This is a genomic window from Ruegeria sp. BHSA191 (assembly GCF_059613325.1).
Genome location: NZ_JBXWSH010000008.1, coordinates 1 through 54,901, shown reverse-complemented (window position 1 = coordinate 54,901; position 54,901 = coordinate 1). Strand labels below are relative to the sequence as shown.

The window sequence follows — 54,901 nt, the reverse complement described above, 5'->3', positions numbered from 1 at the left end:
ATTCCAAGCTGGCGATTGCATCTGTCAGTTTTGACTGCCTGCTTGAAAGGCGGTCGATCTCTCTGAGCAACTTGGCCATCCCCGCTACCGCATGTTCGCTGTTCTGGGAAGCCGCCGCTGCGCTGCGTCTCGTGGCTTCCATGGCCTGCTGCCAATCGTATGTTTCCTGCATTGATTTGCCCTTCTTTCAGTTGGTTGATTTCACGGATGATTTCGTTAGCCTCGGCTCGCGTATGACCTTGGTCGATGCGCTTCCATTTCTCTTTTCTGGTCTTCTTGGCTTTCGGCGTTGCCCGCGCACCTGCGCCCTCGTGTATCGTTGGAATCTTGTCGATGCCCCTGTCTGCGTATGACAGGTGGCTAATCTCGGACTGAGGCCCGAATCCCCATTCACGCATCATTTGATTGTGTAGCTCAGCCCACATTCTTGCGGCGTCCTCGATGGCGTTCTTGCGTGCAAGCCCTAAGATGCTTTTGGGCCTTCCGCGCCCGCCGGTCCTCTGTTGAACATCGAAGAATACGAAATGGGCATGAGGGTTCTTTGTGTCGTTGCCGTGCTGGTCATGAATCGCGGCGACATACCCCGCAACGCCCTTGCTCAATCGCTCGGCAAAGGCCCGTGTTAGCGCCTCTCGCTGTTCCGGGCTGGCCTCTACCGGCAATGCAATCACAAAACGCTCACAGACGCGCCCTTTGCGCCTTTGGGCCTCTTCTTCGGCCTGGGCGGCAGTCTCTGGGTAGGTGTTCCCCGAAAGTCGTTCTTGAATGACAGCCCGCGCCGCTTGCGGGCGAGTGATGTATCGGAGATGCGCCGCAGTCTGGCCGGGTGCGGCGGCACGGGTTTCATCTTTGCGCTTCTCTGAAAAGGCCTTAACTGAGTGTCGAAATGAAAACAGTGCCATTTCCTTGATCGGGTTGGCGTGGATAAAATGCGAAGCTTTTTATCCGTTGTGCGCCTTCCCTATCTCCTTTCGACAGAGAAATAGGGAACTGACAATGCAATCTAAAAAATTCGACATCCTGTCTGACAAGCGGAAGCAGAACAGCCAGGTTTTGATGATGCTTGCCAACTACTGCCGCAAACACCGGATGATAGACTTCGATCTTCGGTGCGTCCCCTCAGACGATTTGGGCCGGATCGGCAACGAAATCGTAGATCTTTTCGTAGATCGAATGGGAGAACACCAACCACAAACGCCCCCGTGTCCGAGGGCGTCTGGCGGAGAAAACACAGCTAAGAATCGTGGCCTAACGCGGTCGAGGTGATGTTTGCATCATGCCGCAGCTTTGCTCTCAATGGCGCGCAACCTGACACCTTTTTCAGATTCTTCTATCTTGCTCTCTGCCAATAAGGCATCCAGTGCTGCTCTGACCTTCTTGCGCATTGTGTCTGCGTTGCCACGAATGTTGTTGAAAGGCTCGCCGGACATTTCGCCAATCACCTTGGGTTTGTGCCATTCGCCGCCATCCCGCCTGTGAAGCTCAGTGAGAACACGCAGCACATCCTTTGATCTTTGGGCGGAAACAGAGGAACCGGCCTTATTTGCTGGTTTGGGTCTGTTTTCTTCAACAAGCGAACTACTGGGTTCGAAGGGGACAGCCCAAGGCACTGTCGTGATTTCGTCGTGCCGGTTTCTACCGATTTCAAACCCTTTGATTTGGAATGCCATAGGTGCGGGTTTGGTGTCTTCTCGCTGCTTATTCACGCGAATGAACACTGTTCCGTCAGGCTGAGACTCGTCGGCTTTGTGAAGCGTGAAGCCTGTATCGACATTTGCCGTCAAAGTGGTTGAACCGCGTGGCCGAGAGGTTTCACCGGCCCCCATGTGATGGACAATGAGCACATGAGCATTTGTTGTCTTTGCGAGATAGGTGGCATTTGCCAGGACACGGCTGGTGTCTTTTGAAGAGTTTTCATCACCATCGCCCATGCACAGATTGAGGGTATCAAATACAATCAGCAGATCGTCGCAGCCGTGATATTCGCGGAACATCTTAGCATCGGCAGCAAACTGCTTGATCTCTTGCGAATCCGACAGATTGACTGCCATATCCAAAATCTCAACTGGCGCGGTTTGAGCAGCGTTCTGGCTCAAATACGGATAAGCCCGCTTTAAATATCCTTTCGGAGCTTCTGCGGCGATTATTAGAACAGCCGCGCGAGCGACATGCATGCCGCAAAAGTCGCGCCCCATCGCTACATGCGCGGCTATGCTTGCAACAATAGCCGACTTCCCGAGATTTGAAGGGCCTGCGAACATACTGACTTCACCGGGAAACAAAAACCGTTGGACGATGTAGTCAGGATCGGGGTTGGGTCGAAATGTGTTTGCTGAAATCGTTCTGCGCCCCAGTATGCGCGGTTTGCAATCATTCTTTGTTTCCTTGAAGTGGTTGGTTTGGCTCATATTTTTTTCTGTATCCTAATGTTTTTTAGTGCCCTTGGCGGCACCGAAATGGACTTTGGTTCTCCATGTCCGGACGAAAAACAAAACAGGAACTTTTTTTCGGACGGACGGACGCTCCCCCGAAAGGGGAGCGTCCGTCCGTCCGATTTCCTAAGCGGGCGTGGCAGCCTTACCGGTGCAAATGATCACTTCGTATGCACGCGCCAGTTTGTTCAAAGCCTCCGCTCTGGGGTCCTCAACTCCTTCGAGAATCCGAGTTGCCGCAAGGTAGTGTTTAGCCGATCCGCTTGCTCCAGATTTTGCCAAGGGGTCGAGGTGGGCCAAGATCGCATCAATAGTTTCAACTGGCGTCCGCAGTTCTTTCAAAAGCGTCGAGCCGGTTCGACGGATATCGTGCCGCGTCCATTGCCCGGTCCCGCTGGCCTTAAAAACGGCTCGGCTGGTCCTATCCCAGTTTGACAAAACACCGCCATCACGGTTTGGGAATACATAACTGTCGCGCGGCGTTTTGCTCGGGTAGCCAGGTAGCGACTTCAGAAGCTCCAATGCAGCTTGCGAAAGTGGAAGATCGTCCTCTCTCTCTCCGCCTTCGGTAGCCTTCACTTTGCGCGTCCAAACACCGGTCTTGAAGTTTATGTCGCACCATCTTGCATTCGACACCTCGCTAACCCTTGCAAGCGTAAGGAACATGAACTTCATAGCAATCGGCCCGAAGTCCTTTTCGGGCGATATATTTCGACGACGCAAGCTGGGATGAACCGGGTAGGTCAGCAGCGGCAGAACCCTGGCTAACTCCTCCTCAGACAGAACACGCGACCTGATGCCAGAAATGCTGGGATCATTGGTCGAAGGGTCATGAACACAGTGCACATCCGGAGCAACAAGCTTTTTCAGGCGTCCTGCGCCAACCTTACAGTATTCTCCGCGTTGCGCCGCCCAATCGAAGACAGGAGCAAGGTAAGCCAACGCTCTCGAAACCTGACCATTTGCGCTGGCTTTGCCATTTACTGGCCGCGAAGGCTGGTATGCGCTGGCGCAAGCGGCAAGGTCAGTTTCGGTGATGTCTTCAACTGGCTTATGCAACAGTCGAAAGAAGACGCATTCGATTGTGCTACGCATGTTTGCTTTGGAGTTGGGGCCACCACGCGGACGCCAGCCCTTTTTGTTTATTGCGAACACTGGCTGCACCTCGTCCAAGAGCTGCATCAGAGTGGTGCGGTCGTTCTTCTCAGTGCCGACAGGCATTGCGAACTCTTCACCGCCATATTTCAAGCCATAAGCGATCTTCCGGCACCGCTCACGACCTTCCTTGATCGACATTTTGGGATAGGTGCCGATGGTAATAGTGCGCATCTTGCCTTTGTGGTCCCTAAGCATCGCCGCCATTGTCTTTCGTCCGCTCGGCATGACCCGCAGCGTGAAACCTTCTACCTTGGTATCTTTGATGTGATAGCGAGTGGGCCTGATCTCAGCGTGTTTTGCCGTTTTGTCAGTAATCTCAACTTTGTTGGATTTTCTCGGTTCCGCAGTCATCGTTCGTCCTTGCCACTTGTTGTTGCAGGAGCGAATTTGGCTTGATCCACTTTCCCAGAATGGGACTGCGGAGGACTGCAAAAGCCGTTAGATTACCTGATCCAGACTGCGACAGCGTGAGACAATGTCTGTTGCCAAGACAACACAACGAAGCACGAAAATAAATATTCTTTTCAGGCGCTTAAATGTCTCAAGAGGTCGCAAGCTGTTTTAGGTCGGCGCAGATTGCACAAGGAAGGAAGCGATCTCGGGCGGAATCATAATCCGCGTGTCGGGGGTTCAAGTCCCTCCTCCGCTACCACCACCTCCCACCTGTTTCGAACGGTCTGAAACGAAGGCGCTGAGCTGCCCCTTCACCTCGACCGGCACACCGTTTTCCTCGGCCGGATAGACAACGATCTCCGAGATAAAACTGCGCACGGCGTCACGTGCTTTCGGATTCGGATACCGAAGATAACTTTGTCGCGTTTGTTGCGCTCCGCCTCAGGGTCACATGTTATGTAGTCGACGATCGGCGTCACAACGCTCGCTTGAGCCAGCGTCTGGATCCGCCCCATGCCAGGATCGGCTTTGCCAAGACGCTTTGTTTTGTCATTTAGGGGCCCTTCCTCGAACCCTTAGAGGGCGTTCTCGATCGCAGATTTCGACTGGACCCTGCCGGCCCCACCGCAGAAACAGGTCCGGCAAAGCTATGGGCTACAGGCGAGAAGTGTATAGATGAATTGCCCTGATCGATACGAAGAAAGCGCCAATGCTGATGTGAGATCGAAGCCGACACCATCGATTCTCCGGAACAAATAAACCTTGATTGGTGAAACGCTGACCATCAGCATAGTCTGGGTAACCCCATCGGAGTTGATTGTGCCAGAACGCGAAGCCACAAATCTGCTCAGACCGCCGTACACAGCAAGATGATACGGCCGTCTCCAGAGTTGCTTGCGATTTCGCGCCGGATGCATCAGGCCATCCTCACCCGCAACACCGAAATTCTGCCGGGCTTTTTCTCTACCGCCGAAGAAATGCGCTTCATTGGCACGGCCGAGAACGAATATTGGAACGGTTCGGTTGTAAGCGAAGGGGTTGCCGACTTTTTCAGCGAAGTGCCTGACATACTTGCCGTGGAAGAAATCGAGGCCGAGGCGTTCGAGAACGGCGAAACCGGCTGGGCGTCTTTCGTTTATCGGGTCCACTTTTCAGGTTTGCCCGAACCCAGCCTTCAACGCGAAACATACGTGTTTGTTTTGGATGGGGCCCGGTGGAAAATAGTTCAGCGACATGGTTCTGCACCAGTACCAAACGCTGTTCATATGGGCACGGAACAAACAGCCATACAGCGGCTGGTCGATGCGGCGAGAGACGAAGGTCCGAAGCTGGAACAATCTGAGGGATTGGCTTCGATCCTGTTCACCGATCTGGAAGCCAGCACGGAATTGGCGGCTGCGTTGGGCGATGCACGCTGGTCGAGCCTGATCAATGACCACTTTCGCGATATTGCAGACATCGTGGAGGCGCAGGGCGGTCAGTTCGTGAAATCCCTTGGAGATGGCACGTTGTCGAGCTTCCCTTCGGCACAGCAAGCCTTGAAAGCTGCCGTTGACATGCAGAAGGCCGTTGTTTCCCAAAATCAGGACCCGCAACTTGGTTTGCGCATCGGCATCCACACCGGAGAAGTCGTTCAGAATCGCGGTGACTTCTTTGGTGCTGTGGTAAACAAGGCTGCCAGGATAACAACCATGGCCTCTGCTGGTCAGATCTTGGTATCCAACGCCACATGCACCATGGCTGAGAACGCTCCGGACATGAAGTTTTCAGAGCCCGTATCTGTGTTTTTCAAAGGTTTTGAAGGAAGGCATTTGCTTCATAGGCTGGAATGGAAACGGTGAATTTGACGTTGCGCAGGCCGAATGTGGTCATCGCCGAATGAACGAAACGCCTGCACAGCGGTCGTTCATCCGAACTCCAAGATCCATGCTTGAGCGAAACACCTGAAAACCTGTGCAGAGCCGCCTCACAAATCCCTGATCCAGAACTGCAAAGGCTTTAGGGTTTCCGATGCCTCGCCCAGATCCTTCCACGAGAACTGGGCGATCACCCCGGGCAGCGGCCTGTACCCGCGCGCGCGCCAGAAATCGTCCAGCGGGCGGTAGGTTGCGGGCCGCATCGGGTGGTCGTCGGGACGCTGCACGCCGCAGAAGGCAGACTTGGCGAAGCCCAAGCCCCGCGCGTGACCCTCGCGCATATCAAAGAACGCATGTCCGACGCCCTGCCCCCTATACTCGGGTAGCAGTACGGATTCGGCGCAGTAGAAGATCTTCGACAACTCCAGCCCGGTGCCGTCGAAAGCGGCTGCGAAATCCTCGGCATGGTCGGCAAGCGGCGCGCCGGTCGCGGCCCCCACAAGCCGGTCGCCGTCAAAGGCGCCGACGACGATCGCCCGGTCGCTGTCACGATAGGATTGCAGGTATCTGCGCTCATAGTCCAGATCGCCGTCATAGAGATAGGGCCAGTCGCGGAACACCGAGATGCGCAGCCGCGCCACGTCGTCCAGCGCCGCCGACAACGCCTCGCCGGTCAGGGCGCGGACGGCAGTGACCTCAGCCACCCGACACCTGCTTCACCCAGTCAGCGAGGTTGTAATAGGTGGTCACGCGGGTGATCTTGCCGTCCTCGAGGTCAAAGAACGACCCGGCGGGCAGGCGATAGGTCTGACCCGAGGCCGCAGGCAGGCCGGCATCGGTTTCCAGATAGGTGCCGTTGACGATGTATTCGGCGGCGGCGCGGGTGCCGCCCTCGGCCTCGAAGATCACAATGTCGGTCAGGGTCTCGCGATAGCAGCGGTTCATATGCGCGCAGAATTCGGCGAATTTGTCTTTGCCGACGCGGATCTGGCCTTCGTTCACGTGATGGGCCACGTCGTCGGACAGGCAGGTCAGCATGCCGGCCACATCCCCGGCGTTGAAGGCATCGAAATAGGCTTGGACAGTCTGGGTCATGCGATCTCCGTAGGTTCCCCCCAGCGATCCTTCAGGTGCTTGATGATCTGATCGCGGGTCTGACGGTAGTGGTGTAGCTTTTCTTCGCGCGTCTCGCCCAGTCCGGTAGGGTCCATTATTGGCCAGTATTCGACATCCAGGTGAAAAACCCGCGTCAGTTCCAGCGCCTTGCGCTGGCTGGCTGGCGACAGGGCCACGATCAGATCGAAGGAGCTGAGATCGTCGCCCCATTCCTGCATCTCGTCGAACGACCGCGACCGGTGGCGTGACAGTTCCACGTCGATCTCTTGGCAGACGGCGATGCTGAACCCGTCGATTTCCAAGTCGTTGCGCACACCGGCCGACTGCACGTAGGTGCCCGTGCCATAGAATTTCTTCATGATACCTTCGGCCATGGGCGAGCGCACCGCGTTGTGGTCGCAGCAGAACAGGACCGAATGCGGCAGAGGCTTCACCCGTCAACCTCCGAAGTGCAGCACGCAGATCAGCGTGAACAGGCGGCGGGCGGTATCGGCGTCGATCTCGGCCTTGCCCTCCAGCCGTTCCTGCAGGACCCGACTGCCTTCGTTGTGGATGCCGCGCCGGGCCATGTCGATGGTTTCGATTTGGCTGGGCGGCAGGGTCTTGACCGCATCGAAGTAGCTTTCGCAGATCTGGAAGTAATCCTTGACCACCTGCCGAAACGGGCCCAGCGACAGGTGGAACTCGGCGGCTTTCTGGCTATCTTCGGTGCTGACGTCGAACACCAGCCGCTTGTCGCGGATCGACAGCTGCAGGTGATAGGGGCCATCGGGCACCACTCGGTCGTCGCGCTTGGGCAGCGTGAACGAGTTTTCCTCGAGCAGATCATAGATGGCGACCTTGCGCTCCTGCTCGATTTCCGGTGTGGGCGGCGGCAGGTTTCGATCGTCCAGTTCGATATGCGAAATGCGGGTCATGGTCATCGACTTCCGTTCAGGTCAGGCCAGACCTAGCGCACCTATGCCCGCGGGACAACGCGCGAAACCGGCCGGACGCAAGGTTAGATGGGGTGATCGTTGGGGTCGATGCCGTGCTTGCGCAGCAAGGTGTCAACCAGCGAGCCGGGATTGATGTCGCGGTCCTTGAATATCTTGCGGAACCAGGACCCGTAGAAATGGATCGAAGTTTGGTTCTGCCAGTCCAGGAACTCAAGCTTGTCCTGATCCGGCTCGTTCCACAGTGCCCGGTGGCGCAGCGGAATCGCATACAGCGATTTCCGCGAGACGGCCTTGGCATGTTCCGGCGTCGGAAAAAGGTAGTGAAACAACATCGGCGGGCCAAAGCTGAAGATCGGCAGGCTCCAGTAGGTCGAGCGCCCGAAGATCTGAAGATAGGCGCGCTGCTGTTCCTCGGGCCACCAGGGCGGCACCAGATCGCCGTCAAAGGCAAAGGCGCACATTTCGGCCAGGGCCGGGCTGTCGATCGGCAGGGCAAGAACGCCATTCATGATGCGTTGCCGCCTGCGGTTGGCCGCTGGAAACAAATAGCCCTGATCGGTCTGGAAAGGTTTGACCGCATAGGCGTCGGCATCGACCCATATCTGGTCGGTCTGCTGCAGCAGTTTCAGGCGGAACAGGTCCGCGTGCACGGCGACCGACCGCGTGATCGGATCGCGATAGATCTCGGGCGTATCGAATATCTCCCGTGCGTCGCGGGCCTCGACGTAACTCGGAATGTCCTGCAACTCGCCATAATGATAAACGATCGGAGTCTGGCCGAGATCGGCAAAGGACTTCAGGCACAGATGCTCCAGAAAGCTGAAGCGCTCTCCGATCCAGAGGGTTGCGACACGTTCCAATTTCGGCTCCGGGTTTGTCCTAAGACATCACCGGTTAAAACGCACGGGTCGGACGACCACCGCAAGTGGTTTTGCGCCGGCCGCGGCAGTCCCGGGCCGGATGTGACCCCACCGCAATTGTCCCTAGATCACCCGTTCAGCCGCTTGAGCCGCGCCCCCACCGATAGCCCGTGCGCCTCAAGGCTTTCCGACTGCGCAAGCTGCTCGGCCGCCGGGCCAATGGCACGCAGAGCCTCGGGCGTCATGCGGCTGAGCGTGGTGCGCTTGAGGAAATCCATAACCGAAAGGCCCGACGAGAACCGCGCCGAACGCGCGGTGGGCAGAACATGGTTCGGGCCGCCGACATAATCGCCGATGGCCTCGGGCGTGTACTGGCCCAGGAAAATGGCGCCGGCGTGGATCGTCTTTTGGCTGAGCGCCACCGGATCAGCCACGCACAGTTCCAGGTGTTCCGGCGCGATGCGGTTCGACAGGGCCGCGGCCTCGTCCAGATCGCGCACGGTGATGATGGCGCCATAGTCGCGCCAGCTGGCCCCGGCGATCGCGCGGCGCTCGAGCGTTTCCAGCCGCTTGTCCACCGCCTCGGCCACCGCGCGGCCGAAAGCGGCGTCGTCGGTGATCAGGATGGACTGGGCGCTTTCGTCATGCTCGGCCTGGCTGAGCAGGTCCAGCGCGATCCAGTCGGGATCGTTGTCCTTGTCTGCGATCACCAAGATCTCGGAGGGGCCCGCGATCATGTCGATGCCGACCTTGCCGAACACCCGCCGCTTGGCCGCCGCGACAAAAGCGTTGCCCGGCCCGGTGATCTTGTCCACCGGCGCGATGGTTTTGGTGCCATAGGCCAGCGCCGCAATCGCTTGCGCGCCGCCGATGCGGTAGATCTCGTCAACGCCCGACAGGCGCGCGGCCAGCAGGACCAGCGGATTGACCTGTCCGTCCGGCGTGGGCACCACGATGGCCAGACGTTCGACCCCCGCAACCTTGGCCGGGATCGCGTTCATCAACACCGAGGACGGGTAAGAGGCCAGCCCGCCCGGCACGTAAAGCCCCGCGGCGGACACCGCCGACCAGCGCCAGCCCAGGGTCGCACCCGCCTCGTCGGTCCATTCCAGATCCTGCGGCATCTGGCGTTCGTGATAGGCCCGGATGCGCCCGGCGGCCAGTTCCAGCGCCGCGCGGTCCTCGGCCGAGACGCCTTCGATCGCGGCATCGATTTCCCCGGCCGTGAAGGCCAGCGTGTCCGGCGTCAGCTCCAGCCGGTCGAATTTCGCGGTCAGCTCGATCACGGCGGCATCACCGCGCGACCGAACGTCCGCTATGATCTGCGCGACGACCGCGTCCACGTCCGGGCTGTCCTCGCGCTTGGCCGAGAGCAGGTCGGCGAAGGCGGTTTCGAAGTCGGGCGCAGTGGTATCAAGGAAAACGGGCATGATGGTGTCTCCGGCAGTCCTGCGGGGAATATCCGGGGGCGGCCCGCACCTCAAGGGCTTAGATCAGGGGTGCAGCGATTTGCGCATCGGGTATCCGACGATCCAGCGCGCGGCGGTCCTGCGTCCACCCACCCGCGCGACAAGTAGAACCGGCGCGCGGTGGCGGTGCTGGTGACACGCGCCTCGGTCACGCCGAGGGCCGAGAGGCGCGATTCGCGATGCGAGAGCATGGCAGAGCTTGCGCCCTGCCCCAGGAAATCCGGGTCAACATAGTTGAGGGTGATCCGCCCGGTGCCCCGCCCCGGCTCAACCTCGCCCAGCGCCCCGACCGAGGCCAGCCTGCCATCCCCCAGCAACAGCCAGACCTCGCCATCCGAGTTCGGCAGGTCGTCCCGCAGCGCCTGCGGGGTCTTGTTCGCCGTCCAGCGGGCAATCACGTCCGGGGCGTTGCCGTGATCCTTGGTGCAGAGCCTCTCGATCGAGCGGGTCAGAACCCGGTTCATCTCGAACACGTCGAACACGGTGGCACGGCGAATTTCAGTGCCTTTCGGCGCACCCGAGAAGGTCTGGGATATCCCGCGCTTGTTCCTCACCTAGACCGGGTGCTTGGGCGCATGCCCCGAGGGCGCGCGGTACGGGCGCGTGACGTCCCTGAGCGTGGCCTCGAGCGCCTCGACCGTCAGACGAATCGCGCCATCGCCGGCCAGCGTCAGCAGCACCTCGCCAGCACCGTCCTCGGCCGGGTGGAACTCGATATCCAGCAGCGACAGGATCAGGTCTTTGTCGGACCGGTTGATGCCCTGGCTGGCCACCGCCAGGACCGAATCGAACACCAGCACCGACTGCACCCGCTCGTAGGGGCGGTCGCGGCGCTCGGCGGCCTCCTTGTCTTCCCACCGGAACCGGTTGAGCAGCAGGGCGAAGCGGCGGCGGGCCGGTTGCCAGGTCATCTCGCTGGCCGGAAAGACGGCATCCTGCCCCAGCGCCGCGATCACCCGCAGGTCGTCGGCGTCCAACGCGCCCAGGTTCAGCGGCGCCTCGCGCCCATCTTCAAATGTTGCGTCTGCCATCAGCCCTTGATCCGTTCGATTTTGGCGCCCACGCCTTCCAGCTTGCGGACCACATGCTCATATCCGCGGTCAAGATGATAGACCCGGCTGACAAGTGTTTCGCCCTCGGCCGCCAGACCGGCCAGGATCAGCGAGACCGAGGCCCGCAGATCGGTGGCCATCACCGGCGCGCCCTTCAGGCGCTCGACCCCGGTCACCGTCGCAGTGCCGCCATGCACCTCGATCTGCGCGCCCATCCGCACCAGTTCCGGGGCGTGCATGAAGCGGTTCTCGAAAATCCGCTCCTCCAGCACCGAAACCCCATCGGCCGTGCACATCAGCGCCATCATCTGCGCCTGCAGATCGGTGGGAAAGCCGGGGAACGGCTCGGTCACCACGTCGACCGCACGCACCCGGCCATTCCTGCGCGAGACCTTCAGGCCCTGTTCGGTTTCCTCGACATCGACCCCGGCGGCAGTCAGCTTTTCCACGAAGGATTCGACCAGCGACAGGCGGCCACCCAGCAGCTCGACTTCGCCGCCGCAGATGGCGGGGGCCAGCATGTAGGTGCCCAGTTCGATCCGGTCAGTCACCACCTGGTGCGTCGCGCCATGCAGCCGGTCGACGCCCTGAATCTCGATGGTCGAGGTCCCCTCGCCCTGAATCTGCGCGCCCATCTTGCGCAGGCATTGCACCAGATCGACGATCTCGGGTTCGCGCGCGGCGTTTTTCAGAACCGTCGTGCCCTTGGCCAGCGTCGCGGCCATCACGATGTTTTCGGTGGCCCCCACCGACGCAAAGCGCATTTCATGCACCGCGCCCTTCAGCCCGTTCGGCGCCTTGGCGTGCAAGTAGCCGTCCTTCAGCTCAATCTCAGCGCCTAGGGCTTCCAGCCCTTCGACATGCAGGTCCATCGGCCGCGCCCCGATGGCGCAGCCGCCCGGCAGCGAAACCACTGCCTGACCGAATCGCGCCAAGAGCGGCCCCAGAACGAGGTTCGAGGCACGCATCTTGCGCACGATCTCGTAATCGGCGGTGTGGCTGGTCAGGTCGTGGCTGGACATCGCCAGAACCTGCCCGTCCTGCAGGGCCGACACCTCGGCCCCCAGCGACTGCAGCAGCGCGGTCATGGTCTTGATGTCGCTCAGACGCGGCGCGTTGGTCAGCGTGAGCGGTTCTTCGCTCAGCAGCGTGGCCGGCATCAGTGTGAGGCAGGCATTCTTTGCCCCCGCGATCGGGATTCGGCCATGAAGCGGCCCGTTGCCCGTTACAAGAATCGAATCCATCTGCTCTAGCCCTTGTCCTGACCGGCCTTGCCGTCCGAGCCCGCCCGCGCCTTGGCCTGCGCCTTGCGCCGCGCGAGATTCGCCTTGAGAGCAGCCTTGAGCCGATCCTCGCGCGTATCGCCGGATTTGCCGTGTTTTTTGGGTGAATTTTTGTCTGACATGATCTTTCTCTACAGGAGGTGAAAAAAACCGTCCAGAGACCCTTGCGCCCCGTTTCGTTTGAGTCTAATCACCCGCCCACAGCGCTGCTGTAGCTCAGAGGTAGAGCACTCCCTTGGTAAGGGAGAGGTCGAGAGTTCAATTCTCTCCAGCAGCACCATCTCTCTTGAAATTGCAGGATTTAGACGTGTTGCGGCGTAGCTTGCGCGGCTCGGTGTGGTGCTGTACCCAACCCGCAGCAGAGGTATTTCCATGACTCCGAAACGTCTTGTTTTTCATGTGGGGCTGCCCAAAACGGGCACGACATCCATTCAAAGGTACCTTGTCAGACATGCTCCGCAGCTGCGGGAGGCAGGCATCGCCTTTCCGTTCGATCTGTCCAGGCGCCCGAAAGGTGCAGATGGAAACCCGATTGGCGTCCCCCAAATTGACGGGTCAGAGTATTTTTTCAAAACGCCCAGGCGGGACGTCCCGGCCACATCGATCGATTGGGCACAGGAACTTCGCGAGTTTGCCGAGTCCGAACACTTGCACTCTTTTCTGACCTCGGATGAGACCCTCTTCAATTCTGTGCAAGGCCTTCGTACCGAAGTATTTTCCGGCCTGCCCAAAAACATCGAAGTTATTTTTCTGGCCTATCTCCGGCATCCTATTGACCTTATCAACTCCAGAACATTGCAAGGCATTGCCGGAAGCGCCGAAGCGTATCCCCAATTCCTGAAGGCTCTGCCGAGAATTGCCAGACGATATGTTCACAAGGGCTATAAGGATTCTCTTGCTGAATTTGCACAGCACGGGACGATGCTGGTTCGCTCCTACGAACAAGCTGCCCGGATCGGCGTCGTGCGCGATTTCTGTCAGGCTTTAGATATACCGTACCTTGAAGACGGGCCGGAAAAATACGCAAACACTAGATCATTCGGCTACAAGACCGGGTTGGTGTTGATGGGCTTCCGGAAAGAACTGGGCGTCTTTAGTATCAGGCACAACCCAACGACACACCCCAAAGTAAAAGGCCTTGGGGAAAAATTTGACGATTCAAATAAAACCTTCCTGCCGAAAAAGGTTTTCGACGATGTGCTTGCAAAATGGGACGAAGAACGCCCCCTGATCGAGGCACGGTTCAACGTCTCGCTGCAGGCGACCACGAAACAGAAACCTGCACCTGACCATCTGAATATTGACCAGCCTTTTGCCCAGGCATTCCAGAATGCCGCCCGAGGTATATTCGACCCCGAAGAAGAAAGGCTTCTGGAAAGCGCCTTGAACACTGCCCAGCAGGGTTTTGAAATCTTCAAGGACTACCAGCCGGCAACCAGCCCCGAACCGATTGCTGCACCTCCGCAGAAAAATAGAGGCTGGTTTACACGGATCTTTGGAAAACGGGCCGCAGACTGACCAATTTCCGCGCCAAAATCGCACGGTTTGCCTCTGCATCCTCCAGATTCAAGCAGCGCGCTGGCCATGACGAACCGAAGCGTCATGTTGACGCGACGTCAGGATGCAAACGGGCAAAATCACAAAATTATGACACCTTTCGGCACCACATATGCCCATATTCGGATACAGGTGGAACTCACCCCTGCTGATCTGTTTTATGGTGTTTTTTTAACGAGGGGGTACTTCGGCAGGGTCAGGGGAAGGACCGATCATCAGGCCCTGTCGCCGAAATGACCGTGTCTTTCCCCGCCTAGCCGCCCCGCAACCTCTGCATCAGATAGACCTCGGCCCCGTCGGGAATGGGTTCGGACAGACCCGCTGCAATGATCCTGCCATTGACGGCAATGGACACGCCCGCATCGATCGGCGCCTGCAATTGCGGATGGAGACGCACCAGTTCGCGCAGCAGCTCGCCGGTTGTCTCGGCCTCAACCTCGACCACCTCCTGACCCCCGGTCAGAGACCGGAGGCCGGACCAGAGATGGACCTCAACCATTGTCCTTGAGCGCGGCCAGAATGCGCGGCGGCGACATCGGCAGTTGCCGCATCCGCACGCCCGCCGCGTTCGAAACCGCATTCGCGATGGCCGCCAGCGGCGGCACGATGCCGGTTTCACCCACGCCGCGCACGCCGAACGGGTGGCCGGGGTTGGGCACTTCGACGATCACCGTGTCGATCATCGGCAGGTCGCTGGCCACCGGAATACGATAGTCGAGGAACACCGGGTTCTGCAGCCGGCCATCCTCGCCATAGATGTATTCCTCGTTCAGCGCCCAGCCGATGCCCTGCGCCGCGCCGCCCTGGTACTGGCCCTCGACATAGGCGGGGTGGATCGCCTTGCCCGCGTCCTGGATGACCGTGTAGCGGGTGATCGAGGTCTTGCCGGTTTCGGGATCGACCTCGGCATCGACGATATGGGTGCCGAACGACACGCCTGCGCCTTCGGGGGTCGCCTCGAAATGGCCCGAGATCGGGCCGCCGGTGCGCCCCATGTCAGCGGTGATCTCGGCCAGCGGCAGCGGGTCGAAGTCGCCCGCGTTGGGGCCGGATGGCACCGCGCAGCCGTTTTCCCATTTCACCGCGTCCACGGGGATGCCCCATTTGGCCGCCGCGCGTTCGCACAGTTTCTCGACCGCGTGCTGCGCCGCCTTGATCGTGGCCAGACCGCTGGCATAGGTCACGCGCGAGCCGTGGCTGACGTCGTTGTAACCCAGCGTGGCGGTGTCGGCGATGGTCACGCGGATATTATCGTACGGAATACCCAGCACCTCGGCCGCCATCAGCGCCATCGACGCGCGCGAGCCGCCGATATCGGGCGTACCGACCATCAGCTGCGCCGAGCCGTCCTCGGACAGGGCCAGCGACACCGAGGTCTCGCCCCCGTGGTTGAACCAGAACCCGCAGGCGATGCCCCGCCCCTGCCCCGGCTTCAACGGCGCGGAATAATGCGGGTGAGCTTTGGCGGCTTCGAGCGTCTCGACCAGGCCGATCCGGTCATAGGTGGGGCCATAGCTGGCCTTGGTGCCCTCTCGCGCGGCGTTCTTCAGGCGCACATCGACCGGGTCGAGACCCAGTTTCTTGCACAGCTCGTCGATGACCGATTCTACCGCAAACGCCCCCATCGGCGCGCCGGGCGCGCGATAGGCGGCCTGTTTCGGGCGGTTGGACATCACGTCATACCCCACCTGGCGCACGTTGGTCAGGTTGTAGGGGGCAAAGGCGCACATCGCGGTCATGTCGCCTGGCGCGCCCGGAAAGGCACCGCCTTGCAGGCGGAACACGCCCTGGGCGGCAGTAATGGTGCCATCCTTTTTCATGCCGATCTTGACGTCCATCGAGGCCGAGGCAGTCGGCCCCGTGGCCCGCAGAACCTCTGACCGGGACATCACGATCTTGACCGGACGGTTGGCCTTGCGCGACAGCGCCAGCGCCACCGGTTCGATGAATACGGTGGTCTTGCCGCCGAACCCGCCGCCGATTTCCGATGCGGTCACGCGCAGCTGCGCGGTTTCGATCCCCAGCAGCGCGGCACAGGTCTTCTGCACGATCCAGTGGCCCTGCGTACAGCACCACAGCTCGCCCTTGCCGTCAGCGCCCAGCGAGGCAAGGCAGGCGTGCGGTTCGATATAGCCCTGGTGGGTGGCCTCGGTGACGAAGTGATCCTCGATCACCAGATCGGCCTCGGCAAAGCCGGCCTCGACATCGCCGTGACCGCTTTCGTGATAGCGCACGACGTTGGGATGCATGCCCTCGGGCACCGAATAATCGGCCGCGCCCTCGCGGATCACCGGTGCGTCGGGCGCCATAGCCTTGTCCACGTCGGTGACATGGGGCAGCACCTCGTATTCGACCTCGATCAGCTTGAGCGCATCCCGCGCCGCCAGCGCCGAACTGGCCGCAACCGCCGCCACGGCATGCCCGTCATAGAGCGCCTTTTCCCCGGCCATGACGTTTTCCAGAACGTTCCAGAATTCGCCCTCAAGCCCCGGCTTGAACGGGACATCGGCGAAATCGGCGCGGGTGACCACGGCCTTCACGTCCCGCTGCGCCTCGGCCTTCGAGGTGTCGATCCGGACGATCCGCGCATGGGCGTGGGGCGAGCGCAGGATGGCGCCGAACAGCATGCCCGGCGCGGTCACGTCGGCCCCGAACCGGGCGCGGCCCGTGACCTTGTCCAGCCCGTCGGGGCGGTTCGGGCGGGTGCCCACGAAGGTGAAGTGCGACTTGCGATCGTCGAGTGCCATTACGAAGCCTCCCGCAGCTCGGCGGCCGTGTCCAGAACGGCGCGGATGATCTTGTCATAACCCGTGCAGCGGCACAGGTTGCCGGCCAGCCAATAGCGGGCCTCTTCCTCGGTCGGGTCGGGGTTCTTTTCCAGCAGCGCCTTGGCGGCGACCAGAACGCCCGGCGTGCAGACCCCGCATTGCAGCGCGGCATGTTCGATGAACTTGCGCTGCAGCGGGTGCAGGGTTTCGCCCTCGGCCATGCCTTCGATGGTTTCGATTTGCTTGCCTTCGGCCTCGACCCCCAGCACCAGGCAGGAACAGACCAGCCGCCCGTCCAGCGTGACCGAGCAGGCCCCGCAATCGCCGGTGCCGCAGCCTTCCTTGGCGCCGGTCAGGTTCAACTTGTCGCGCAGACAGTCCAGTAGGGTTTCGCGCGCGTCGCACAGGTATTCGACCGTGTCGCCGTTGACGGTGGTGGTGACGTGATGCTTGGTCATGCGGTCTCTCCCTTGGCGCGGGCATAGGCGATTTTCGCGGCGCGTTTTGCCAGAACGCCGGCCACTTCGGTGCGGAATTCGATCGTGCCGCGTTTGTCGTCGATGGGTTTGCAGGCGGCCGAGGCGGCGGCGGCCAGCGCCGCCAACGCGGCATCATCCAGCGTGGTGCCGATCAGCGCCCGGGCGCAGTCTTCGACAAGCAGGACGGTAGGCGCCACGGCGCCCAGCGCAACACGGGCCTCGGTGATGGTGTCGCCATCGATGCGCAGGTTCACGCCCACTCCGACCACGGCGATGTCCATCTCGGTGCGCGGTATGAAGCGCAGATAGGCGTCACCGCCGTTCTCGCCCCGCGCCGGGATGTGCAGGGCCGAGATCAGTTCGCCCTGCGCCAGCGAGGTCTTGCCGGGGCCGGTCGGGATGTCCTCGACCGCCACGACCCGATCGCCCGCGGGGCCGGTCACCGTCACGCTCGCCCCCCCAGCAACCATGGCCGGAACGGAATCGGCGGCGGGCGAGCCATTGCACAGGTTGCCAACCGGCGTGGCACGGCCCTGAATCTGGGTCGAGCCGATCAGGTCCATCGCCTCGACCACACCAGGCCACTCTCGGCCCAGTTGGGGGTGTTCGTTCATCTCGGCACCCGTGACGGCCACGCCCAGCGTCCAACTTCCGTCGGCGTGGCGGGTGATGTCGCGCACCCCGTCGATGGTCTTGATGTCGATCAGGGTGTCGGGGGTCACGATCTCGGACCGCAGTTGCACCAAGACGTCGGTGCCGCCGGCCAGAAATCGCGTGATGCCCGTTGCATGGGCAGCCAGATCCGAAGCTTCGGCAAAGCTGGCAGGGCGGTGATATTGCATGATTGTACCTCGCGCCTGTTGGTCAGGGTTCACTGGGTTTGGGGCGACGTTAGAGCAGCCGCGCGGCGGCGTCCATGGCCCGCGCGACCTATTTTTTTGCCTGCAAATGTCGCTTTCCGACCGGGGTCAGAGGTCGATCTCGACCACCCCGCCCGGCTCGGCCGCGCGGCTCTGGCACAGAATCAGCGCCGATTCCCGCTGCTTGTTCGACAGGACGAAATCGCGATGCTCGACCTCGCCCCCGATCAGCCCGCATTTGCACACGCCGCAGATGCCGTCGGCGCATTTCACGTCGACATGGATGCCGGCCTCGTTCAGCACCTGCGCCGCGTCCTTGTCGGCGGGCACCTCAAGGTCACGCCCTGACCGTGCCAACCGCAGGGTGAACGGGTGGTTTTCATAGTCGGGCTGCTCGGGCACCGAGAAATACTCCAGATGCCGGGCCACCTCGGGCCAGCCCTGACGTTCGGCAGCCTGCATCACCGCCTCCATGTACCGGTCGGGGCCGCAGGTATAGACATGCCAGCCGTCGCGATAGCCCGCCAGGATCGAGTCCAGATCGGCGCGGGTGCCTTCGTCCGAGACATGCAGATGCACGTGGTCCGCCCAGGGCGCGGCAGCCAGATCGGCCAGATACCCGGCCTTTTCCCGTGAGGGGACGGAATAGTGCAGATCGAAATCGCGCCCCAGCGCGTGCAGGCGATGGGCGAAGGCGATCATTGGGGTAATCCCGATGCCGCCGCCCATCAGCAGGGTGCGGGTGGCGGTTTCGTCCAGTTCGAAATGGTTGATCGGTTTTGACACGAACACCTTGCGGCCCGGCGTGAAGATCCGGTGCAGCAGGGCCGATCCGCCGCGGCCTTCATTCTCGCGCAGCACGCCGATCTGGTATTTCGACCGGTCCGCGGGGTCGCCCGACATAGAATACTGGCGCAGGAACTCGGGGGCCACCAGCACGTCCAGATGCGCGCCCGCCGTCCATTCCGGCAGAGGCGCGCCATCCGGGGCCGAGAACTCGTATTTGCTGACATACGGCGTCATCTTCTCGACCTTGGTCACCTCGACCCGCATGACCGGGGCGTCGCCGGCAATCGTGTAGCGATGCACCACCGACGTATCCCCGGCGGCCAGACGGGCCTTGTATTCCTCGACCGTGACCATGGCCTGATAGGCGGCGATCCCGGCCTCGCGATCCATCGCAAAGGGATAGGGCCAGGGATGCGGCGCAAGCGGGGCGGGATAGACGGCCAGCGTCTGGTCCTCGTATTTCAGGTCCAGATCCTTTTGCAGATCGCGTCGGTTCAGCGGGTGTTTCGTGGGGCGATAAGCCCCGTCGGACTGAAGCTCCAGATCCCACCACCACTTCTTGGTGTCGTTCAGCCCGCCATTGCCCAGCGCGTCATCCAGCCATGCCAGCGCGGGCGCTGCAGCGGGGATGTTCATCGCGGCCCAGCGGAAGGGGCGTTCGGCAAAGATGCCTTCGAGGTTCCACGGGCAGGTCTTCATGCAGCGCCCGCACATCGCGCCGCCGGGCGTGGTGATCCGGTAGGTGGCGCATTTCTGGCTGTCGGATTTCCAGATCTCGTAGCCGTTGAACATCAGCTTGGGCCCAGCGGTGATCGCCCCCGAGGGGCATTCGCGAGCGCATTTGTTGCAGCTCTCGCAGAATCGCTGCAGGCCGAAGTCGATGGGCTTGTCATGCGCCATCGGCATGTCGGTCGTCACGACGCCCGACTTGAGGCGCGGGCCGAGGTAGGGGTTCAGGATCACCTCGCCGATGCGGCTGACTTCACCCAGCCCCGACAGCAGCAACAGCGGCGGCTGCAGCACCTCGCCATCCATCACCGTATGCGCCTTGGCCTTGTAGCCCAGGTTGCGGATCTGCTGGGCGATCACCCCACCCAGCAGCGAGAACCGCAGATAGGCGCGCATCGACTGGGCGACGCTGATCCAGTCATCGCCCGAGGCGCCCTCCATCGTCTCATAACCCTGGTCGATGATCATGCTGACGGCCTGATCGTGGGGCGGCACGATTTCCTCGCCGGTGGCGTCGTGGGAATACCACGCCCATTCGGGGCAACGGCCTAGGCCCACGGCATCGACGCCAAGGAAATAGCTGGCCGCCTTCAGGTTGGCGGCGTTGCGATCTGCGTCATTGGGTTTGGGGCCATCGGCGCTGTCGCCGTCCTGCAGCAGGACGAACGCCCCCAGCGCACGCCTTTGCGCAAAGCTGGGCGCGGATTTTCGGACGTAATGCCCGCCTTTGGCCGTATCCTGCAGCGGTGTGCCCATATCGCCGAACTGCGCCCGCGCGAACATATCGGCGCGTTTGGGCACGCGGGCCACGTTTGCCTCGTCGATATAGGTGGTCGGGCTGTCCACGCGTTTGAGCGTCTCGAACGGGTGCGCGCCATCGGCATAGCGGCGGCGGGCGAAAGGGTCGCGGTTCAGCGCGTTTTTGGCGAAGCCCGCGCCCAGCCACCACGCGGGGCCTTGGGTTCTGAACCACGGCTGCCGGTCGCGCGGGGCCAGCGGGCGATCATGGGCGATTTCCATCTCGGTGGTCACAGCGGCCAAGCCAAACCGATGCCCCAGCCAAGGGGCCACGGCGGTGCCACCCTCGGCCCAGACCAACCCGGCTGCGGCGGCAAGGCGCGGCAGGTCCACGTCCGAGGACATCACCGAATGCGCCCGCGCGTCATACCCCAACAGACGGATGTAATTGGCGATCACCACCGCGTTTTCGGTGGCCAGCAGGCAGGCGCGGTGGTCCTGCGCATCCAAGATCCATTCGGCACCGGGCTCGGCCGGGTCCGGGTCGCGGTGATGTTCGTACAGGAACACGATCGCATGGCGATGGGCGGTGATTGGCCCGGGCTGGGCTGCCACGCTGTCGCGCAGGTCGGCCATGATCACGTCGATCCCCGAGGCCAGGGTCTTCGTCTGCCGGGTCTGCAGCGCATGGGCCAGCCGGTCGATATCGGGATTGCGCCGGGGCCGATCCAGCAGCGCCTGCGGCGGCAGAGGCCCGCAGCCCATCATCGAGGCATCGTTGAAATAACCGAATGCCTTCAGGTGGTTGGCGCGCTCGACCGGGTCATGGGGCATCTCGGCTCGGGCCGGATTGACGAAGCCATCTCGGATGGTGTCCAGCATCGCCTGAAACTCGCCCATCGCGTTGACGATGCTGTGGGGCTGCTCGGGGCGGTCAAAACTCAGCACCGACATCGGGGCCAGCGCCGACAGATCGGGCAGCGTATCCTGTCGCCGCAGCCGCTCGAGCGGATAAGGACCCATGTGAACGGGTCGGTTTTTGTCCGAGAAAAAGCGGATCCCCATCGCGTGCCTCCTGTTGCCAAGCTTCCCCTAGCGCGGCATGGACAGCAATACCACTCATGACAGATAATAAACGGTATGAAGAAAATCGATTTCATGGACCTAGACGGCAAGGTCCTGCGCACCTTCCTGACGATCCTCGAGGAAAACTCGGTCTCGAAGGCCGCTGACCGGCTGGGCGTCACGCAATCGGCCATCAGCCACACGTTGGCCAAGCTGCGGCAGGTGCTTGGCGATCCGCTGTTCGTGCGGTCCGGCCAAGGGCTGCGCGCGACCGAGCGGGCTCTGGCGCTGAAAGACCCGGTACAGCAGGTGCTGGACGGGATGCGCGCCCTGACCGACGAGCGGCCCTTTGACCCTCTGTCCGAAGAGATCACCGTCCAGATCGCCACCAACGACATGCCGCGCGAGCTGATCTTTCCGCAGTTGCTGCGCGGGGCGCGGGTTGATGGGGTGCGGCTGCGGCTGGGGTTCATGCCCTCGGGTGTGCCTGACCCGGAACTGCTGCGCAGCGACCGGTGCCAGCTGATGCTGACCCCACTGCCGCCGGACGGTCCCGACATCTTTCAGAAACTGCTGGTGAGCAGCCCTTTGATGGTGTTCTACGACGCCGAACGGCGCGACCCGCCCGCCGACTGGGCCGATTATTGCGCCTCGGACCATGTCGAGGTGCGGTTTCTCGATGGGCGCAACGCGCGGGCTGTGATGCGCGGCGTGGACCAGAGCCAGATCCGCCCGCCCACCGTGACTCTACCGCATTTCAACGCGATCTCGGCCTTCGTGAAGGGCACCGATCTGATCTCGACCGACACAGCGCTGATGAAACAAGGGCCTTTGGCGGCACTGGACTGTGCGCCCCTGCCCTTCGATTGTCAGCCGGTGTCGATCTACATGGTCTGGCATCAGCGGTTCGCCAACGATCCCGCCCATCGCTGGCTGCGGGGGCGGATCGCGGCGATTGCCGCCACGCTTCAGGCCTGAGCCCGCAGCCAGTCGCGCATCAGCGCCACAAGATCCGGCTGCCGAGGCTTGCGCGGGGTGACGATATGGAACCCCAGACCGTCCGGCAACACCTGCGCCAGCGGTTGCACCAACCGCCCCGTCGTCAGCTCGGCGGCGACCAGTAGCGCATTGGCCAGCGCAAAGCCCTGCCCGGCCACGGCGGCGTCAATGGCCAGACTGCTCTGACTGAAATTCATCATCCTCGGGCGCCCCTGCACACCGGCGCGATCCAGGAACAGCGGCCAAAGGCCATGAGAATCGCTCAGCAGTACATGCGCCAGCAGGTCTTGCGCCGATGTCACCTGCGCGGCCAGGTCGGGGCTGCCGACCACGACGAATTCGGTAGGGAACAGCGGCTCGGCCACCAGGCCATCACCAAACGGTGCGCGGCCCTGCCGGACCGCGATATCCACCCCGTCCGTCTGAAAATCAGCCAGCCGCTCGCGCGCATCGACCTGCACTAAGACATCCGGATGCCGCGCGGTGAAATCACCCAGCCGCGGCACCAGCCATTTCGAGGCAAAGCTGGGCGTGACCGACAGGGTGATCTGGCGCTGGCCGGACAGATCATCGACCGCCTCTTCGATCAGACGGAAAGCGCGGCGCAGGGGCGCGTGGAACCGCCGTCCGGCCTCGGTCAGGCGCAGGCCGCGCGGCAGGCGGTCGAACAACGGAGTGCCCAGCCGCGCCTCGAGGCCCCGGACCTGCTGTGCCACTGCCCCTTGGGTGACACCCAGTTCCTGCGCCGCCAGCCTGAAGTTCAGGTGGCGGGCCGACGCCTCGAAGGCGCGCAGCGCGTTCAGCGGGGGAAGGGCAGCCATGACGCCCACACAGTAGATTTTCTACAGCCATAGGGCAGAAGAACTGATTGGTCAAACAGTTGGCCACGCTTCATCTTGGCGACAGATGGAAACGGAGTACGAAGATGACGGACAAAGTGGCTCTGATCACCGCCGGCGGGACCGGAATGGGCGCGGATGCGGCGCGGCGGCTGGCGGCGGACGGGTTCAAGGTGGGCATCCTGTCCTCGTCCGGCAAGGGCGAGGCGTTGGCGGCTCAGCTAGGCGGCGTGGGCGTGACCGGCTCGAACCAGTCGAATGACGACCTGCAGAAACTGGTGGATGCGTCGATGGCGCATTGGGGGCGGATCGACGTGCTGGTGAACTCGGCCGGGCACGGTCCCCGCGCGCCAGTGCTGGAGCTAAGCGACGAGGACTGGCACCGCGGCATGGAGGTCTATTTCCTGAACGCCGTACGCCCCACCCGGCTGGTGACCCCGATCATGCAGGCGCAGGGCGGTGGGTCGATCATCAACATCTCGACCTTCGCGGCATTCGAGCCCGACCCGGTCTTTCCGACCTCGGGCGTGTTCCGGGCCGGGTTGGCGGCGTTCACCAAGCTTTTCGCCGACAGGTACGCTGCCGAGAACATCCGCATGAACAACGTCCTGCCCGGCTTCATCGACAGCCTGCCGGAAAAGGAGGAGTTCAAGGCCAAGATCCCCATGGGCCGCTATGGGCGCAGCTATGACGAGATCGCCTCGGTCATCGCGTTCCTGGCCTCCGAAGGCGGCGGCTATATCACCGGGCAGAACATCCGGGTGGATGGCGGGATCACCCGCTCGGTCTGATCGGTCAGAACCGCGCCTTGACCAGATGCGTCAGCGTCGCGCCGGTTTCAAAAAAGGCGCGGCGTAGGCCTGTCCAGCTTTCGCTGTGCGCAAGCACCGGCGGCAGCGGCAGGCGGGCGGGGTCGCCCGACAGCAGGCTGTCGGCCATCATGCGGCCGAACACCGTGCCCGGCCCGATGCCGCGCCCGGAATAGCCATGCGCCGACAGCGCGTTCGGCCCGATCTGCACCAGCTTCGGGATATGGTCCGAGGTCATGGCGATACGCCCGTGCCAGCCGTCTTTCAGCGGTTGGTCGGCCAGCGCGGGGTATATCTGCGCCATTTTCCGCGTGATCCAACCGCGATGAGCAAAGCTGCCCGCATGGCCCAGATCGCCCATCGCCCCGATCACCAGCCGCCCGGCCTGATCCATGCGGAACGAGGTCATGATCAGCCCGGTATCCCAACAGCCCTCGCCCCCCGGCAGCAGAGTGGCGCGGATATCCTCGGGCAGCGGGTCGGTGGCGTATTGGAAGTAGTAGACCGGCACATAGGCCTGTCGGGTGTCAGGCAGCCCCGCGTGATAGGCGTTGGTGGCCTGGATCAGCACCTTGGCGCGCACCGTGCCTTGCGGGGTGTCCAGATGCCAAGTATCACCATCGTGGCGCAGGGCCTGCACCGGGCTGTTGGCGTGGATCGCGGCCCCGGCCTGCCGCGCCGCGCGGGCGAGGCCCTGCACATAGGCCAGCGGCTGAATCGTCCCGGCGCGCGGGTCGAAAATGGCGCCGTGAAAGGCGGTGCTGCCGGTGCGGCGGGCGGTTTCCTGCGCCGACAGCAGCTCGACCGGCGCGCCATCGGCCGACAGCTGTTGGTGACGGGTCTGCAGGTCGCGCAGGCCTTTGGGCGAGTGGGCCAAGTGAAGGGTTCCGGCCTGCACCAGCTCGCAGTCGATGGTGTGGTCCCGGATCAGACGGAACACCTCGGCAGGGGCCTGCGCCAGCAGGGCGATCAGACGGTCGCCGGCCTCGCGGCCCAGATGGGCGCGGATTTCGGCCGGGGGCAGCCACAACCCGGCATTGGCAAGCCCGACATTGCGGCCCGACCCGCCATAGCCGATCCGGTGTGCCTCGAGCAGGCAGACCGACGCCCCCGCCTGCGCCGCCTGCAGCGCCGCCGAGCAGCCCGTATAGCCGCCGCCGATCACGGCGAGGTCCACCGTGGCAGACCCGGTCAGGGGCGGGGCGTCCACCCGCTCGCGGCTGGTTTTGGTCCACAGGCTGGTTTCCGGGTCGGTGGTCATGGCGGGATGTCCTTGAATGCGCACGCAGATTTCCCGAGGGCTCAGCCGATGGCAAGGGGTCTTTGATCCTCGCGCCCCAGCGCGATCAGGAACGGGTCCTGCGCCTGCAGGGCCTGAAAGCTCTGCTTGTCGGACATACCGCGCCAGTTGGCCAGCACCAGCGACTGCGCCACCGCGCCGCCCAGCGTGGCGCCGGGGCCGGTGACGATGAACAGATCAGGCGCGAATTCACGGGCGGCGGTCTGCACCGCACGGGTGAAGTCGTAGGGCTCGGTCACCTGATGGCCCAGCGTGTAATCCCACAGTTCGCCCACGTCGGTGGCCCCGGGCCACCAGATCTTGCCGCGCCCGTCGATCATTGGCAAATCGGGTTGGGCGAACAGCGTGGCGGGCAGTTGGCGGCGACCCTCCTGCGCCACCGGGGCCTGCAGGCGCGTGTGAAAGGCCGCGTGATTGGCCAGCCGCATCGGGAACCGCTCCTGCACCACGGGCTGCGCGGCCTCGAAGGCCTTGAGTCCGGCCTCGTTGCCGGCCAGCACTAGCATCCCGCCCAAGTCGATCGACAGGGCAAGGTCATGCTCCGGCAAGGCATTGATGCGCGCCACCCCGGCGAAAAGCTCGGCCTTCCGGGCGGGGTCGTCACGCCAGTCGTCGCCGGTGAAGGGATAGACCAGTTGCCCGCCGATCAGGTGGGTCTGCATCAGCGTTCCCATGGTGTTGACCACCCGGAACCCGTTTTCGGGCGACAGCGCGCCAGCGGCGGCCAGCGCGATATACCAGCCCATCGAGTTGCCTGTGACGGCTACCACCTCGATATCCTCGGCCAGCGCCTGCGCGTCGGCCAGCGATGCGGCGTAGATCAGGGGCGAGGCCACGTCGCCGCGCGAATATTTGCTGACCGAGAAGCGCGACGCGCCGTCCAGTGCGGTCACCGCCTCTTGGCCCGTTTCGGCGCGGATCGCGTCGAATTCGCGGAACAGCTCCATCCGGCCCGCGTGGCGGCGGTGCAGATAGCCCAGCTCGGGCTTGTTGTAGGTGCCCCGGCCGGGGCAGATCACGACGGCGGTACGGGTCATTTCTGGGCTCCGGTCAGGGTCAGGGCGGCGGCCACGATCCCTTCGCGCGAGGGCAGCGGCGCGGCATAGGCGGGGCCGGTGGCGATGAAGCAATCCTCGGCCGCCACGCGGGCGGTGGGCAGGTCGGTCTGTTCAACAAACAGCGTCATCAGCGCCTCGGACTGGCTGCCGGTGCGGCGGCATTCATCGACAATCAGGACGTGCTTGCAGCCTTTGGTCGCCTCAAGCAGCGCCTGTTCCGGCAGTGGCGCCAGCCAGCGCATGTCGATGATGCGGGTGTTCAGCCCGGCACCCTGCAGCTCGGGCAGCGCCTGTTTCGACAGATAATGGCCGTTGCCGTAGGTCACGATGGCCAGATCGGTGCCGTCGCCATGCACGCCGACCTCGCCCAGCGCGATGCGTTCACCTGGCGCGGGATAGCGGGTCATCCACGCGCCGTCCTGCCCCTCGTGCAGGTCGCGCATCGGGTAGAGCGCGATGGGTTCCAGGAACACCACCACGCGCTGCTCCTCACGCGCAAGCCGCACGCATTCGCGCAGCATCCGCGCCGCATCGGCCCCGGTCGAGGGGCAGGCGATGATGACGCCCGGAATGTCGCGCAGAACCGCCAGCGAGTTGTCGTTGTGGAAATGCCCGCCAAAGCCCTTCTGGTATCCCAGCCCGGCGATCCGCACGACCATCGGGTTGGTGAACTGCCCGTTCGAGAAGAAGGGCAGCGTGGCAGCCTCGCCCCGGATCTGGTCCTCGGCATTGTGCAGATAGGCCAAGAACTGGATCTCGGGGATCGGGACGAAACCGTTGTGGGCCATGCCGATGGCGAGGCCGAGGATGGACTGTTCATCCAGCAGCGTGTCGATCACCCGGTCGGGGCCAAAGCGCTGCTGCAGCTTCTGCGTCACGCCATAGACGCCGCCCTTGCGGCCCACGTCCTCGCCCATGCAGACGATCTCGCCATGTTCCAGCATCAGGTCGGTCAGCGCCCAGTTGATCAGGCGCGCCATCGGCTGCGGGTCGTCCATCGCGCGCAGGTCGCTGCCGAAGGCGGCGGCGCGGGCCTCGGCGCTGGGGCCGTTGGTGGGCTTGCAGAGGCGCTTGGGTGGGATCAGGCTGGCCGCGACCTCGGCGGCGGTAGCCAGATGCGGGCGGGTGGCGGCCTCGGCCGCGATGCGATCGGTGCGGGCGCAGGTCTGCTCATAGATCTTCAGCGCCTGTTCGGGCGACAGCGCCCCGGCCTGATCCAACAGGCGCACCGAATGCAGCAGCGGATCGTTGGCCTCGTCGGCCTCGACCTCGGCACGGCTGAGATAGGTGGTGGGCACATCCGCCCCCGCATGGCCGTAAAGCCGCACGGTTTTCAGGTGCAGGAAGGCCGGTTTGCGCCGGGTGCGGACATAGTCGGCCGCCTGCTGCGCCACCGCGAAGGTTTCATAGATGTCCAGCCCGTTGGCCTGAAAATACTTAATGCCCGGTCGATGCTCCATCGAGGCCTGAATCCAGCCCTTGGGCGTCTTGACCGAGATGCCGATGCCGTTGTCCTCGCAGACAAAGAGCAGCGGCAGCGGGATCGACTGGACACTGGTCCAACCGGCGGTGTTGATCGCCCCCTGTGCAGTGGAATGGTTCGAGGACGCATCCCCGAAGGAACACATGGCGATGCCGTCCTCGGGCAGTTGCCGGTGTTCGGGGTCGTGACGCCGCGCCGCGCCCAAGCTATAGGCCGCGCCCACCGCCTTGGGCAGGTGGCTGGCGATGGTCGAGGTCTGCGGCGGGATCATCAGCGCCTTGGAGCCCAGCACTTTGTGCCGCCCGCCCGAGGTCGGGTCCTCTCTGGAACACGCGAAACTCAACAGCATGTCCCAGGCGATCTGCTGGCCGGGCACCTGCTCGGCCCGGGCGATCTGAAAGGCGGCGTCGCGATAGTGCAGAAAGGCGATATCGGTCGGGCGCAGGGCATGGGCCACGGCGGCCATGCCCTCGTGCCCGGAGGATCCGATGGTGTAGAACCCCTGCCCCGCCTTCTGCATCGCCCGGCTGGTGCGGTCCAGCGCGCGGCTGAGCACTTGCGCGCGGAACAGCGACACAGCCTCGGGCGCGCTGAGACCCGGGCGCGGCGGCGCACCCGCGGGCAGGTCGCGAGTGGCGACGCGGGTCATGAAGTTTTCGTGAACGATCTGGGCGCGATCCATCTGATTCCCCCGGTCAGGTCAGAGTTTGGCCGTGGCGTCGGTGATCCGCAGCAGGCCTTGGGTCAGGCTATCGGTGTCATAGGCAAAGGAAAGCCGAAAATGCCCCGGCATGCCGAAGGCCCGCCCCGGCACCACCGCAACGCCCGCGTGATCCAGCAGGTGACGGCAGAACTCGGGGTCCGAGGGCATCGCAGCGGGCGTCTGCGGAAATACGTAGAAGGCGCCGTCGGGCACCGGGCAGTCCAACCCGGCGGCGTTCAGGCCCGCCACGACCAGATCGCGACGAGTGCGCATGGCCTCGCGGCGTTCGGCCAGCAGGTCCTGCGGGCCGGTCAGTGCGGCCAGAGCTGCCGCCTGCGCGATGGAACAGGCGCCTGAGGTGATCTGCCCCTGCACCGCAGCCATCGCCTTGATCAGCGGCGCGGGGCCGATCCCCCAGCCGATGCGCCAGCCGGTCATCGAATAGGCCTTGGACACGCCGTTTACCGTCAGTGTGCGGTCTGCCAGCGCCGGAACCGCCTGGGTGAAGGGCGCGAAGGGCACATAGGCAAGGTGCTGATAGATCTCATCCGAGATCACCCAGACCTGCGGGTGCTGCTCCAGCACGTCGCCCAGCGCCTGAAGTTCGGATTCGGTGTAAACCGCCCCGGTCGGGTTCGACGGAGTGTTCAGCAGCAGCCAGCGCGTGCGCGGAGTGATCGCGGCGTCGAGCTGTTCGGGCGTCAGCTTGAAGCCCTGTTCGCGCGGGCAGTCCAGCACGACCGGCACGCCGCCCGCCAGTTTCACCATGTCGGCGTAGCTGGTCCAGAAAGGGGCGGTTGTGATGACTTCATCGCCCGGATCGAGTGTCGCCAGGAACGCGCCCGCCAGAACCTGCTTGGCCCCGGTCGAGACGATGACCTGCGCCGGTTCGACCCCGGCCTGTTCCGCGATGGCGGCACGCAGAGCCGGCGTTCCGGCGGTGGCGGGATATCGGGTCTGGCCATCCAGCGCGGCCCTGTGCGCGGCCTCGACCACATGCGGCGGGGTGGGAAAGTCGGGCTCACCGGTGCTGAGCGCGATCACGTCCACGCCCTGCGCCCGCAACTGCGCGGCCCGTTCCGAGATCTGAACAATTTCGGACAATTCGATCCCGTCGAGCCGCCCCGCCCGGCGAAATCCGCTCAAACTGTTCTGAATAGTCATGGTATTCCCGCTGCACTTTTCTAAGGTTGCGCCTTTTTGCTATTGGATTTGAGGATCCACCAGTGATATTCCCTCCACAAGCCATGAGGAAAAGTCATATGCTGGCGCCGCGTCGATTTCTGCCGTCTATTTCTTCCCTGTTGGCACTCGAAGCCGTCGACCGCTTGGGCAGCGCCTCAGCAGCTGCCGATGAACTCTCGCTGACCCAAAGCGCGGTCAGTCGGCAGTTGAAGGCCGTCGAAGAACAGCTGGGCGTCGCGCTGATCCAGCGCGACCAAATGCGCCTGCAACTCACGCCCGCTGGCAAGGAATACGTGGAAACCGCCAGAACAGCGCTGCAGCAACTGGCGCAGGCCTCACTGAAGCTGAAGGCCAACCCTTCCGGCGGTTCTTTGCAACTGTCGATCCTGCCCGCCTTCGGTATGCACTGGCTAGCGCCACGGCTTCAGGATTTCGCGCAGCGCCACCCCGAAGTGACGATGAACCTCAGCACGCGGCTAAAGCCATTCGACTTCGGCACCGAACCCTTCGACGCGGCCATCCATTTCGGCCAGCGCGACTGGACCGGGGTGAACTATCTGCCGATCATGCGCGAAGCGGTTCTGCCGGTCTGCGCGCCAGCCCTGCTGCCAGCCGAAACCCCGAAGGTTGAATGGCTGGTCGACGCACCACTGCTGCATCTGGATACCCGGCCCGATGCGTGGGAACGCTGGTTCGCCGCGCAAGGCACCCCTGTCGAGGGCGTCCGAGGCATGCTGTTCGACCAGTTCTCGACGATGATCCAGGCCACGATCCATGGGCTGGGCGTAGCACTGCTGCCCAGCTACCTGATTTCAGCCGAGATGGAAGCCGGCCGGTTGGTTCCGGCCTGCGCAGCTCCGCCGGTCAGCCTGGGCGACTACTATCTTGTCTGGCCGCAAAATCACACCGAACCGGCCCCGCTTGTCTCGTTCCGCGCATGGCTGCAGGAGCAGCTGACTTAGCCGATCCGCCTCGGCCGCGTCCGAGCATCGCTCGGGCGCGGCCGGGCCCAACCGGAGAAGGCGGCCCGCAAGGGCCGTTGACGACGGGCGGGAGCGCCCGGTCAGACGTCGATCGAGCGGGCGATGAGTTCTTTCATCACCTCGTTGGTGCCACCATAGATCATCTGCACCCGCGCATCCGCATAAAGCCGCGCGATCGGGTATTCCATCATGAAGCCATAGCCGCCGAACAGCTGCAGGCATTCATGCATGATCTCGTTTTGCACCTCTGACCCCCAGTATTTCACCATCGAGGCGGTGGCCGCATCCAGTTGGCCGGCCTCCAGCTTGGCGATGCAGTCATTGACGAAGCTGCGCAGCACCTCGGCCTTGGTCTTGCATTCCGCCAGCTTGAAGCGGGTGTTCTGGAAGTCCATCACGCGCTGGCCGAACGCCTTGCGCTCCTGCACGTATTTCACCGTCTCGGCGATGGCAAAGTCGATCGCGCCCAGCGCCATGATGCCGATGGTCAAACGTTCCCACGGCAGTTGCTTCATCAGCTGATAGAAACCCTGCCCCTCCTCGGAGCCCAGAAGGTTGGTCATCGGCACCTTCACGTCCTCGAAGAACAGCTCGGCGGTGTCATTGGCCTTCATGCCCAGTTTCTTGAGGTTGCGCCCCCGGCGGAAGCCCTCGGCCCCCTCGGTCTCGACCGCGATCAGCGACACGCCCTTGGCGCCCAGCGACTTGTCAGTCTTGGCAGCCACGATGATCAGGTCCGCGGTCTGGCCGTTGGTGATGAAGATCTTGGACCCGTTCATCCGGTAGGAATTGCCATCTTTCTCGGCTGTGGTGCGGATCGCCTGCACGTCCGAGCCGGTGCCCGGTTCGGTCATGGCCAGCGCACCGACCATCTCGCCCGAGGCCAGCTTGGGCAGCCATTTGCGCTTTTGATCCTCGCTGCCATAGGCGGTGATGTAATGGGTCACGATCGACTGGATGCCATAGCCCCAGCCCGCATCCCCCCGCGAGGTTTGTTCATAGATCGTGACCGCATCAAAACCCATACCGCCACCGACACCGCCGAATTCCTCGGGGATGGCCCCGGCCATCAGCCCAGTTTCCCCGGCCTTCCGCCAGAAGTCGCGATCGACGACGCCCTGCTCGGCCCAGGCCTCGATGTTGGGCACCAGTTCATCATCCATGAACCGCCCGGCCATTTCGGCAAACATGCGGTGTTCGTCAGTGACCCAGGAAGCGGTCGAGGTAAAAAGCGACATGATTGGTTCTCCGGAATTCTGCTGGCGAAAAGGGTAGCTTTCGCGGCCGATTCCGCCAATCCGGGTGACGCCGCGTCGGTTTGCGCTGCTACGCAACGTCCTTTGGCGTCAATGCCCTACGCGGTGCCGGGCGCCGGGCGGCGGCGGCGTTTCCGGGGCGCCGGCGAAACACTGGGCGATGTCCATCCACTCCCGCGCGACCGCCCCCCGCACCGACAGGCCGGTGTCCGCCACGTTTCGGGTCTGGGTCACCACGCGGGCGAAATCGACGGCCAGCCCTTCGATCAGGTCGGCACCGGGCGCGCCGAACTCCCACAGCTCCCCCGAGGGCGCGGTCAGGCGCAGATGGGGAGGCACCGGTGGCACCGGGCGGCCATGCACCGTGAAGGTCCAGCCAATGGTGTTCACCCCCAGCACGACGATGTTGCGGATCCGGTCGGTCTCGGGTCGGGTCAGGCCAAGGATGTCGAACACCTCCTGCCCATGCGCCCAGGTCTCCATCTGACGCGCGGTCATCGAGGACCGCACCGACATGTCCGGCCCCACCCATTTGACCCGCGCCTTGGGGTCCAGAAGGGCCCAGTCATAGGCCATGCGGGTGTACAGATCGCGCCAGGCCAGCCGCAGGTCATGGCCCCGCTGGGAGATCGCGGCGTTTTCCGTGGCGCGAAAGCCCTCGGCCTGGATGCGCGGCATCACCCGCTGCACCCTTGCATCGAACGCATCCGGATCGCGCTGTGACAGGTCGGCCATCTGGCTCCAGAAATGCAGGTGCACCAACACATCGTCGATCGTCCAACCCTTGAATTGGGTCACGGTGCGCCAGTCGCTGGCACCAAGACGCTCAAGGGCATGGTCGAGAACCTGGCATTCCTCAAAGAAATCCGCAGCTTGATCCATGGCACTCCCGCTCTCTGCCCATTGGGCCACTAAAGCGGGTTTCGGCCGGTCAGGCCAGCGCGTTCTGCAAAAGGACCTTCGCGGCCGCTTTCGCATCGCGCGCCGGATCGCAACTGTGCAGCAGAACGGCGGTGACGATCGCGCCCTCTTTCAGCAGCAGCAGCTGGCAGGCCAGCTTGTCTGGGTCCTGCGCGCCGGCCTTGCGACACAGGTCAGTGAAATATTCCAGCAGCAGGCGCTTGTGCTCGCCCGCCTGCACATGGATCGGGTGGTCGGGGGCCTGATATTCGGCCCCGGCCTTGATGAACATGCAGCCGCGGAAATTGTCTTCGCGGAACCATTCGCCCAGCGCATCGAACGCGGCCAGGAGTTGATCGGCGGGGGTGTCGGCCAGTTCCTCGATCCGGCGCACGAACCAGTTGCGGAAATTCTCGTCCCGTAGGCGCAGCACTGCCAGGATCAGCTCTTCCTTGGTGCGGAAGTGCTTGTACATTGAGGTCTTGGACACGCCGGTTTCGACCACCAGCCGGTCCATTCCGGTGGCGTGAAACCCGTCGCGATAAAACACCTGCAGTGCCTTGCGGACCAGCTCATCCCGTTTGTTCGGACGCATGATTCGGCTCCTTCGCGTACAGATCAGTACATAATCCTTCTGCCGAACGGCTGCAAATCACCAATCTGAATTCTCTGTTTTTAATCAATAAATTTTTCTTCCGGCCACCGCAGGAAAATAAATTCCGCAAAAATGGTTGAAAAAGTTAACCGAACTGTACACCTTATCAGCACAGTTTACTGATCTGTACACCCAAAGGATTTGACCGATGCGACGCCGCGCCAGCCTATTTCCCGCAAGCTATGTCCCCTTCCTTCTGACCGTAGCCCTTCTAGCCGCCACCCTCGCCTGAAAGCCCCCACCATGCCCCGCGCCTTTTCCGAACTGACCTTCACCCCCGCCGTCCGCGCGCACCAAGAGCGGATGGGGTCCGCCGCCTCATACGCCAGGTTCATCGACGGCGGCCCGCAGCAGGGCCACCTGATCGGCCCGGCCGAGCAGGCCTTCATCGAGGCGCGCGACGGGTTCTATCAATCCACCGTGTCCGAGACCAGATGGCCCTATGTGCAGTATCGCGGCGGCCCGGCGGGGTTTCTGAAGGTGCTGGACGATCGGACCATCGGCTATGCCGATTTCTCGGGCAACAAGCAGTATATCTCGCGCGGGAACCTGGACGGCAATGACCGGATCGCGCTGATCCTGATGGATTATGCCAACCAGCGCAGGCTCAAGATCCTGGGCCGTGTGGACTTCTGCGAAGGTGCCGAGGCCGCGCGCGATCTGTTTCCCGACTGGGCCGAGGCCGAACGAGCAGCGATCATCCATGTCGCGGCGCTGGACTGGAACTGCCCGCGCCACATCACTCCCCGCTTCACCGAGGCCGAGCTGCGCCCGCATCTGAACGAGCTTGGCCGCCAGATGGCCCAGCTGCAGGCCGAAAACGACCAACTGAAGCAGGCCCTGGCCCGAAAGGCCTGAGCCAAACCCCAAGACCCCGAATACGCCAGCAACAGGAGTATCAATGCCATGCTACGCGCGATTACTAACACACTTGCCACCCTGATCGCCGGATCAATCTTTGCCGTCTCGGTCGTGACCGTCGGGTTCTACCTCTCGCCCGAAGCCGTGCGCGCCGCCGAGCCCGACCCGTTCCAGACCCAGTTCCGCGCGCAGACTATCGACGGCATGAAGATCACCTATCGCAAGGCCGGCGACCCGGCCAACCCGACGGTTCTGCTGTTGCACGGCTTTCCGCCCTCGTCGCACATGTTCCGTTACCTGATCCCTGTGATCGCGCAGGATGACCATGTGATCGCGCCCGACTATCCCGGTTTTAGCGCGTCCGATATGCCCCCGGCGGATACATATGACTAAAGCTCTGCCGGAACCGCGCATATGATGGCCGAGCTGCTGGATGCGAAGGGCGTCGATCGCTGTGCCGTCTCCCTGATGGACTACGGCGCGCCGGTGGGATTCCGGATGTTCCCCGAGGCTCCCGACCGCGTGACCGGCTTCATCATCCAAAACGGCAATGCCTATGACGAGGGCCTGCGCGAGTTCTGGGACCCGATCAAGGCCTATTGGGCCGATCCGTCCAAGGAAAACGGCGATGCCCTGCGCGCCTTCCGACCATGGATTCCACCCAGTGGCAGTTCACCCACGGCACCCAGAACCCCGACGCGATCAGCCCGGACAATTTCTGGCACGTCCAGTACCTGCTGGACCGTCCCGGCAATCAGGAAGTGCAGTTGGAGATGTTTCTGGATTAGGGCACCAATGTGGGCGAATACCCCAAATGGCAGGCGCTGTTCCGCGAATACCAGCCACCCGCGCTGCTGATGTGGGGCAAGAATGACGTGATCTTCCCCGAAGCGGGCGCGCATCCCTACAAAAACGACCTGACCGATCTGGAGTTCCACATCCGCGACACCGGGCATTTCGCGCTCGAGGAATTCGGCCCCGAGATCGCCGCCGAGATGCAGGACTTCCTGGCTCGCATCAACTGACCCCCCTGCCCCCCGGGGCTGTCCGGGGGCCCCCTATACCGGAGGACTGACCCATGACCCCGCATGTTGACCGTATCGCCGCCTTTTCCAATGGCCCCGCCGGGGGCAACCCGGCCGGGGTTCTGATCGCGGATACCCTGCCCTCGGATGCCGAAATGCAGAAGATCGCCGCCGTTGTCGGCTATTCCGAAACCGCCTTTGCCGCGCCGCAGGGCGCGGGCTGGCGGGTGCGCTATTTCGCACCGGTGGGCGAGGTCGCCTTTTGCGGCCATGCCACCATCGCGCTGGGGGCGCAGCTGGCGCAGCGGTTCGGCGATGGAGAATACGCGCTGCAGCTGAACGACGCGCAGATCACGGTCGAATGTCGGCGTGACGGCGACAGGGTCGCGGCCACGCTGGTGTCGCCGCCGACCCACAGCCGCGCGGTGACTGACGATGTTCTGGCGCAGGCACTGACCACCCTATTCGGGCTTGCGCCCAGTGACCTGAGCACCGATCTGGCGCCCACCATCGCCAATGCAGGCAACGACCACCTTATCCTGGCGCTGACGTCCCGCGATCGTCTGGCTCAGATGACTTATGACCTGCAAACCGGGGCCGAGTTCATGCAGGCCCAAGGGTTCACCACGATCAACCTGATCTGGGCCGAAACGCCCCAGCTGTTTCACAGCCGCAACGCCTTTGCCAGTGGCGGGGTGCTGGAAGACCCCGCCACCGGCGCCGCAGCCGCCGCGCTTGCCGGGTATCTGCGCGACCTGGATTGGCCGCATGGCGGCGAAATCAACATCGTGCAAGGCGAGGATATGGGCGCGCGATCCCTTCTGCGCGTTCAGATCGGCGCCGCGAAGGGCGACGGCGTGCGCGTCTCGGGAACCACCCGCGCCATCGACTGAGCCGGGTCAGGGCCGTGCGCGGCCCGAGTGTACCATTGCCTCGATCCCCGCAGCGCAGAACTCGACCAGTTGGTCGATCCCGGACAGATCGCCCCCCTGTGACAGCGCCTGCACCCGCCAGGCGCTGTTGAGATGCGCCAGCATCGCTGAAACCGTATAGACTTGGCCCGTAGCCAACAGCGCCCGGTCGGCCTGCGGATACAGCGCGGCGATTTCGCGGATGAATAGCTCAGCGGTGGGGTCGAAACACGCGGCCGCGATATGGCGCCAGCGCGGATCGACCGACACATGCGCCACTAGCCGCCCATAGGCCATCCAGCCCGGGCCGCCCGTTTCTGCAAGGCTGACATAGGGGCGGATGAAACAGTCCAGAATACCCCGCAGGGTCAGCGGGCCTTGCGCGCGCCGATCCTCCAGCGCCTGCATCCGGATCTGCGCAAGCTCGTCAGCGCGGCGCGCGACGGTCTGGAAGAACAGCTCTTCCTTGCCGCCGCCATGGTGGTGGACCAGACCCACCTGTACTCCGGCGCGCGTGGCGATGTCGCGGATCGAGGCGCCCTCGAATCCCCGCTCGGCAAACAGCGCCTCAGCCGCGTCCAAAATCCGCGCCTTGGTTTCCAGCGACCGGGCCGACGGCGCCCTTTGCCTTTGTTTTTCAATGTATTTCGCGCTCATGTTTTTCATCTTGCCTTATTTTGGACGATCGTTCAAGTTAAGCGCCACGAGCAGGGGAGGGTTCATGATACAGGCGCGCAAGGCTTATGCCTTGATCGGCGCAGGTCCGATGGGGCTGGCGGCGGCCAAGGTGCTGAAGGAACAGGGCATCCCGTTCCAGGGATTCGAGTTGCATTCCGATGTGGGCGGGCTGTGGGATATCGATGCGCCACGGTCGACCATGTACGAATCCGCGCATCTGATCTCGTCCAAGTCGATGACCGAATTTGCCGATTTTCCGATGGGCGACGACGTGGCCGAATACCCGTCGCACCGGCAGATGCGCGATTATTTCCGGGCCTTTGCCGATTATTTCGGCCTGCATGATCACTACAGGTTCAATGCCGAGGTGATCGAAGCATCGCCCCTGGGTGCGCCGGGCGATGGCTGGCGGCTAACCTGGCGGGACAGCCAAGGGACTCATAGAGCCGAATTTGCCGGGGTGCTGATCGCCAATGGCACCCTGTCCGAGCCCAACATGCCCGATTTTCCCGGCAGGTTTGACGGCGAGTTGATCCACGCCGCGCAGTACCGCTATCCCAGCCAGTTTCACGGCAAGCGGGTGCTGGTCGTGGGCGCGGGCAATTCCGGGTGCGACATTGCGGTGGACGCCATCCATCACGCCACGCGGTGCGATTTGTCGATGCGGCGGGGATATTATTTCGTGCCGAAATACGTCTTTGGCAAACCCGCCGACACGCTGGGCGGGATGATCCGCCTGCCCATGTGGCTGAAGCGCCGGATCGACGGGATGATCCTGCGCTGGTTCGTGGGCGACCCGCAGAAATACGGCTTTCCCAAACCTGACTACAAACTCTACGAAAGCCACCCGGTGGTGAATTCGCTGGTCCTTTACCACGCAGGCCACGGCGACCTGCGCATTCGCCCTGATATCGACCGGATCGAGGGGCGCACGGTCCACTTCAAGGACGGCAGCGCCAGCGACTATGACATGATTCTGGCCGCGACCGGGTACAAGCTGCACTATCCGTTCATCGACCCGAACCTGCTGAACTGGCAGGGCGACGCGCCACATTTGTATCTGAACGCCATGCATCCCGAACGCGACGATCTGTTCGTTCTGGGCATGATCGAAGCCACCGGGCTGGGCTGGCAAGGACGCCATGAGCAGGCCGAAATGGTGGCGCGCTATATCAAGGGTCTTCAATCCGGCTGCCCCGTGGCCGCGGCGCTGAAGGCGGAAAAACAAAAAGACTATAAGCGCGCCACCGGAGGCATGCAGTACCTGAACCTGCCCCGAATGGCCTATTACGTGGACAAGGCGACCTATCGCAAGGCGGTGACAGACTGGATCGCGCGGTTCCGGAAAGCCCGCGCATGACCGGCATCGACGAGATTACGCTTAATTTCAGCCCCGGCTCGCTGACCCTGCTGAACGCGATTTTGGCGATCGTGATGTTCTCGATCGCCATCGACCTGTCACCACGCGACTTCGACCGGCTGCGGCGCGCGCCCAAGCCAGTGGTGGTGGGGCTGGCCTCGCAATTCCTGGTACTGCCGGCGCTGACCTTCCTGTTGGTCTGGCTGACCGAGCCGCGCCCCTCGATCGCATTGGGGCTGATCCTAGTGGCGGCCTGTCCGGGGGGCAATATCTCGAATTTCATCACCCATCGGGCGGGCGGGAACGCTGCGCTGTCGGTGTCGATGACCGCCTTCGCCACCATCGGGGCCATCGTGATGACCCCGTTCAACATCGCGCTGTGGGGCGGGCTGTACCCGCCGACCCGCGCCATTCTGCAGCAGACCCAGATCGACCCGGTACAGATCGCCATCATTGTCGGGCTGATGCTGATCTTGCCGCTGGTTCTGGGCGTGACCCTGAACCAGAAGCGCCCCGCCCTGACGGCGCGGCTGCGCGGGCCGCTGCAGATCCTGTCCATGGCCATTTTCGTGGCCTTCATCGTACTCGCCCTGGCGGCCAACTGGAGTTTCTTCCTGGGCTACGCGGGGGCGGTCGCCGGGCTTGTGATCGCTCACAACGCACTGGCACTGGGGGGCGGTTGGGTCGTGGCCACTCTGACCCGGCTGTCCCCCTATGACCGGCGTGCAATCACGATCGAGACCGGCATCCAGAATTCGGGCCTTGGGCTGGTGCTGATCTTTGCCTTTTTCAACGGGTTGGGCGGCATGGCCGTGGTGGCCGCCTTCTGGGGAATCTGGCATGCCATCTCGGGGCTGGCGCTGGCGCAACTGATGGCCCGGACCGAGGCCGCCCGATGACCCGCATCCTGATCACCGGCGCCGCGGGGCTGGTTGGCCGCGCCCTGCTGGACGAGCTGAGCGACCATGAGGTGTTTGCCACCGACCTGCGCCGCCCCGACACGCTGCCGGACGAGGTTCCGTTTCTGCGCATGGACGTCACCACGGGCGACCCCGCGCGGGTGATCGCCAAGGTGAAGCCCGAGGTGATCGTGCATCTGGCCTCGGTCGTCACACCTCCGCCGGGGATGTCGCGGGCCGAGGCCCATGCGGTGGATGTGGGCGGCACGCGCAAGGTGATCGATGCCGCGCTGGCCCATGGCGTGCGGCGGCTGGTCGTCACCTCCTCGGGTGCGGCCTATGGCTATCACGCGGACAACCCGGTGCCGCTGCGCGAAACCGATCCGGTGCGCGGCAACCCCGAGTTTCCCTATTCCGACCACAAGCGGCAGGTCGAAGAATTGCTGGCCGAGACCCGAACCGCCGCGCCGCAGCTGGAGCAGGTAGTGCTGCGGGTGGGCACGGTGCTGGGCGACGGCACCGACAACCAGATCACTGCCCTGTTCCGCAAATCCCGCCTGTTGGCGGTGGCGGGCAGCGACAGCCCCTTCGTGTTCATCTGGACCCACGATCTGGCCCGCATCCTGAAACGCGCGGCCACCGACGGGCCGCCGGGAGTGTACAACGTCGCCGGGGACGGCGCGCTGAGTGTCGACGATCTGGCCCGCGCGCTGGACAAATCTGTGCTGCGCCTGCCGGCCTGGGCGCTGAAGGCGGCGCTGGCCGTGGCCCGCCCCCTGCGCCTGTCGCGTTACGGGCCCGAACAGGTGCGGTTCCTGCAATACCGACCGGTTCTGGACAATACGGCGCTGAAAACCGTGTTCGGCTATGTCCCGCAGAAGACCAGCGCCGAGGTGTTCGACCTTTGGAAAAGGAGTGTGGGCCTATGAAAACCGCAGTGATCTCGGGCGGGTCCGGCGGCCTGGGTCAGGCGCTCTCGGCCGCGCTGCAAGAGCGTGGATGGCGTGTGGTCTTGTTGGACCTGAAGGTGGATGGGGTGCAGGACACCGCCACGCAGATGGCGATTACCTGTGATCTTACCGATCCGGCCCAGTTGGCGCGCGCCGTGAACGATACGCTTGCGCACTGCGACAGCATCGATCTGGTCGTCTATAACGCCGGGATCACTCAGATCTGCGGGTTCGATCAGTCCGACGATACCAGCCACCGCAAGGTGTTCGAGATCAACTATTTCGCAGCCGTCTCGATGGCCCGCTCCTTTCTACCGGCGCTGCGCCAGTCGCGCGGGGCGCATCTTGCAATCTCGTCGGTGGCGGGGTTCGCGCCGCTGTATCACCGCACAGCGTACGCTGCCTCGAAACACGCGCTGGAAGGTTTCTTCAAATCGCTGCGATCCGAAGAACGGCTCCATGGCGTGCGGGTGCATATCGCGGCGCCCTCATTCGTGGCGACCAACCCGGGCCGGGCCGAGCGGCAGCCGGACGGCACCGCACGCCCCGGATCGGCCAGCGACGGCATGGACGAGATGACCCCCGAGGCGGCCGCTCGCGTGATCCTGCAAGGGCTGGATCGCGGGCGGCCCGTCATCCCGGTGGGACGGGTGGCGAGGCTGGCCTGGTGGCTGAACCGGCTGGCCCCACGCCTGTACCAACGCCTGATGGAGCGCAATATCAGCGGCGCGTGACGCGCGGCCATTATTTGCGGCCTGTTTCCCGGTGCGGGGTTGCCCTTTGGGCGCGGCTTTGCTTTGTCTTTGACGAACAATCCGGCCAGCGGGCGTTTTCTGCCCCGGACCGGTCACAGGGAGGATCTCGAAAATGGCAAAAGTTGCATTCCTTGGCCTTGGCGTCATGGGCTATCCGATGGCCGGGCATCTGCAGGCGGCCGGGTATGAAGTGACCGTCTACAACCGCACCGCGGCCAAGGCGGAGCAATGGGTGTCGCAGCATGGTGGCCAGATGGCGACCACGCCGCGCGATGCCGCCGAAGGAGCCGAGTTCGTGATGGCCTGCGTCGGCAACGACGACGATCTGCGCATGGTCTGCACCGGCGAGGTCGGCGCGTTCGAAGGCATGGCGGAAGGCTCAGTTTTCATTGACCACACCACCGTTTCGGCCAAGGTCACACGCGAGCTGTACGCCGCGGCCAAGGCGCGCGGTATCTCCTTTGTCGATGCGCCGATCTCGGGCGGCCAGGCCGGGGCCGAAAATGGGGTTCTGTCGATCATGTGCGGCGGCGATCAGGCAGCCTATGACCGGGCCGAGCCGGTGATGCAGGTCTATGCGAAGATCTGCCGCCGCATCGGGGACAGCGGCGCGGGCCAGATGACCAAGATGTGCAACCAGATCGCCATCGCAGGGCTGGTGCAGGGCCTGAGCGAAGCGCTGCATTTCGCCGAGAAGGCCGGGCTGGACGGGCGCGCGGTGGTTGAGGTGATCAGCCAGGGTGCCGCCGGAAGCTGGCAGATGTCGAACCGATACGAGACCATGCTGGACGACCATTTCGACCACGGCTTTGCGGTGGACTGGATGCGCAAGGACCTTGGCATCTGCCTGGACACGGCGGACGAGACCGGGGCATCGCTGCCGGTGACTGCGCTGGTCGATCAGTTCTACAAGGATGTGCAGAAGATGGGCGGTAGCCGCTGGGACACCTCGTCGTTGATCAAGCGCCTGCGGGCCATGGGGTAACGCGGGGGGCTGTCTGCCCCCCATCGCGCCAAGGCGCGATTCCCCCCGACGATATTATTGGCCAGATGAAAAGGGCTCCGGCGAGCGCGGGGCGGAATTTCGAATGAATGATGTCAGTGCTTTTTGGGCGGTCGCGCTGCGGCGGGTCTGGGGGCTGGACGCCCGGCTCTCGCGGCTGGATGGCGAGTATGACCTGAATTTCCTAGTTCAGGCCACCAATGGGCAGGACTATGTTCTGAAGGTCATGCGGGCCGGGTGCGACCCGCAGCTGGTGGATCTGCAGATCACGGCGTTGGAGCATATCGTGGCCGAGGCCCCCGGGCTACCGTTTCCCAAGGTGATCCCCGGTCTGGACGGTGGTTTGCTACCGCAGATCGACGACGACGCGGGACGGCCTCGGCTGGCGTGGCTGTTGGAGCGGCTGCCGGGCCGGTGCTATGCCAAGGCGGCGCCGAAAACCGAGGACCTGATCCTGAAACTGGGCCGGGTATTGGGGGCGACCGATCGGGCGCTGGAGCGGTTTTCGCATCCCGGCCTGGAGCGGCCGGATTTCAAATGGGACCTGACCCAGGCTGGCTGGATCGCTGACAAATTAGATGCGGTTTCCGACCCGGATCGTGCAGCCCTTCTGCGCGAGATTTGTACACAGTTCGATGCCGTCTCAAACATGCTGGCGACGCTGCCCCGGCAAGCCCTCCACAATGACGTGAATGACTACAACATCTTGGTCGAAGGAGAGCTGTCGGAGCGCCGGCAGGTTTCGGGCGTGATCGATCTGGGCGACATGTGCGCCGCGCCGCGGGTGTGCGAACTGGCGATCGCCGGGGCGTATGTGGTGCTGGATCACCCGCACCCCGAACGGGCACTGGCCGCGCTGGTGCGGGGCTATCACGCCGCAAACCGACTGCGCCCGCAGGAAGTGGACCTGATCTGGCCTCTGCTGCGGATGCGGCTGGCCGTGTCGGTCGTCAATTCCACGCTGATGGCCGCTGAAAACCCGGACGACCCGTATGTGACCATCAGCCAGGCACCGGCCTGGCGGTTCCTCGAGGATGGTTCGGTCAATGGCGAGCTGATGCCGGCGCGGCTGCGCGCGGCCTGCGGGCTGCCCGTCACCGACGGGGCCAAGCGCATTCACGCGTACCTGTCCGAACATCGTGGTCAGTTTGCGCAGCTGTTGGGACAGGATCTGTCGAACGTTCCGATGGGTTCGCTGTCGGTCGAAAACTCAACCTGGCCGCAGAACCCGTTTCACATGCCGCTGGACGAGGCCGCGCGGGTGGGCGCGGAATTCGGCGATGGGTTGTGGCTGGGCTATTACAACGAACCGCGCCTGATCTATGCCGAGCCGACGTTCCGCAAGGGTCCGTGGAAGGCGTCGGACCGGCGAACGGTACATCTGGCGGTGGATGTGTTTGCTCCCGCGGGGACGCCTTTGCTGGCGCCGCTGAGCGGTCGGGTCGAGGCGGTCGAGAACCGGGCGAACCATCTGGACTATGGCGGCGTGGTGATCCTGCATCACGAAACCCCCGAGGGTGACGCGTTCTATACGCTATATGGACATCTGGATCCCGAGGTCTGTGACCGTTTGAAACCCGGCGATCCGGTGGCGCAGGGGGCGGCGTTCGCCCGGCTGGGCGATGCTGGCCAGAACGGCGGCTGGGCGCCGCATGTGCATTTCCAGCTGGCCCTGACCACGGCCGGCATGCAGGCCGACTGGCCCGGTGTCGCTGACCCGGACGAGCTGGACCTGTGGCATGCGGTCTGCCCGAACCCGGCGGCCCTGCTGAACCTGCCGGACGAGAAGGTCTTCTATCGCCCGACCGACAAGGCCGAGATCCTGAACAAACGGCGGGCGCATTTCGGCGGCAACCTGAGCCTGACCTATGACGACCCGGTGATGCTGGTGCGTGGGTGGAAACATCACCTGTTCGACGAATGGGGGCGGCCCTATCTGGATGCCTACAACAACGTGCCGCATGTGGGACACGCGCATCCGCGCATTCAGGCCGTCGCGGTGGATCAGTTGAAGCGGATGAATTCGAACACCCGCTATCTGCACCCCGCGCAGGTGGAATTTGCCGACAAGCTGCTGTCGAAGCTGCCCGATCACCTGCAGGTGTGCTTCTTCGTCAACTCGGGCACCGAGGCCAACGAGCTGGCCCTGCGCCTTGCCCGGGCGCATAGCGGGGCCAAAGGTATGGTGACGCCCGATCACGGCTATCACGGCAACACCAATGCGGCGGTGGCCATTTCGGCCTACAAGTTCAACAAGCCCGGCGGCGTGGGTCAGGCCGATTGGGTCGAACTGGTCGAGGTGGCCGACGATTATCGCGGCCGGTTCAAACGCGACGACCCCGACCGCGCGCGCAAATATGCCGACCTTGTGGACGACGCGATTGCCGCCCTTCAGCGCAAGGGGCACGGGGTGGCCGGGTTCATCGCCGAGACCTTCCCCTCGGTTGGGGGGCAGATCATCCCGCCCAAGGGCTATCTTCCGGCGGTTTACGAAAAAATCCGCACCGCCGGCGGCGTATGCATCGCCGACGAGGTGCAGACAGGCCTAGGCCGGTTGGGCGAGTACTACTTCGGCTTCGAGCATCAGGGGGCGTCGCCCGACATCGTGGTTCTGGGCAAGCCCATCGGCAACGGCCACCCTCTGGGCGTGCTGGCCACCACGCGCGAGATCGCCGACAGTTTCGACAACGGGATCGAGTTCTTCTCGACCTTCGGCGGCTCGACCCTGTCCTGCCGGATCGGCAAAGAGGTGCTGGACATCGTCGATGACGAGGGCCTCCAGGAGAATGCCCGCGTGATGGGCGCACGGCTGATGGATGGTCTGCGCGCGATCGAGGCCGAGTTCGCTTGCGTAGGCGACGTGCGGGGCATGGGCCTGTTTCTTGGGGTCGAACTGATCAACCCCGACGGCTCGGAAGGCACCGAGATCTGCCGATACGTCAAGAACCGCATGCGGGACCACCGCATCCTGATCGGCAGCGAGGGGCCGAAGGACAACATTCTGAAGATCCGCCCGCCTCTGACCATCGAGGCCGAGGATGTGGACATGATCCTGTGGGCGCTGCGGTCTGTGTTGGCCAAGGTGGGCGACTATGCCCCTGCCCCGGTTTGTAACCACACCCATCACCATGAAGGGTGCGGCTGCTGCTAAGATACGCCCCGGCCGGATTCGGCCAGGCAGTTGACCGCGCTGTCAATGCAGCACGGCCGAGGGGATCTGATGGCCGGTGGACGGTAGCGGGAAGTCCGCAGTCATACGCCGCAGAGCCAGCCCGAACTGTTCGGACAGCGACGCCAGCGCGGGTGCGAAATCGGGGCGTACGATCAAGGCCGCCAGCATCATCGCATCCTCGCGCGCCCCTTCCGAGGCCGCGGCGATCATCTGCGCGAAACAGCTTTCGTCCGCGCCTAGACAGGCGCAACCCAACTCGTGCCGGATCAGGGGGCGGCGGCCGTGATGGGCGCACAGGCTGCACAGACGATCCAGCGCCAGCATAGCCAGCTGCCCATGATCGGCGCCCAGCGCGACGTCGAAATCATGCGCCGCGTCGGCACGGCCGGCGGCACCGTCACTCCACATCCGCAGATACATGACGGCGCCAGCCTCGATCGGAGTCGGATCCGCCAGCCGCCCGACCGGGGCGCCGCCCCGGGTGGATGCGCCGCTCATTTCGTCAAGATCAATTTGCCCGCGCGGGTGATGCGCAGGGTGTAAAGTTGGTCGCCCAGCTCGATATGGGCCAGGTTGCCGCCCTGGGTCAGATCCTCGGCCTTGTGGGCCGGCAGCATCGAAACGGCATAGGCTTGGGTCGGATTCGGGTTCTGCGCGTTCATCGGGTCATCTCCGGTTGTGTTCAGGCAAAGCGCCTTTTCCGTTCGGTTTTCATGGATTTGGCTGGCCCGGCGCCGGGTTGGCTATGCGTTTACGCTCTTAATCTGATAAAAATACTAAGGTATGTCAAGAGCCGGTTTTTTCAACCGAACCGTTGCGCCCCATCGGCAGGCCCGCTAGGCCGGGGCGGATGACCGACGGAAGGGACAAGGATGACGGCGGCAATCGTGTTTGATCTGGACGGCACGCTGGTGGACAGCCTGGCCGACATCGCGGCGGCGGCAAACCGGATGCTGGCCGATCAGGGCCTTGCGCCCCTGCCCGAAGAAACGATCCGAGGATTCGTCGGCAATGGCCTGCCCAAGCTGGTAGAGCGGGTGATGGTCCATTGCGACATGGGCATGAACAGGCACGGTAAACTGACCCAGGCGACCCTGCGCCACTATACAAACGCGTCCAGCTCACGGACGCGTTCCTATCCAGGGGTGCAAGAGGCGTTGGAAGCCCTACGGCAGGCGGGCATGTCCTTGGGTCTGTGCACCAACAAGCCCGAGGCACCGGCACGACACATTCTGCAGGCGCTGAATCTGGAGCCCTACTTCGACGCGGTGATCGGCGGTGACAGCTTGCCCGTGCGCAAGCCCGACCCCGATCATCTGAACGCCGCATTCGACGCTTTGGGCCAGCATCCGGTCAGAATATTCGTCGGCGACAGCGAGGTTGATGCGGAAACCGCGCAGAGGGCAAACGTGCCGTTTCTGCTGTTTTCCCGCGGCTACCGGAAATCGCCAGTCGCTCGGATCCCGCATCATTCCACGTTTGACGAATTTCTCGACCTGCCCCAACTGATCCAGTCGCAATTCACGGCGTAGTCCGAACAAGCCCAACCCTGGGGCACAATCAGATCGCGATCGTCAAGAATTTCGAGGGGCCGGCCGAGGGGGTAGGTAGCCAGCCCCTCGCGGGGAAAGTGGTAGGCCAAGTTCAACCTTGGTTAATCAGAAACTAGCCCGGGCGCAGCCCCGCCGAAATTGGGGGTTTCCCGTAGTCCCAGCATTTTTTTGACGATCCCAGGCGTTTTGATTGCGTTTGACGCGTCGATTCAGACTGTCCCGGCCGCTGCTTTATCTAAAAGTGCCTCGTACATGTGAGGATAGACGAACCGCGCGGCCGCACGGGCGATCACCAATTCTTCGTTGGTGGGAATCACCATGACCTGAACCCGCGACAAGGGCGTCGAGATTATCCGCGCATGCTCGGTATTGGCGTCATGGTCCAGTTCGATTCCCAGCCAGCCCATGTTGACGCAGATGCGTTCACGGACCAGCGCCGAATTTTCGCCGATCCCGCCGGTGAACACCACCGCATCCAGCCCGCCCAGAACTGCGGCCAGGGCGCCCATCTCGCGCCGGGCGCGAAAGTTGAAATAGCTGATGGCGCGGCGCGCGGCCCCGGTATCCGCCTGCTCGAGCGTGCGCATGTCGTTGGACAGGCCGGACAGGCCAAGCAGACCCGACTTGCAATACAGCAACTCGGTGATTTCGTCCGCAGTCATGCCTTTCTGCTGCATCAGATACAGCACGACGCCCGGGTCAAGCTGACCGCAGCGGGTCCCCATGGGCAGGCCGTCCAGAGCCGTAAAGCCCATGCTGGACCCCACCGAACGCCCATGGATCAAGCCGCACATCGACGCGCCATTGCCCAGATGGGCCACGATCACCCGCCCCCCATGCAAAAGAGGCGCGGTCTTGGCCAGATGGTCCGCGATGTATTCATAGCTGAGCCCGTGGAACCCATAGCGCCGCACGCCCATGTCGTAATATTCGGTCGGCAGTGCAAAGGTATCGTTCACCCACGGATGGTGGCGGTGAAAAGCCGTGTCGAAACAGGCGACCTGAACTGCCTGGGGAAAACGCTCGATCGCGGCGCGCACCCCTTGCAGGTTGTAGGGTTGATGCAGCGGCGCGAAGGGCGCCAGATCTTCCAGCGCGCGCAGGCTGTCTGGTGTCAGCTGAATTGGGCGATCATGCTTTGGTCCGCCATGGACGACACGATGCCCGACGGCCACGATTTCGGCCTTTGGAAACCATTGGGTCAACAGATCCAGAACCCGGTTCATCGCCGCCATGTGATCCGCGATGGGCCCGACCTCGTCGCCTCCGAGGACCCGGCCATCCGATGTCTTAGCTGCAATGGTCGGCTCGGGGCTACCGATGCGCTCGACCGCGCCGGTGCAGATCGCCACCGGGTCATCCTTGTGCAGCGTGAACAGGCTGAATTTCAGCGAAGACGAGCCGGCGTTCAGGGTGACCACATGGCTCATGTGACAACGCCTCTGGTCCGGGCCGCATGCAGGGCGGCGATGGCGCACGATGCCAAACGGGCCTTGTCGTCGTCGGACCTGCTGTTGAGAATGATCGGCACCCGGGCACCCAAAACGACCCCGGCAGCCTTTCCGTTGGCGACATAGGCCAGTTGCTTGGCCAGCATGTTCCCCGCATCCAGATTGGGCACGACCAGGATCTCGGCCTGCCCGGCCACCGGCGACATGATGCCCTTGGTGCGGGCCGCGTCCAGGCTGACGGCGTTGTCCATGGCCAACGGCCCCTCGACCAGACCACCCGTGATCTGCCCGCGGTCCGCCATCTTCGACAGCAGCGCCGCGTCGACCGAGGACGGAATCGCAGGATTCACCGTCTCGACCGCCGAAAGCACGGCCACCTTGGGCGTGGCGAAGCCCAGCGACCTGGCAAGGTCGATTGCGTTCTGGGTGATGTCCACTTTGGTCTCCAGATCCGGCGCGATGTTGATCGCCGCATCGGTGATCAGGATCGGGTGCGGCTGGCCCGGCACATCCATGACGAAGACATGCGTGAAGCGCCGTCCAGCCCGCAGGCCGCGCTCGCGCCGAAGGGCCGCCCGCAACAGATCGTCGGTATGAAGATGACCTTTCATCAGCGCCCGGGCGCGGCCATCCGCCACTAGGTCAACAGCCAGGCTGGCCGCATGGGCATGCGAGGCGGCCTCGACGATCTCGACGCCGTTCAGCGTGACGCCAAGCTCTTGCGCGGCCGCACGGATCTTGGCCGGGTCGCCGACCAGAATGGGATGGATGATCGTTTCGCGCGCCGCCAGCATGGCCCCGCCCAACGAATTGGCGTCCTCGGGGGCGGCAACCGCCGTCGGAATGGGGTCGAGCGGCCGGGATTTCTGCACCAACGCATCGAAGTGACGGTGACGCAGAACGACAACTCCTGGCGTTTCGATCCCGTCGACCGGCACGGGGCGGTCCGGCGCGACCGCCACGACCTGGCCTGACAGGATCAAGGCGCCATCGCTCGGACGGGTCACGGCGGCCTCCAGCAGCACCTCGCGGTTCGGGCGCTTTTCGGCCACGGTCGCTCGGGCCAGCAACGCGTCTCCTGCGGCGGCGGGCGTCGCCAGGTCGAAGGTGCAGGATTTCTGAACCGCACCCAAGCCGGGCAAAAGATTGCCCACGACCGCCGAAACCAGCCCGCCGACAAAGGCCGGAGACGCAACCAGCTTGCCGCTTTCGGGCAAGGCGGAATGCAACGCGCCGTGATCGCCGCAGGCCGCGGCAAAAGCCAACAGATCGTCATCGCTGCACACGCGTTCGAGTTCGGCGGTCTCTCCGACCTGGATCTGGTCATAGGGCTTGGTGTCGTATCGCATCTGATGCTCTCTGCTGCGCCGGTCCGGTGTGAAATGCGGTGTAAGCCGCCGTCAACGGCGCCCGCGGTGTTTCCGACCGGACCCTGAGGGAATGCGGTGGAAAAGTCCAACCTTTCCCGATCTACACCGCCCGACGCGCGTCGTCTTCCGGCAAACCGTCAGAGTATCGGCAGAACCCGGCGGGCCATGGTCCGCCGCGGGCGGTTGGTTTCAGACCCGCGACTTTTCGAACGCGGCCCACGCCTGCTGAAAGGCTTCGAAATCGAAGCCCGGTTGGCAGGCTGCATCCAGAACGATGCGTTCGGTTTGAATCAAGCGCCCGATGGCGTCCTCCAGCCGGTCGATGACTTCGGCGGGCACGACCACCGCGCCGTGACGATCCGCATGCACCAAATCGCCGGGCCGGACCGTCAGGCCGAAAATGGAAACCGGCGTGTCGATCTCGCGGACGTGGACAAAGCCATGGCTGGGGCCAATCGATCCCGCAATCACTGGAAAGCCCGCCGGCAAGTCACCCAGATCGCGCATAACGCCGTTGGTCAACGCTCCTGACAGGCCGAACCCTTTGTGGACCGTGGTGTTGATTTCGCCCCAATAGGCGCCGATGCAATCGGGAAAGTCGAGGTCTTCGATCACCGCGACCGAAGGCGACGGGGCCGCTGCCATGTACTCATAATAGGCCATCCGGCGCTGTCGGATGACCTCGGGCGCCTCGGTCGGCGGATGCACCGCGGCGATTTTTGCGGTGCGGGCAAAGCCCACGACCGGCGGCTCGGTCGGGGCCGAACACACCATGGTGCCGCGCGTGAACCCGTCAAAGCCGCGCTTGCCCTGTGCGAACTCGATCGCGTTGCAGACGGTGGGGGTGTCGACCTGGCGCAGCAGGGTCAAAAGGGACGGTGTCATCATTCCTCCAGCCAGCGGCGCAGGGCCGCCGTTGTTTCGTCGGGTTGCTCGAGCGTCGGCAGATGCCCCGCGCCCTCGATCACCGACAGCCTGCCGTTGGGCAGCAGACCGTGCATCAGCTCGTGCCGCTCGACCGGGCATAACCCGTCCTGCCGCCCGCACAGAACCAGCGAGGGTCCTGCGAAAGACCGCAGCGTCTCGGTCTGATCCGGGCGATCCATCAGGGCGCGGGACTGGCGCAGAAAGACGCCCGGGCCAAGATCCATGGCCATTGCCATGCACAGATCGAGAATCGCGCCCTGACGCGGGCCATCGGCCAAATAGTTCGGTTTCATCTCGTCGCGCATCACGCGCCACAGCTCGCCCCGTTCGACCGCCGCCATCTGGGGGATGCGACGGGCCTTGACTTCGGGCCGTTCGGCCAGCGGGTTGGTGTCGAGCAGCGCCAACCGCGCGACCCGGTCCGGCGCCTGACGCAGGACCTCCATCGCGACGATGCCGCCCATGGACAGGCCGGCCAGCGCAAACCGGCCGGGGGCGCAGGCCAGCACATCGGCGGCCAGCGCCTCAACACTGTCATGGCCCGTCAGCGGCACGCTGATCAGCGGGGTTGTGCCCGACAGCGCCGCGATCTGTGGGGCGAACAGGCGCGCGTCGCACATCATGCCGGGCAGCAAAACCAGCGGGGTCATTTGACCAGCGCCGCCCCCTCGGCCAGGGCGGCCAGTTTGGCATAGGCGATCTGCGGATCGACGGCCCCGAACCCGGCGAAGGTGCCGAACCCGCAATCGCTGCCGGCGATCACGCGGTCGGCGCCCACGATCTCGGTGAAGCGGCGGATCCGCTGCGCGACCAGTTCGGGGTGTTCGACAAAATTGGTGGTGGTGTCCACGACCCCCGGCACCAGGATCTTGTCGTCGGGGATCTCGGCCCTGCGGTCACGGAACACGGTCCATTCATGGGCGTGGCGCGGGTTCGAGGTTTCGAACAGGACATAGCGTGACCTGGTCGCCATCAGCGTCGAGAACACCTTGTCCATGGCGATGTCGCAGCAATGCGGGCCTTCGTAGTTGCCCCAGCAGATATGCACGCGCACGCGGTCCTGTGGTACGTTCTGCAGGGCGTGGTTTAGCGCTTCGACATGCAGGTTGGCGACCTTGACGAACTCATCATCCGACAGGTCGGTGAACAGCATGTGGCGCGACAGGGCCAGGTCGGGGCAATCGAGCTGCAGATCTAGCCCGGCGGCCACGATGGTTTCGTATTCGTCCTTCATCGCATCGGCCAGCGCGGCGAGATATGCCTCGCGCGTGGGGTAATGCGCGTTCTGCAGGAACAGCGAGATCACGCCCGGCGAGGCTGCGTTCATGAACCCACGCTCGACCCCGTGCTGCGCCATGGCCGATTTCAGGTTGGCGATGTCCTTGTTCAGCTCATCCTGCCCCTTGGACCGCACCTCGCCCGTGCATTGCGGACGGGCGTATTGCGGGGTGCCGCCCTCATCCGCCAGCCGTTGCAGAAAGCTGGGGAACATCTTCAGGTCGGCGGGCGCGTTGCGCGGGCTGTCCCCGGAAAAGCCGGTGTAGCGATCCTTGACATAGGTCGCGTACGAGATCTTGGAGGTCTCGCCGTCGCTGACGATATCTACCCCCGCCTCGACCTGCTTGCGCACCGTTTCGGAAACGGCCCGGGTCATGCAGGCATCGAAGGCGGCGGCATCATAGGGTTCGCCCCGTTCGCGGGCGAAGATGAAATCCACCACCTCCTGCGTGCGGGGCAACGAGCCCACATGGGTTGTCAGTATCCGTGTCATGCGGGCTCTCCTTTCGTTACTGGCCGGTCCAGGTTGCGCCGGCCGGATCATCGGTGGCCACGACGCGATACAGGCTGGCCTCGCCGGTCATCGACGGCTCAAGCGTATAGGCCTCGCCCGGGTTCAGCAGGCAGGTGTCGCCGGGATTCAGGATCGCCTCGGCCTCGTCGGTACGCAGCAGCCAGTGGCCGCGCACTGGCATAAGTACGGTGTGCTTCTCGGGCGTGACCCTCTCTGCCCCCAACGAACCACGGGTCAGGAATTCGACCTCGAAACCGGGGCGGTCCTTCAGCAGGGCGTCGGGGCCGATCACCCTGGCCGGTGCCTTGGCGGCCAACGCCATCAGGTCCCAGTAGCGGGCCACATAGTCGCGCACCACGTTCTGCACCGGAACCTCGGGGAAGGCCTTCAGCTCCTCTTCGGTCAACAGCGGCATGGGGTCGACGCCATCGGGCAGGCTCTCGCCCTTCTTGGTGTCGTACAGCACCCCGTTTTCGCCCAGCACCAGACCGTGGGCCGAGGCGTCCTGAATGACCTGCGGCGCCCAGGTTACGCCGCCGCCGGCATCGTCGCCCCCCAGGATGGCCATGATCATCCCGTAATCTGTGCCGATATTTTCAAAGCCGCGGAAGATACCGGTGGGAATGTTGAAGATGTCGCCTTCCTCCAGCACGACCTCACCGGCGTCGCCCCAGCGGCCCCAGAAGAAGCGCCACCGCCCCTTGAGGACAAAGAACACCTCGGCGGTGGTATGGCTGTGCAGCGAGTTGCGGCATTTGGGCGGCTGGCCCGCGGCGCCGATGTTGAAGCCGGGCGTGTCGCGGATGTGGACATGCTGATCGGGGCTTTCCGAGACGCCGCCGCCGATTATGGTGAAATTCTCCTTCTGATCCGAGCCGGGCGTGTGGGCGTCGATGAAGGCGGTTTTGCAGGGCTTTAGTTCGCCATAGCGGACGATACGGGTTTCAAGCTGAGTCATTTTTGGGCTCCTGTGATTGGGTTGAACGATGGGAAGAGACCCCGTTCAACCCGGTGGCCGCAGGTTCAGACGCCGCGCCCGCAGCGAGGCGCGATGGGCATGGAACCGCCGCGCAGCCTGGCTGTGGTTCAGCCGGTATGGCCACGGTCTGAGCATCAGGGCTCGCCCGTCTGCAGCAGGATCTGCTTCCACACGGCGGTTTCATCGAACAGCGTGTATTCGCGGCGCAGCTTGGGCTGGCCGGAAATCAACGCGCCAAATTCGGCATGGCTGATGCCCAGCACATAGACCTGCGCCCCGGTCGGCGCGCCGAAAACTCCCCAGCCGTCATGCTTGCCCCACAGGCTCCAGCGGATCGCGGCACGGGGCGGCATGTTGGGATCGTCGCGGCCGATCTGGTGCTCGATGCGGAACTCCGCATTGGGGAAACTGGCGCGCAGCCCCATCCAGAACCGGTCCACCGCATCCCAGCCGTGCCCCGTCAGGCCGCCGACATATTCGGACTGCACCGCGCGGTCGTATTCGGCCCCGATCACGCCCATGTCGGCGCCCATGATCCGGGTCAGGATGTCGGCATAGCGCTGGCCCCATTCGTTGTCGTTGCCACTGCCCGTGTAAGGGCCTGGCTGGTCGGTGTCGGGCGACAGGGGTTTGACGCAGTTCTGCGGCCCGCCTTCGCGCGCGATGAGGTCGGCAGCGTATTCCTTGGGGTCCCAACCCATCTGGCGCACGATCGCGCCCTGATCGCGGATCAGCCATTCATCGTTGATCTGGTTGTCGATCGCGTGGCAGTCGGCCAGAATCCGATAGCGCAGCTTGGTCCCCGTGGCCTTGCCATAGACCCCGTCGCCCAGATGCGTGGCGGTCGAGATGATCCGGTGCGAGCTCAGCATGCCGTCCTCGGGCGTGCCCGACCAGATAACGTCCTCGCCCAGCAGCTGCCGGTCTGGAAACTCGGCCAGGGTCGCCATCGTAGCGCCGATGACGTTCTGGTTGCCCAGCACCACTGAGGCGGGCGACCGCACCACGATGTCGGGGCTGTAATAGTCGTGCAGCGTGGCGATGCCGCGGTCTTCCCAGATCTCCTTGGTGATGCCGATGATATAGTCAGGGAAATCCTTGAACTTGGGATCGAAGCCTTTCATGAGTCAGTCCTTTTGGGGGTCCACCCCTTGGGCAGCCGCGCCGAGGTCCGCACGACGAGAGGTCCGTCGATGGCAACCTTGCGGGGGGCGGCGTCCTTTGGGTTTTCAATGTGATCAAGCAAAGCGGTCACCGTTTCGGCCACCATCAGGTTGGCGCGCTGACGGATCGTGGTCAGGTTGTAGGCCGGCCAGCCAGCGGGCGGCACATCGTCGTAGCCGATGACCGAGACATCCTCGGGGATGCGCAGGCCCAGTTCGAACCGGATTACGTCCATCACCGCCAGCGCCATGTGGTCATTGGCCACGAACACGGCATCCGGGCGCGCCTCGGGCGCCACGTCGAACATGCGGCGGGCGGCTTGCCGGGCGTTTTCGGTGT

At 63.6% G+C, this 54,901-nt stretch carries 55 protein-coding genes, 1 tRNA gene and 1 pseudogene (1 of these 57 cut by a window edge); 18 read left to right on the top strand and 39 right to left on the bottom strand.

Annotated elements, in window-relative coordinates; genetic code table 11:
• The 5 genes and pseudogenes from AC2FNS_RS10210 to AC2FNS_RS10190 all read right to left on the bottom strand — a co-directional run.
• Nucleotides 1-172, bottom strand: partial view of a hypothetical protein gene (locus AC2FNS_RS10210; protein WP_496803833.1) — the 5' portion only. It extends 146 nt beyond the left edge of the window; 172 of the gene's 318 nt are visible here — the first part of the coding sequence; its start codon is at nucleotides 170-172; its stop codon lies off the left edge, out of view.
• Between the two features lie 127 nt (nucleotides 173-299).
• Nucleotides 300-902, bottom strand: a pseudogene (locus AC2FNS_RS10205) (MobA/MobL family protein); the annotation flags it as partial.
• A 372-nt stretch (nucleotides 903-1,274) separates the two neighbouring features.
• Nucleotides 1,275-2,408 carry an AAA family ATPase gene (locus AC2FNS_RS10200; RefSeq protein WP_496803832.1) on the bottom strand — a complete coding sequence of 378 codons (1,134 nt, stop codon included), beginning with the start codon at nucleotides 2,406-2,408 and terminating at the stop codon, nucleotides 1,275-1,277.
• Nucleotides 2,409-2,558: 150 nt separating this feature from the next.
• The gene (locus AC2FNS_RS10195; protein ID WP_040633315.1) at nucleotides 2,559-3,941 is read right to left on the bottom strand and encodes a tyrosine-type recombinase/integrase; all 1,383 of its coding nucleotides are present in this window, start codon (nucleotides 3,939-3,941) and stop codon (nucleotides 2,559-2,561) included.
• A 279-nt stretch (nucleotides 3,942-4,220) separates the two neighbouring features.
• Nucleotides 4,221-4,361: a hypothetical protein gene (locus tag AC2FNS_RS10190; protein ID WP_496712912.1), complete on the bottom strand. Its 141-nt coding sequence runs from the start codon at nucleotides 4,359-4,361 to the stop codon at nucleotides 4,221-4,223.
• 491 nt (nucleotides 4,362-4,852) lie between these two features.
• Here AC2FNS_RS10190 and AC2FNS_RS10185 point away from each other — a divergent pair, with 491 nt between their 5' ends.
• The gene (locus AC2FNS_RS10185) at nucleotides 4,853-5,824 is read left to right on the top strand and encodes an adenylate/guanylate cyclase domain-containing protein (RefSeq protein WP_496712914.1); all 972 of its coding nucleotides are present in this window, start codon (nucleotides 4,853-4,855) and stop codon (nucleotides 5,822-5,824) included.
• A 125-nt stretch (nucleotides 5,825-5,949) separates the two neighbouring features.
• Here AC2FNS_RS10185 and AC2FNS_RS10180 read toward each other — a convergent pair whose 3' ends face one another.
• The 10 genes from AC2FNS_RS10180 to AC2FNS_RS10135 form a co-directional block, all read right to left on the bottom strand.
• Complete coding sequence (locus AC2FNS_RS10180; RefSeq protein WP_496727624.1) at nucleotides 5,950-6,543, bottom strand: GNAT family N-acetyltransferase; 594 nt, start codon at nucleotides 6,541-6,543, stop codon at nucleotides 5,950-5,952.
• Nucleotides 6,536-6,934: a ketosteroid isomerase-related protein gene (locus AC2FNS_RS10175; protein WP_496686786.1), complete on the bottom strand. Its 399-nt coding sequence runs from the start codon at nucleotides 6,932-6,934 to the stop codon at nucleotides 6,536-6,538. The genes AC2FNS_RS10180 and AC2FNS_RS10175 overlap by 8 nt, the downstream gene beginning before the upstream one ends.
• Complete coding sequence (locus AC2FNS_RS10170) at nucleotides 6,931-7,389, bottom strand: arsenate-mycothiol transferase ArsC (protein WP_496686785.1); 459 nt, start codon at nucleotides 7,387-7,389, stop codon at nucleotides 6,931-6,933. The genes AC2FNS_RS10175 and AC2FNS_RS10170 overlap by 4 nt, the downstream gene beginning before the upstream one ends.
• Before the next feature lie 3 nt (nucleotides 7,390-7,392).
• A complete protein-coding gene (locus AC2FNS_RS10165) occupies nucleotides 7,393-7,872 on the bottom strand; it encodes a UPF0262 family protein (protein WP_496679056.1) in 480 nt (159 codons plus the stop codon).
• A gap of 83 nt (nucleotides 7,873-7,955) precedes the next feature.
• Nucleotides 7,956-8,753: a hypothetical protein gene (locus AC2FNS_RS10160; RefSeq protein ID WP_496686783.1), complete on the bottom strand. Its 798-nt coding sequence runs from the start codon at nucleotides 8,751-8,753 to the stop codon at nucleotides 7,956-7,958.
• Nucleotides 8,754-8,881: 128 nt separating this feature from the next.
• Nucleotides 8,882-10,183 (bottom strand): histidinol dehydrogenase, encoded by a 1,302-nt coding sequence (hisD, locus tag AC2FNS_RS10155; RefSeq protein ID WP_496711523.1) that lies wholly within the window; start codon nucleotides 10,181-10,183, stop codon nucleotides 8,882-8,884.
• Nucleotides 10,184-10,233: 50 nt separating this feature from the next.
• Entirely contained in the window at nucleotides 10,234-10,776 is a 543-nt protein-coding gene (locus tag AC2FNS_RS10150) for a GNAT family N-acetyltransferase (protein WP_496711524.1), read from the bottom strand.
• A complete protein-coding gene (locus AC2FNS_RS10145) occupies nucleotides 10,777-11,253 on the bottom strand; it encodes a DUF2948 family protein (protein WP_496679062.1) in 477 nt (158 codons plus the stop codon). It lies immediately after the preceding gene.
• Nucleotides 11,253-12,518 carry a UDP-N-acetylglucosamine 1-carboxyvinyltransferase gene (gene murA / locus AC2FNS_RS10140; protein WP_496679064.1) on the bottom strand — a complete coding sequence of 422 codons (1,266 nt, stop codon included), beginning with the start codon at nucleotides 12,516-12,518 and terminating at the stop codon, nucleotides 11,253-11,255. The genes AC2FNS_RS10145 and murA overlap by 1 nt, the downstream gene beginning before the upstream one ends.
• 5 nt (nucleotides 12,519-12,523) lie before the next feature.
• Entirely contained in the window at nucleotides 12,524-12,679 is a 156-nt protein-coding gene (locus AC2FNS_RS10135) for a hypothetical protein (protein WP_496711525.1), read from the bottom strand.
• 83 nt (nucleotides 12,680-12,762) lie between these two features.
• On the opposite strand from AC2FNS_RS10135, the gene AC2FNS_RS10130 reads away from it, so the two are divergent.
• Nucleotides 12,763-12,837: transfer RNA gene (locus AC2FNS_RS10130), tRNA-Thr, on the top strand.
• 92 nt (nucleotides 12,838-12,929) lie between these two features.
• Nucleotides 12,930-14,075, top strand: coding sequence for a hypothetical protein (locus tag AC2FNS_RS10125; RefSeq protein WP_496711526.1), 1,146 nt, complete (start codon nucleotides 12,930-12,932; stop codon nucleotides 14,073-14,075).
• A gap of 292 nt (nucleotides 14,076-14,367) precedes the next feature.
• Here the strand turns inward: AC2FNS_RS10125 and AC2FNS_RS10120 are convergent, their stop codons facing one another.
• From AC2FNS_RS10120 to AC2FNS_RS10100, 5 genes are all read right to left on the bottom strand, one after another.
• Nucleotides 14,368-14,613, bottom strand: coding sequence for a MoaD/ThiS family protein (locus AC2FNS_RS10120; RefSeq protein WP_496679068.1), 246 nt, complete (start codon nucleotides 14,611-14,613; stop codon nucleotides 14,368-14,370).
• Nucleotides 14,606-16,861, bottom strand: coding sequence for a xanthine dehydrogenase family protein molybdopterin-binding subunit (locus AC2FNS_RS10115; protein WP_496711527.1), 2,256 nt, complete (start codon nucleotides 16,859-16,861; stop codon nucleotides 14,606-14,608). The genes AC2FNS_RS10120 and AC2FNS_RS10115 overlap by 8 nt, the downstream gene beginning before the upstream one ends.
• Nucleotides 16,861-17,340: a (2Fe-2S)-binding protein gene (locus tag AC2FNS_RS10110; RefSeq protein WP_170435415.1), complete on the bottom strand. Its 480-nt coding sequence runs from the start codon at nucleotides 17,338-17,340 to the stop codon at nucleotides 16,861-16,863. Before AC2FNS_RS10110 ends, AC2FNS_RS10115 begins: the two co-directional genes overlap by 1 nt.
• A complete protein-coding gene (locus AC2FNS_RS10105; protein ID WP_496711528.1) occupies nucleotides 17,337-18,203 on the bottom strand; it encodes an FAD binding domain-containing protein in 867 nt (288 codons plus the stop codon). The genes AC2FNS_RS10110 and AC2FNS_RS10105 overlap by 4 nt, the downstream gene beginning before the upstream one ends.
• A 126-nt stretch (nucleotides 18,204-18,329) precedes the next feature.
• Entirely contained in the window at nucleotides 18,330-21,542 is a 3,213-nt protein-coding gene (locus AC2FNS_RS10100) for a reductive dehalogenase (protein WP_496797634.1), read from the bottom strand.
• A gap of 75 nt (nucleotides 21,543-21,617) precedes the next feature.
• On the opposite strand from AC2FNS_RS10100, the gene AC2FNS_RS10095 reads away from it, so the two are divergent.
• Nucleotides 21,618-22,520, top strand: a complete 903-nt coding sequence (locus AC2FNS_RS10095; RefSeq protein WP_496711530.1) for a LysR family transcriptional regulator — start codon at nucleotides 21,618-21,620, stop codon at nucleotides 22,518-22,520.
• Here AC2FNS_RS10095 and AC2FNS_RS10090 read toward each other — a convergent pair.
• A complete protein-coding gene (locus AC2FNS_RS10090) occupies nucleotides 22,511-23,362 on the bottom strand; it encodes a LysR substrate-binding domain-containing protein (protein ID WP_496711531.1) in 852 nt (283 codons plus the stop codon). The two genes, AC2FNS_RS10095 and AC2FNS_RS10090, sit on opposite strands and share 10 nt — an antisense overlap.
• A gap of 104 nt (nucleotides 23,363-23,466) precedes the next feature.
• Between AC2FNS_RS10090 and AC2FNS_RS10085 the strand changes: the two genes are divergently transcribed.
• Entirely contained in the window at nucleotides 23,467-24,171 is a 705-nt protein-coding gene (locus tag AC2FNS_RS10085; RefSeq protein ID WP_496803831.1) for an SDR family oxidoreductase, read from the top strand.
• 4 nt (nucleotides 24,172-24,175) lie between these two features.
• Here the strand turns inward: AC2FNS_RS10085 and AC2FNS_RS10080 are convergent, their stop codons facing one another.
• Genes AC2FNS_RS10080 through AC2FNS_RS10065 form a run of 4 tightly spaced genes read right to left on the bottom strand, consistent with a single transcriptional unit; the run spans nucleotide 24,176 to nucleotide 29,897 of the window.
• Entirely contained in the window at nucleotides 24,176-25,450 is a 1,275-nt protein-coding gene (locus AC2FNS_RS10080) for an NAD(P)/FAD-dependent oxidoreductase (RefSeq protein WP_496711533.1), read from the bottom strand.
• Between the two features lie 41 nt (nucleotides 25,451-25,491).
• Nucleotides 25,492-26,526, bottom strand: a complete 1,035-nt coding sequence (locus AC2FNS_RS10075; RefSeq protein ID WP_496711534.1) for an ACP S-malonyltransferase — start codon at nucleotides 26,524-26,526, stop codon at nucleotides 25,492-25,494.
• A complete protein-coding gene (locus tag AC2FNS_RS10070; RefSeq protein WP_496711535.1) occupies nucleotides 26,523-28,712 on the bottom strand; it encodes a dehydrogenase E1 component subunit alpha/beta in 2,190 nt (729 codons plus the stop codon). The genes AC2FNS_RS10075 and AC2FNS_RS10070 overlap by 4 nt, the downstream gene beginning before the upstream one ends.
• An 18-nt stretch (nucleotides 28,713-28,730) precedes the next feature.
• Nucleotides 28,731-29,897: a pyridoxal phosphate-dependent aminotransferase gene (locus tag AC2FNS_RS10065; protein ID WP_496711536.1), complete on the bottom strand. Its 1,167-nt coding sequence runs from the start codon at nucleotides 29,895-29,897 to the stop codon at nucleotides 28,731-28,733.
• 98 nt (nucleotides 29,898-29,995) lie between these two features.
• Between AC2FNS_RS10065 and AC2FNS_RS10060 the strand changes: the two genes are divergently transcribed.
• Nucleotides 29,996-30,880 (top strand): LysR substrate-binding domain-containing protein, encoded by an 885-nt coding sequence (locus AC2FNS_RS10060; protein ID WP_496797636.1) that lies wholly within the window; start codon nucleotides 29,996-29,998, stop codon nucleotides 30,878-30,880.
• A gap of 101 nt (nucleotides 30,881-30,981) precedes the next feature.
• Here AC2FNS_RS10060 and AC2FNS_RS10055 read toward each other — a convergent pair whose 3' ends face one another.
• The 3 genes from AC2FNS_RS10055 to AC2FNS_RS10045 form a co-directional block, all read right to left on the bottom strand.
• The gene (locus tag AC2FNS_RS10055; RefSeq protein ID WP_496711537.1) at nucleotides 30,982-32,139 is read right to left on the bottom strand and encodes an acyl-CoA dehydrogenase family protein; all 1,158 of its coding nucleotides are present in this window, start codon (nucleotides 32,137-32,139) and stop codon (nucleotides 30,982-30,984) included.
• A gap of 108 nt (nucleotides 32,140-32,247) precedes the next feature.
• The gene (locus AC2FNS_RS10050; protein ID WP_496711538.1) at nucleotides 32,248-33,039 is read right to left on the bottom strand and encodes a TIGR03084 family metal-binding protein; all 792 of its coding nucleotides are present in this window, start codon (nucleotides 33,037-33,039) and stop codon (nucleotides 32,248-32,250) included.
• A 49-nt stretch (nucleotides 33,040-33,088) separates the two neighbouring features.
• Nucleotides 33,089-33,652 carry a TetR/AcrR family transcriptional regulator gene (locus AC2FNS_RS10045; protein ID WP_496711539.1) on the bottom strand — a complete coding sequence of 188 codons (564 nt, stop codon included), beginning with the start codon at nucleotides 33,650-33,652 and terminating at the stop codon, nucleotides 33,089-33,091.
• A gap of 303 nt (nucleotides 33,653-33,955) precedes the next feature.
• Here AC2FNS_RS10045 and AC2FNS_RS10040 point away from each other — a divergent pair, with 303 nt between their 5' ends.
• From AC2FNS_RS10040 to AC2FNS_RS10020, 5 genes are all read left to right on the top strand, one after another.
• On the top strand, nucleotides 33,956-34,570 hold the full coding sequence (locus tag AC2FNS_RS10040) for a pyridoxamine 5'-phosphate oxidase family protein (RefSeq protein ID WP_496797867.1): 615 nt from the start codon (nucleotides 33,956-33,958) through the stop codon (nucleotides 34,568-34,570).
• Between the two features lie 48 nt (nucleotides 34,571-34,618).
• On the top strand, nucleotides 34,619-34,966 hold the full coding sequence (locus AC2FNS_RS10035; RefSeq protein ID WP_496711541.1) for an alpha/beta fold hydrolase: 348 nt from the start codon (nucleotides 34,619-34,621) through the stop codon (nucleotides 34,964-34,966).
• A 257-nt stretch (nucleotides 34,967-35,223) separates the two neighbouring features.
• Nucleotides 35,224-35,361 (top strand): hypothetical protein, encoded by a 138-nt coding sequence (locus AC2FNS_RS10030; protein ID WP_496679091.1) that lies wholly within the window; start codon nucleotides 35,224-35,226, stop codon nucleotides 35,359-35,361.
• Between the two features lie 9 nt (nucleotides 35,362-35,370).
• Nucleotides 35,371-35,598, top strand: a complete 228-nt coding sequence (locus AC2FNS_RS10025) for an alpha/beta fold hydrolase (RefSeq protein ID WP_496679092.1) — start codon at nucleotides 35,371-35,373, stop codon at nucleotides 35,596-35,598.
• A 53-nt stretch (nucleotides 35,599-35,651) separates the two neighbouring features.
• A complete protein-coding gene (locus AC2FNS_RS10020) occupies nucleotides 35,652-36,491 on the top strand; it encodes a PhzF family phenazine biosynthesis protein (RefSeq protein WP_496803830.1) in 840 nt (279 codons plus the stop codon).
• Between the two features lie 6 nt (nucleotides 36,492-36,497).
• Here the strand turns inward: AC2FNS_RS10020 and AC2FNS_RS10015 are convergent, their stop codons facing one another.
• Entirely contained in the window at nucleotides 36,498-37,166 is a 669-nt protein-coding gene (locus tag AC2FNS_RS10015; protein ID WP_496686745.1) for a TetR/AcrR family transcriptional regulator, read from the bottom strand.
• Nucleotides 37,167-37,230: 64 nt separating this feature from the next.
• On the opposite strand from AC2FNS_RS10015, the gene AC2FNS_RS10010 reads away from it, so the two are divergent.
• The 6 genes from AC2FNS_RS10010 to AC2FNS_RS09985 all read left to right on the top strand — a co-directional run bounded on the left by AC2FNS_RS10010 (nucleotide 37,231) and on the right by AC2FNS_RS09985 (nucleotide 45,305).
• Entirely contained in the window at nucleotides 37,231-38,547 is a 1,317-nt protein-coding gene (locus tag AC2FNS_RS10010) for a flavin-containing monooxygenase (protein ID WP_496686743.1), read from the top strand.
• Nucleotides 38,544-39,446 (top strand): bile acid:sodium symporter family protein, encoded by a 903-nt coding sequence (locus tag AC2FNS_RS10005; RefSeq protein ID WP_496679096.1) that lies wholly within the window; start codon nucleotides 38,544-38,546, stop codon nucleotides 39,444-39,446. Before AC2FNS_RS10010 ends, AC2FNS_RS10005 begins: the two co-directional genes overlap by 4 nt.
• Nucleotides 39,443-40,375, top strand: coding sequence for an SDR family oxidoreductase (locus AC2FNS_RS10000; RefSeq protein WP_496711543.1), 933 nt, complete (start codon nucleotides 39,443-39,445; stop codon nucleotides 40,373-40,375). The genes AC2FNS_RS10005 and AC2FNS_RS10000 overlap by 4 nt, the downstream gene beginning before the upstream one ends.
• Nucleotides 40,372-41,130 (top strand): SDR family NAD(P)-dependent oxidoreductase, encoded by a 759-nt coding sequence (locus AC2FNS_RS09995; protein WP_496711544.1) that lies wholly within the window; start codon nucleotides 40,372-40,374, stop codon nucleotides 41,128-41,130. Before AC2FNS_RS10000 ends, AC2FNS_RS09995 begins: the two co-directional genes overlap by 4 nt.
• Nucleotides 41,131-41,263: 133 nt before the next feature.
• Entirely contained in the window at nucleotides 41,264-42,136 is an 873-nt protein-coding gene (locus AC2FNS_RS09990; protein WP_496711545.1) for an NAD(P)-dependent oxidoreductase, read from the top strand.
• 103 nt (nucleotides 42,137-42,239) lie between these two features.
• A complete protein-coding gene (locus AC2FNS_RS09985; RefSeq protein WP_496803829.1) occupies nucleotides 42,240-45,305 on the top strand; it encodes an aminotransferase class III-fold pyridoxal phosphate-dependent enzyme in 3,066 nt (1,021 codons plus the stop codon).
• A 42-nt stretch (nucleotides 45,306-45,347) separates the two neighbouring features.
• Here the strand turns inward: AC2FNS_RS09985 and AC2FNS_RS09980 are convergent, their stop codons facing one another.
• Together AC2FNS_RS09980 and hemP are read right to left on the bottom strand one after the other, a co-directional pair.
• Nucleotides 45,348-45,824: a hypothetical protein gene (locus AC2FNS_RS09980; RefSeq protein WP_496711547.1), complete on the bottom strand. Its 477-nt coding sequence runs from the start codon at nucleotides 45,822-45,824 to the stop codon at nucleotides 45,348-45,350.
• On the bottom strand, nucleotides 45,821-45,988 hold the full coding sequence (gene hemP, locus AC2FNS_RS09975; RefSeq protein ID WP_005978533.1) for a hemin uptake protein HemP: 168 nt from the start codon (nucleotides 45,986-45,988) through the stop codon (nucleotides 45,821-45,823). Before hemP ends, AC2FNS_RS09980 begins: the two co-directional genes overlap by 4 nt.
• Before the next feature lie 210 nt (nucleotides 45,989-46,198).
• Here hemP and gph point away from each other — a divergent pair, with 210 nt between their 5' ends.
• The gene (gph, locus tag AC2FNS_RS09970) at nucleotides 46,199-46,858 is read left to right on the top strand and encodes a phosphoglycolate phosphatase (RefSeq protein ID WP_496803828.1); all 660 of its coding nucleotides are present in this window, start codon (nucleotides 46,199-46,201) and stop codon (nucleotides 46,856-46,858) included.
• Between the two features lie 230 nt (nucleotides 46,859-47,088).
• On the opposite strand, the gene AC2FNS_RS09965 is transcribed toward gph, so the two are convergent.
• The 8 genes from AC2FNS_RS09965 to AC2FNS_RS09930 all read right to left on the bottom strand — a co-directional run.
• Nucleotides 47,089-48,309 carry an acetate/propionate family kinase gene (locus tag AC2FNS_RS09965; protein WP_496711549.1) on the bottom strand — a complete coding sequence of 407 codons (1,221 nt, stop codon included), beginning with the start codon at nucleotides 48,307-48,309 and terminating at the stop codon, nucleotides 47,089-47,091.
• Nucleotides 48,306-49,679 (bottom strand): bifunctional enoyl-CoA hydratase/phosphate acetyltransferase, encoded by a 1,374-nt coding sequence (locus AC2FNS_RS09960; protein ID WP_496711550.1) that lies wholly within the window; start codon nucleotides 49,677-49,679, stop codon nucleotides 48,306-48,308. Before AC2FNS_RS09960 ends, AC2FNS_RS09965 begins: the two co-directional genes overlap by 4 nt.
• Nucleotides 49,680-49,889: 210 nt before the next feature.
• Nucleotides 49,890-50,585 (bottom strand): RraA family protein, encoded by a 696-nt coding sequence (locus AC2FNS_RS09955; protein WP_496711551.1) that lies wholly within the window; start codon nucleotides 50,583-50,585, stop codon nucleotides 49,890-49,892.
• On the bottom strand, nucleotides 50,585-51,277 hold the full coding sequence (locus AC2FNS_RS09950; protein ID WP_496711552.1) for an alpha/beta fold hydrolase: 693 nt from the start codon (nucleotides 51,275-51,277) through the stop codon (nucleotides 50,585-50,587). Before AC2FNS_RS09950 ends, AC2FNS_RS09955 begins: the two co-directional genes overlap by 1 nt.
• Entirely contained in the window at nucleotides 51,274-52,398 is a 1,125-nt protein-coding gene (locus AC2FNS_RS09945) for a cobalamin-independent methionine synthase II family protein (protein WP_496711553.1), read from the bottom strand. Before AC2FNS_RS09945 ends, AC2FNS_RS09950 begins: the two co-directional genes overlap by 4 nt.
• A 16-nt stretch (nucleotides 52,399-52,414) precedes the next feature.
• A complete protein-coding gene (locus tag AC2FNS_RS09940; RefSeq protein ID WP_496711554.1) occupies nucleotides 52,415-53,377 on the bottom strand; it encodes a cupin domain-containing protein in 963 nt (320 codons plus the stop codon).
• Nucleotides 53,378-53,532: 155 nt separating this feature from the next.
• Nucleotides 53,533-54,522 carry a nuclear transport factor 2 family protein gene (locus AC2FNS_RS09935; RefSeq protein ID WP_496711555.1) on the bottom strand — a complete coding sequence of 330 codons (990 nt, stop codon included), beginning with the start codon at nucleotides 54,520-54,522 and terminating at the stop codon, nucleotides 53,533-53,535.
• Nucleotides 54,519-54,901 (bottom strand): substrate-binding domain-containing protein (locus AC2FNS_RS09930; RefSeq protein WP_496803827.1); only part of this gene is annotated, 383 nt, incomplete at its 5' end. The genes AC2FNS_RS09930 and AC2FNS_RS09935, both read right to left, overlap by 4 nt.

Excerpts from the sequence above, each read along its gene's own strand:
- AC2FNS_RS10200 (WP_496803832.1), bottom strand. The coding sequence starts at position 2,408 with ATGAGCCAAACCAACCACTTCAAGGAAACAAAGAATGATTGCAAACCG.
- AC2FNS_RS10195 (WP_040633315.1), bottom strand. The coding sequence starts at position 3,941 with ATGACTGCGGAACCGAGAAAATCCAACAAAGTTGAGATTACTGACAAA.
- AC2FNS_RS10185 (WP_496712914.1), top strand. The coding sequence starts at position 4,853 with ATGATACGGCCGTCTCCAGAGTTGCTTGCGATTTCGCGCCGGATGCAT.
- AC2FNS_RS10175 (WP_496686786.1), bottom strand. The coding sequence starts at position 6,934 with ATGACCCAGACTGTCCAAGCCTATTTCGATGCCTTCAACGCCGGGGAT.
- AC2FNS_RS10165 (WP_496679056.1), bottom strand. The coding sequence starts at position 7,872 with ATGACCCGCATTTCGCATATCGAACTGGACGATCGAAACCTGCCGCCG.
- hisD (WP_496711523.1), bottom strand. The coding sequence starts at position 10,183 with ATGCCCGTTTTCCTTGATACCACTGCGCCCGACTTCGAAACCGCCTTC.
- AC2FNS_RS10145 (WP_496679062.1), bottom strand. The coding sequence starts at position 11,253 with ATGGCAGACGCAACATTTGAAGATGGGCGCGAGGCGCCGCTGAACCTG.
- murA (WP_496679064.1), bottom strand. The coding sequence starts at position 12,518 with ATGGATTCGATTCTTGTAACGGGCAACGGGCCGCTTCATGGCCGAATC.
- AC2FNS_RS10135 (WP_496711525.1), bottom strand. The coding sequence starts at position 12,679 with ATGTCAGACAAAAATTCACCCAAAAAACACGGCAAATCCGGCGATACG.
- AC2FNS_RS10125 (WP_496711526.1), top strand. The coding sequence starts at position 12,930 with ATGACTCCGAAACGTCTTGTTTTTCATGTGGGGCTGCCCAAAACGGGC.
- AC2FNS_RS10120 (WP_496679068.1), bottom strand. The coding sequence starts at position 14,613 with ATGGTTGAGGTCCATCTCTGGTCCGGCCTCCGGTCTCTGACCGGGGGT.
- AC2FNS_RS10115 (WP_496711527.1), bottom strand. The coding sequence starts at position 16,861 with ATGGCACTCGACGATCGCAAGTCGCACTTCACCTTCGTGGGCACCCGC.
- AC2FNS_RS10110 (WP_170435415.1), bottom strand. The coding sequence starts at position 17,340 with ATGACCAAGCATCACGTCACCACCACCGTCAACGGCGACACGGTCGAA.
- AC2FNS_RS10105 (WP_496711528.1), bottom strand. The coding sequence starts at position 18,203 with ATGCAATATCACCGCCCTGCCAGCTTTGCCGAAGCTTCGGATCTGGCT.
- AC2FNS_RS10100 (WP_496797634.1), bottom strand. The coding sequence starts at position 21,542 with ATGGGGATCCGCTTTTTCTCGGACAAAAACCGACCCGTTCACATGGGT.
- AC2FNS_RS10095 (WP_496711530.1), top strand. The coding sequence starts at position 21,618 with ATGAAGAAAATCGATTTCATGGACCTAGACGGCAAGGTCCTGCGCACC.
- AC2FNS_RS10090 (WP_496711531.1), bottom strand. The coding sequence starts at position 23,362 with ATGGCTGCCCTTCCCCCGCTGAACGCGCTGCGCGCCTTCGAGGCGTCG.
- AC2FNS_RS10085 (WP_496803831.1), top strand. The coding sequence starts at position 23,467 with ATGACGGACAAAGTGGCTCTGATCACCGCCGGCGGGACCGGAATGGGC.
- AC2FNS_RS10080 (WP_496711533.1), bottom strand. The coding sequence starts at position 25,450 with ATGACCACCGACCCGGAAACCAGCCTGTGGACCAAAACCAGCCGCGAG.
- AC2FNS_RS10075 (WP_496711534.1), bottom strand. The coding sequence starts at position 26,526 with ATGACCCGTACCGCCGTCGTGATCTGCCCCGGCCGGGGCACCTACAAC.
- AC2FNS_RS10070 (WP_496711535.1), bottom strand. The coding sequence starts at position 28,712 with ATGGATCGCGCCCAGATCGTTCACGAAAACTTCATGACCCGCGTCGCC.
- AC2FNS_RS10065 (WP_496711536.1), bottom strand. The coding sequence starts at position 29,897 with ATGACTATTCAGAACAGTTTGAGCGGATTTCGCCGGGCGGGGCGGCTC.
- AC2FNS_RS10060 (WP_496797636.1), top strand. The coding sequence starts at position 29,996 with ATGCTGGCGCCGCGTCGATTTCTGCCGTCTATTTCTTCCCTGTTGGCA.
- AC2FNS_RS10055 (WP_496711537.1), bottom strand. The coding sequence starts at position 32,139 with ATGTCGCTTTTTACCTCGACCGCTTCCTGGGTCACTGACGAACACCGC.
- AC2FNS_RS10050 (WP_496711538.1), bottom strand. The coding sequence starts at position 33,039 with ATGGATCAAGCTGCGGATTTCTTTGAGGAATGCCAGGTTCTCGACCAT.
- AC2FNS_RS10045 (WP_496711539.1), bottom strand. The coding sequence starts at position 33,652 with ATGCGTCCGAACAAACGGGATGAGCTGGTCCGCAAGGCACTGCAGGTG.
- AC2FNS_RS10040 (WP_496797867.1), top strand. The coding sequence starts at position 33,956 with ATGCCCCGCGCCTTTTCCGAACTGACCTTCACCCCCGCCGTCCGCGCG.
- AC2FNS_RS10035 (WP_496711541.1), top strand. The coding sequence starts at position 34,619 with ATGCTACGCGCGATTACTAACACACTTGCCACCCTGATCGCCGGATCA.
- AC2FNS_RS10030 (WP_496679091.1), top strand. The coding sequence starts at position 35,224 with ATGGATTCCACCCAGTGGCAGTTCACCCACGGCACCCAGAACCCCGAC.
- AC2FNS_RS10020 (WP_496803830.1), top strand. The coding sequence starts at position 35,652 with ATGACCCCGCATGTTGACCGTATCGCCGCCTTTTCCAATGGCCCCGCC.
- AC2FNS_RS10015 (WP_496686745.1), bottom strand. The coding sequence starts at position 37,166 with ATGAGCGCGAAATACATTGAAAAACAAAGGCAAAGGGCGCCGTCGGCC.
- AC2FNS_RS10010 (WP_496686743.1), top strand. The coding sequence starts at position 37,231 with ATGATACAGGCGCGCAAGGCTTATGCCTTGATCGGCGCAGGTCCGATG.
- AC2FNS_RS10005 (WP_496679096.1), top strand. The coding sequence starts at position 38,544 with ATGACCGGCATCGACGAGATTACGCTTAATTTCAGCCCCGGCTCGCTG.
- AC2FNS_RS10000 (WP_496711543.1), top strand. The coding sequence starts at position 39,443 with ATGACCCGCATCCTGATCACCGGCGCCGCGGGGCTGGTTGGCCGCGCC.
- AC2FNS_RS09995 (WP_496711544.1), top strand. The coding sequence starts at position 40,372 with ATGAAAACCGCAGTGATCTCGGGCGGGTCCGGCGGCCTGGGTCAGGCG.
- AC2FNS_RS09990 (WP_496711545.1), top strand. The coding sequence starts at position 41,264 with ATGGCAAAAGTTGCATTCCTTGGCCTTGGCGTCATGGGCTATCCGATG.
- AC2FNS_RS09985 (WP_496803829.1), top strand. The coding sequence starts at position 42,240 with ATGAATGATGTCAGTGCTTTTTGGGCGGTCGCGCTGCGGCGGGTCTGG.
- AC2FNS_RS09980 (WP_496711547.1), bottom strand. The coding sequence starts at position 45,824 with ATGAGCGGCGCATCCACCCGGGGCGGCGCCCCGGTCGGGCGGCTGGCG.
- hemP (WP_005978533.1), bottom strand. The coding sequence starts at position 45,988 with ATGAACGCGCAGAACCCGAATCCGACCCAAGCCTATGCCGTTTCGATG.
- gph (WP_496803828.1), top strand. The coding sequence starts at position 46,199 with ATGACGGCGGCAATCGTGTTTGATCTGGACGGCACGCTGGTGGACAGC.
- AC2FNS_RS09965 (WP_496711549.1), bottom strand. The coding sequence starts at position 48,309 with ATGAGCCATGTGGTCACCCTGAACGCCGGCTCGTCTTCGCTGAAATTC.
- AC2FNS_RS09960 (WP_496711550.1), bottom strand. The coding sequence starts at position 49,679 with ATGCGATACGACACCAAGCCCTATGACCAGATCCAGGTCGGAGAGACC.
- AC2FNS_RS09955 (WP_496711551.1), bottom strand. The coding sequence starts at position 50,585 with ATGACACCGTCCCTTTTGACCCTGCTGCGCCAGGTCGACACCCCCACC.
- AC2FNS_RS09950 (WP_496711552.1), bottom strand. The coding sequence starts at position 51,277 with ATGACCCCGCTGGTTTTGCTGCCCGGCATGATGTGCGACGCGCGCCTG.
- AC2FNS_RS09945 (WP_496711553.1), bottom strand. The coding sequence starts at position 52,398 with ATGACACGGATACTGACAACCCATGTGGGCTCGTTGCCCCGCACGCAG.
- AC2FNS_RS09940 (WP_496711554.1), bottom strand. The coding sequence starts at position 53,377 with ATGACTCAGCTTGAAACCCGTATCGTCCGCTATGGCGAACTAAAGCCC.
- AC2FNS_RS09935 (WP_496711555.1), bottom strand. The coding sequence starts at position 54,522 with ATGAAAGGCTTCGATCCCAAGTTCAAGGATTTCCCTGACTATATCATC.